This is a genomic window from Lysinibacillus sp. NPDC097162 (genome assembly GCF_044762185.1).
GTDB lineage: Bacteria > Bacillota > Bacilli > Bacillales_A > Planococcaceae > Lysinibacillus.
In genome coordinates this window covers 408,180-465,405 of the sequence record NZ_JBIWDT010000001.1, presented here as the reverse complement: position 1 = coordinate 465,405, position 57,226 = coordinate 408,180, and the positions used below count along the sequence as shown (strand labels likewise).

The window sequence follows — 57,226 nt, the reverse complement described above, 5'->3', positions numbered from 1 at the left end:
GCGGTGTAAGCTCATGCTGGATGCCTGCCTTTAATGCGTGCTCCTTCATTAATTTCCAACAACCTTGTCTAGTTAAACGTTTTCCACGTTGATTTATAAAAAATGCATCTGTTTTTGGATATTTCCCTTGTAATGTTCCTCTTGCGCCATCTAAATAAACACTCAAAGCAGAAAGGGCGCTTTTTCCTAGTGGAATGATGCGTTCTTTGCCGCCCTTTCCAAATACACGTACAAAGCCCATTGTCAGATGAATATCAGCTAAATCAAGTGCAATCAGCTCACTAATACGCATACCAGAGCCATATAGCAGCTCTAGCATCGCCACATCACGAATACCTTGCGGCTTACTGCGGTTCGGCGCTGTCAGTAAAGCTTCTATTTCTTCTATGGAAAGGATATTCGGAAGTTTTTGTTCAATCGTTGGCATTTCTAAATGGACTGTTGGATCTGATTCTGTTCGCTTTTCTCGAAGTAAAAATTGGTGGAAACTACGAATCGATGAAATATGGCGCGCAACAGTACGGCTTGTCTTCCCTTGCATACGCAGTTGTTCTAAATGACGTAATATAGTTGTCCGTTCAACATGCCGAAAATCAGTCATCCCTTCAGCTTCTTGCAAAAAATGTACATAGTTTTCTAAGTCTCGGCGATAGGATGCTAATGTATTAACGGATAATTGCCGCTCTACCTGGATAAAATGGATATAATCCTCTATTGCATATTGAAATTCATTCATCACAACGCCCCCTCACTGTCAATTATTCTCTATTTTAGCACGCCTATAAAAAAAGTGCGAAAGGGCTCACTTCAATCGAATTGACTAGTTTAATAGAAAGTCCAAGCATACAAGTGAAAAAACAAAAAACTGCCTAATGCAATCTATACGTAAGATTTCATCAGACAGTTTTTCGTTATTGTTCTTCATTCGTTTCGTCGGTTTTATCATGACAACGCCAGCAAATACCGTGGAAAGTTAGTCGGTGATCTTTTATAATAAAGTTCCAACGTTTCTCAACAACGGCTTCCACATCCTCAAGTAAATCTTCTTGAATTTCATCTACAGCACCGCACTCGATACAAACTAGATGATGGTGGAAATGTGCAGCTCCTTCTTGGCGCAAATCATAGCGTGATACGCCATCGCCAAAGTTGATTTTGTCGACGATTTTAAGCTCTGTTAGTAATTCTAATGTTCTATAAACAGTAGCCAGACCTATTTCAGGTGCCTTATCTTTTACTAAAAGATAGACATCCTCTGCACTTAAGTGGTCCTCTTCGTGCTCTAGCAAAACAGCAACTGTTGCTTCTCGCTGCGGCGTCAGCTTATAACTAGCACTATGCAACTGTTTTTTAATACGATCAATACGGCTTTCCATGTGACGCCCCCCTAAACTCATTTCATTATACCAAAGGAGTAAATCCTATTACAAGATAGTGAGTAGATTTCAAATGCATTTATGCTTTTAGCTGTTTCTTCACTTGAGTACATACGATATTACAATAAACTCAGCAACTATTATGATGAAAAAAGCGATAAAATTCAACAAAATTGTCCGTCCATTCATCTTTTTCCCGATTTTTCGCTTCGACCAGGCGGGTACAAGTAAATTACATAATACTAGCAACAATATACAATAGATAAGCTGAAATGGAAACCACCAAATCGTATATAGCCAAAACGCCTCAAGTTTTTGCAGTAAAAATACGGAGCTAAATCCAAAAAAAGTTGCGCGCATCGCGACTGTAACACGTACTAAAACTTTCAAGACACTATGTGTAGCAAGTAACAATACAATTCCGACTGAAGCGGCGACAGGTAGCACTAAACGAAAAATAGATTGCCTGTCCACATCTGCTAAACGAGGTTCTATAAATAAAATAAAAGGCTCTGCATTCGCCCCTCCAATAATATGAAAGCAGATGACGCCACAAACGAAGCTCACTGCAACAATTGATGCGTGATAAAATAGAGAAACCGTACGAGACATTAGCATGCTCCTTTTCTATCAAGGTTTGTACAGCTTATGCTCGTCCGCTTCTATTATGCTAAACTTTATTTATCTTGTTGCAATGCAAACCAAAGTACGGCAAACGCTGTCTTAGCGTCATATATACGCCCATCAGCGACCATCGCTTGTGCCTCTTCCAACGAAACTTCTAGTAATTCGACAAATTCATCTTCATCTAGTTCTGCGCTATTTTCAATCTGATATAAATCTGTTCCTACAAATAGATGAATCACTTCATCTGCAAAGCCTGGTGAAGTGGCAAACGCTTGTAAATACTCTAATTGATGTGCACCATAGCCTGTCTCTTCTTCTAGTTCTCGACGAGCAGTATAGATCGGTTCTTCACCTATTTCAAGTTTACCAGCAGGAATTTCTACAATAGAACGCTCAAGCGCTTTACGATATTGCTCAACCATAACGAGCTTGCCTTCGTTGGTAATGGCAATGATTGCTACCGCACCTGGATGCTTAATAATTTCACGCTTTGCCGACTTGCCATTTGGTAATGTGACATCATCGACCTGTAACTTAACGATTTTTCCATCATAAATTGATGTCGTTTGTGTCGTTTTTTCTTCAAACTTTTTCATTGCCCATAACCTCGCTTGTTCTTCAGATATGTTCATTGTACCATTACAAGTAGAGAAATCGAAGGAGGGCATTCGTATGAAAAAAAGACAGCTCGGCTCAAGTAATTTATTTATTTCAGAAATCAGCTTAGGAGGTATGTCTCTTTCGACAAACAAAAATAATGCAGCAGCCATTATCGATATGGCACTAGATGCTGGCATTAATTACATTGACACAGCAGATTTATATGATTTTGGTGCCAACGAACAAATTATTGGTACCGTTTTGGGCAAACGTCGACAAGATATGATCGTCGCAACTAAAGTAGGCAATCGTTGGTCACAAGGTGTGGACGGCTGGCATTGGGATGCCTCCCCTACATATATTAAAGAGGCCGTGCATCAAAGCCTGAAAAGACTAGGTACAGATTACATTGATGTCTATCAACTTCATGGTGGTACGATAGAGGACGATTGGGATGGCATTATTGATACATTTGAAAACTTGAAAAAAGACGGTGTAATTCGAGAATATGGCATTTCCTCGATTCGACCTAATGTACTAAAACGTTTTTTACCAGCTAGCTCTGCAAAAAGTGTCATGATGCAATATAGTGCGTTAGATCGTCGCCCCGAAGAATGGCTAGATTTTATTGCCAGTGAAGGTGCTTCGGTAGTAACACGCGGCACCGTTGCAAAGGGCTTATTAACAAATACTTGGAAAGAGCGCTTGCAACGTGTTAACGGTTATCAAACCTATACACTAGATGAATTAACCATGACATTAACAGACTTAGCAAAACACTATGAAGATTTACATGCATTAGGGCTTGCCTTTAATTTGAAGGAACCTATTATTGCTTCAACTGTGATTGGTGCTAGTTCACAGGAACAACTTGCCCAAACACTTACAGCCTACGAAAAAGTCAATTCCATTACTAACTTTGACGTAGCTAACACACTAACAAAAGCAGAACAATACGCAGACCACCGATGAAAAAATGGCTAATTTTACTGCTCCTTTTAGTTATTCTCGCCATTTCCTCTAGCATGAGCTACGAACAACAGTCTATTATTCCTGAGCTTGAGGAACTTTTGGTCAATAAACCTTTTGAAGCACAACTGTCAGTATTAAAAATTCCATATTGGGATACAGTCGTGTCTGTTGAGGAGCGGGGCTACTTTGAATTTGTAGAATTTCTAATTCGAAAGTTTACGCATTTTATAGGTTTTGGATGTATTGCACTCGGAGTCTACTTTGCATGGGGAAAACGGCGTTTTGGCGCGGGCGTCGCCATTGCCCTTACGGCAGTGATTGCGATGCTAGATGAATTCCGCCAAAGCTTTACACCTGGACGAACAATGAACGGGCAAGATGTTTTAGTAGATACAGCTGGTGCTATTGTTTTTATTAGCATCGCCTTAGCCGTGAAGAAAATACGGATGTTTAGAAAATAAATATTTATCGTATATAAGCAAGGGATTTCTATCGGCGATTCTCACGAGTCTACCGGCGATTCCAGGCACTCTATCGGCGATTAACAAAAAAAACAGTGAATCTCTCATACGAGATTCACTGTTTTTACTAATCTAAGACTAAAACTTAGAGCCTTTATCACCGTACTCGTTTAATAATTCTTCAAACGATTTGTTTTTCTCACGCTGCTTGCGCTCAAAGGCTAGCTGTGCTTGACGCTCTTCCTCTGCCGCCTGCTCTTTCGCTGATAAATCTTGTTTTGCAGCTTTTAACTTCGCTAACACATCGCCACCAAGCTGGTCGGCTAATGTCACAGCTTCTTGCTTTGGTAAACTAGCTGTGAAACTATCATCTACACGCTGCTGTTGTTGTTTTCGTTTTTTTCCCATTACTTTCACCTTCTTACTAACATTAAGGGCGTTGAACAACTGTTGCTACACCTTGTCCACCACCGATACATAATGTGGCAAGGCCCGTTTTTGCATCACGCTTCTCCATCTCATGTAGAAGTGTGACTAAAATTCGCGCCCCGCTTGCACCAATTGGGTGACCAAGAGCAATTGCTCCCCCGTTTACATTTAGTTTATCATGATTGAAGCTTAGTTCGCGATCTACAGCAATTGATTGTGCCGCAAACGCTTCATTCGCTTCAATTAAATCTACATCTACTAAAGATACATTCGCCTTTGCTAACGCTTTTTTCACCGCAGTTACTGGACCAGTCCCCATAATTGACGGATCTACGCCAGAGCTCGCATTTGCTGAAATTTGTGCCATTGGCTTAATCCCTAACTCTAACGCCTTCGCTTTTGACATCACGACAACTGCTGCTGCACCATCGTTAATACCAGAAGCGTTCGCTGCAGTTACTGAGCCGTCCTTTTTAAATGCAGGGCGCAGCTTTGATAAGGATTCCGCTGTAACACCTGCACGTGGAAACTCATCTTGATTAAAAATAATTGCATCGCCTTTTCGTTGAGGAATTTCCACAGCAACGATTTCATCATTAAATTTACCAGCAGCAATAGCCGCTTCTGCACGTTGTTGTGAACGTGCTGCGAAAGTATCTTGCTCCTCACGTGTAATTTCATACGCATCACATAAATTTTCTGCAGTAATGCCCATATGATAATCATTAAATGCACACCATAAACCATCATGAATCATCGTATCCACGACTTTTTGATCTCCCATGCGGAAGCCTTCACGTGCATTTTTTAATACATACGGTGCTTGGCTCATATTTTCAAAGCCACCAGCTACAATGATGTCAGCATCGCCTGCTACAATTGCCTGTGCTGCTAAATGCACTGCTTTTAAGCCTGAGCCACATACTTTATTAATTGTTAAAGCAGGCACTGTATTTGGTAATCCCGCTGCAATCGATGCTTGACGAGCCGGATTTTGTCCTAGTCCAGCCGATAAAACATTCCCCATGATGACTTCATCGACTTGCTCACCTGCTACGCCTGCGCGCGCTAATGCTTCTTTAATAACGATACTTCCAAGAGTTGTTGCCGGCACATCCTTTAATGTTCCTTGGAATGAACCGATTGCAGTACGCACGGCACTAACAATCACTACCTCGTTTGTCATAATCATTCTCCCCTTTTCCCCGTTCAAAAATCAACACTGCATGCATATGCTACTAGCAGATAACTATATTTTAACAAATATTTTGACGATTTTCGATAACGGAAATAATCGCAGTATTTCAAAGGTTGTTGTAAAATGTTGTCGTGTTTTAAACAAATATAGTTGGGAACATTACAATTAAGAAACATGCATTTACCTTATGATAACTTAGGGACGAATGCCTAGACATACAAAGAAACAAGTCGTGGAGGTATTGAAGATGAAAAAGAAAATGCTTTTATTTTCAGGTATTACAACGACGCTCGCCGCTGCTGCAACGGGGCTGTTCGGCTTTGCGCTTTCTAATAAATTAATGTACATTCAGCAAAAAGACCCCGATTTTATTCGTGAACGCGAAACAACTGCCAAACGTTTTGACGAAGCTTGGTACAATAAAAATTTTAAATGCGAATTAAATATTGACTCTCCTAATGGCTACTCCATTCGCGGCATTATGTTCCAACCACTACAAACAAATAATACGATGATTATTTGCCATGGGGTTACAGAAAATAAAATCAACTCGGTCAAATATGCACGTCTTTTCGAACGACTAGGGTACAATGCCGTTATTTTTGACCATCGAAGACATGGGGAGTCAGGCGGCAAAACAACAAGCTATGGCTATTATGAAAAAAATGACTTAGATGCTGTTGTAAAAACCGTGAAAGCGATGATTGGTGACAATGCCATCCTCGGTATTCATGGAGAATCAATGGGTGCAGCTACAATGCTGTTGTATGCGGGAACGGTTGAAGATGGTGCCGATTTTTATATTGCTGATTGTGCCTTTTCAGATTTTTCAATGCTGCTTAAACAAATTGCAAAGACTGAATTTAAATATGGTTCTATCATTCCAATCCGTTTCGCTGATTTCTTTATACGACTACGTGATGGTTATTCATTTAAAAGTGTAACGCCCTCTGAAGCTGTCACACACATTGAAAAGCCAGTTCTCTTTATCCATAGTATTCCCGATACATTTATTCCAGCTTCCATGTCACTCGATTTATATAATAAAAAGACTGGACCGAAAAAGTTAAAACTTTTTGATAAAGGTGCACACGCTCAGTCCTTTAATGAAAATATGGCTGAATATGAAGATCTGATACATGACTTTTTAGAAAGTTTTATTTATCAAAAAATAAATCACGATTCTTCCTCATCCAATGTCATTCCTTTTCATCGTTAAATGAAAAACCTTGCAAGCAAAATGTCCATCTGACTTAAAGGACATTTTACAATTGCAAGGTTTTTTATTATTCTGCAAAAACGATATGCCATTCATCACGTTTTGCTAAAAATTCTTTTGCAAGTGCCTGTGCACCTTCAAGACTATGACTTGCTGCCCAGCCACATTGCACTTCATTACAAGCTGGTACTGCTGTTGCATTCGTGACATCTGTAAATGTTTTTTCTAGTATCGTTAGCAATTCATCATAATCATTATGATTAATCAACGATACATAAAAGCCTGTTTGACAACCCATTGGACTGAAATCGACAATATGGTCGGAATAATTGCGAATAATATCAGCCGATAAATGCTCTAAAGAATGGAGTGCTGGCATTTCCATATGCTCCTTATTAGGCTGTTTTAAGCGAATATCGTATTTATAGACTTCATCGCCACTTTTTCCTACTTTTACACCTGCTAAACGAACATAAGGTGCTTTAACTTTCGTATGGTCTAAATCAAAACTTTCCACATTTGTTTTTTCACGTTCCATTGCTAACAGCTCCTTTTCTTACAATACTAACTATTATAACCGGTTTTCTATGAAATGTGTAAATTTTTAAAATAGAATGATAATTTAACTGTATCCTACACAAATTTTTAAAATAATAACAGTCTAAATCTTTCCCCTTTTGAAAAAATATTTTCGCACTTTTTATTCCTGTTATGCTGATACCCTAATTAATAAAGGTTTTATCAAGTAAAAAAATTTTTCTTCTCATTTGTCAAAAAAATTTTCTGTATTTACTAACTTTTCTTGAAATAGTAGTATCATAGCAGTTTCAACTTTCTAGATCGCTGAAACCAATGGATGCGGGGGAACCAAATTTTTTGGATGAACATTCAATCCAAGGGGTGAATCCTTGTTAAGGTAGGGCTACTCAAAGGCCCGAATCCGTCAGCTAACCTCGTAAGCGTTAAATGAGAAGGAAGATGGAGCTTGTACTATTTGAAAATGATGTATCTACAAGTCTTAGGGCTTTAAACATACTTATGATCAATACAACCTCCAAAACTCCCCATCATTACTTTTTATTGAATTAGAAAGCGTGATGAAACGATCGTGGGTAACACCATTTATTATGTTAGAGATATTTGAAAACGGATTCAACACCACTTATCTCCATCGTATTGCCCTGATTATTAAGTGAAAACGGAGGAAACCAATATGACTACTCAACAAGGAAAAAAAGGCATCTTTTATGGATGGTGGATTGTAGTGGCATGCGTCATGATTATGACATTTTTGTATGCACCAATTATTAATTTAGTGTCACTTTATACTGTCCCTGTAACAGAAGATTTGGGAATTGGAAGAACTGAATTTATGACGTATTATACGATTATGGCTTTAGTATCAATGATTTTCTGTCCAATTGCAGGAAAAGTGATGAGGAAAATGGACATTCGTCTTTACTTGACGATATTTACAACACTAGGCACCATTTCATATGTAGGATTTTCATTTGCAACGACTGCGATGCACTTTTATTTATTCGCAGTGCTAATGGGGGCTTCATTAGCAGGAGCTGCTCTTATTCCTGCACCAGTATTAATAACAAATTGGTTTAACGAAAAGCGTGGATTATGTTTAGGGATCGCACTAGCAGGTAGTGGTCTTGGCGGTGTCATCCTTAGCCCTGTCCTAAACTGGCTTATTACAGATTATGGTTGGAGAAGTGCTTACCTCATTACGGGCATTTCAATGTTTGTGTTAATCGTACCTATGGCATTATTTGTTATTCGACTTAAACCTGCAGATAAAGGTCTTGTTCCGCTAGGTGAAATAAAAAATATAACGACTTCTTCACAAACAGTAGAAGGGCTTTCACAAAGGGAGGCATTTAGATCCGTATCATTTTGGGCACTTTGTGCGGCAATTGTTGTCGGTGGTATTGTCGTGAATGGTATGATCATTAACCTAGCACCTTATTTAAAGGATATTGGTGGCACACCTCAACACGCTGCAATATTGCTTTCTTTAGGTTCAGCAATGGTCATCGTCGGAAAGTTATTAGTCGGTCGCTTATACGATAAATTAGGTACCATCACAACATTACTTATTATTTGTGGCTCTGGTTTAGTAAGCTTTTTATTTTTGATGAGAGGCGACCTATTAATACCTGGTATCCTGTATACGATATTTACTGGATTTGGTGCGACGGCCGTTACAGTTACACCTGCTTACTTAACTTCATCACTATTTGGGGAAAAAGAATATAGCGCAAAATTCGGGATTGTCTCATTATTTTCATCACTAGGCGCTGCACTAACACCAATTGTTTCTGGCGCAATTTATAATATAAATCATTCCTATGGATTACTGTTAAATGTCTTAATTGTACTTTCAATCGTGTTATTTGGATTGTTTGTCATTGCCATTAAAACAAAACCTAAATTTAATACAACTTCAGATATGGAATATTCATTAGACTAGAGAGGTGTATTCATATGACTAAACATGAAACATTAATATTGGCGGAAAATTTTCAAGAAGAATTCATTCATCATCGCAGACATTTACACCAACATCCTGAAATTGGATTTGAACTACCGAATACAGTCGCATACGTTGAAAAAACATTACTTTCCATGGGCCTAACACCTCAAAAAGTAGGACAAGCAGGGCTAGTTGTAACGATTGGTAATGGCAATGGGAAAACAATTTTACTAAGAGGCGATATGGACGCATTACCAATGGAAGAAAACACGGATTTACCGTTTAAATCAACAAATGGATTTGCACATACTTGCGGCCATGACATCCATACGACGTTCATGCTCGGCGCAGCAAAGCTTTTAAAAGAGAAAGAAAAAGATATTCATGGTACTGTCAAAATTATGTTCCAGCCCGCCGAGGAAATGGGTCTTGGCGCAAAGGATATGATAGAAAATGGCTTACTCGAAAATCCAAAAGTTGATGCTGCCCTTGCCCTCCATGTCACTCCAGATTTAGAAGTAGGGAAATTTGGTTACAAACCTGGCATCGCCGCTTCATCATTAGATGGCTTCTTCCTAAAAGTGCAAGGCAAAGGCGGGCACAGTTCTGAGTCTCAAAATGCCATTGATCCTTTAATGATTGTCAATGCGATATACAATCAAATGAATACATTAGTCAGCAAAGAAATTGATCCTAAAGAAAGAGCCGTTCTCGTTATTGGTAAAATGGGTGGCGGCACAGTAGCAAATATAATTCCAGATACAGCACATTTAGAGGCTACACTACGCTCTTTCAAACCAGAAGTTAGGGATCATCTATTTAATAGAGTTCAAGAAATTATAAATGCGACAGTGAAAATGATACGTGGAACATATGAATTAAAGACTATCTCTACCCCATCACTTTATAATAATGAAACACTGTGCAAACAAGTCGTACCTTTTGTGAAAGAAATTTTAGGGGAAGACAATTTACAAATTGACGCTGAACCATTAGCAGGCACCGAAGATTTCTCTTACATTAGCCAACAAGTGCCAACAATGTTTATGTGGGCTGGCTCCAACGGATTAGGTGACAACAACTACCCACTACACAACCCAAATATTATGTTAGACGAAGGTGTTATTCCATTAGGGGTAGCGGTCGTTGTGCATAGTGCTATTAGTTGGTTAAATCAGGCTTAGCCTTTCTAAAGTCCAGAAGGTAGAAGAACTCTAAAATTTGAGTTCTTCTACCTTCTTTTTTCTTGTTCCTATTAAAGCTTATATCATCTACTGACATTTAGCCTCTACAACAAATTTACCGGTATCAATATCCTCTTAGCAAAGCATGCGCTCTATTGTTTCATCTTTCATAATAACGAACGCTACCTTTTCTTCAGCTCTATACAGGAATTTTCCAATCTCGGTTCACAGAAGTTCCTAAATATTCATCTGAGTAATTTGAAACTACTTCTTTTTGCGGGAATTTATTCAAATACCATCGTTTCATTAGTATATAGTAAATGAAAACAGATATAGGGAAACCTACGAAATACATGTAATCTATGAACACTATAGCAAGTACACTACTAATGAGCCACGCTAGCATACCTGCCAAGTTTACCCCACGATTGTATGTAAATTGCCCCTCCTGCCTATATAAATCTGTCACATGTAAACGACGCTTACGAATTATGTAGTAATCACAAATGATTACACCCGCTAATGCTGACATTGTTGCACCATAATATCCTAAGAAAACAAATAATTTATCTAAAACTAACCATGGTTGAAAAACTGTACCAATAATTCCTGCCAAAATAATGCCCCATGCATAAGATAAATTAAATTTAGCTCCTGCATTTACAAATGTTAAAGATGCGGGTATTAGATTTGCGGCAGAATTGGTTGACCATTGTGCTAAGACAACTAGTAATAAAATGATTACCATAATCCAACCAGTTGCAAGCTGTTGCACTACTTCAATAGGATTCCAGTTGCCAGTAGCTAAAAAACTTACTGCTCCAATTATACCGATAAATGTTTGGACGGTTGGCAAGGCTAACAAATGAGGGATGTAACTATTTGTATTTCTCCGGAACCAATTGCGCTCATTTCTTGGTGCTTTCACATAACGCGTTAGATTTGGTATATCCACTGCAAGTAAAGACCAGAAGCCCATATTAGCAGCCATAATAAGCAACCATGTTGTTTCAGCTGAACTGCCCTCATACGTAAAAATATTTATCCCTTCTACTGTAGCTATACTTGAAATCTTCACAAAAATCCAAATTGAAATCAAAATAATGGAAGGTGCTGCAATAACGGCAAATCGATCGATTGCCTTAATACCAAAGGCGGTATTTGCTATTTGAACACCCGCAAACACAACATACCATACAAACCAAAAATCAAATCCCGTTAAATTTGCCACAATATAGTTAATGGCCGTTGCGCCAAGATATGTTTGAATACCGAACCAAATACAAGCGACTATACCTCTTATTAACGATGGAATATGCACACCTACAGTGCCAAAAGGTGCTCTTAAATAAGCTGCAAACGATAAACCATGCTCAATACCAATATCTCCGGTTAAACTCGCGACAATCGCTATTAGTACATTGGCAACAAAAATTGCGCCCGCTAATTGCCAAAGCGTCATCGACTCAATACCATTTGCTCCAATTTGGAATGTTGCAATAATGACCGCCATTCCGACCCAAATATTAAAAAAACCTAGACCTGTAATAATGCGATGCCTTCTTAAAGTGGGCACGATATCCTTGGTAATTAATGTGTTGCGTTTCATAATTCTCCCCCCTGATTAAAACTTTATTCGCTTGGATGAAAAACGGCTTTATTTAAATCTCTTAAATAAGGTACTTCTCTTCGTTGTTGAATGACTCGTTGTAAATTGATTGTTGCTACAATGCATTCATCCTCCTGTACAGCTTCGGCTAGGACATTGCCTTGTGGATCAATAATTCTACTTTTCCCACCAAAATGTGTCGACTGTTTTTCACTTCCTGAACGATTGGCCGCAATAACAAAACAACCATTTTCGATAGCCCTTGCTCTACTCGCTATGTCCCACACGTAGTAACGCTTTTCGCCAAATGCTGAAGGGTATACGAGAATATTAGCTCCTTGTAATGTTAAAATTCTGGCTCCCTCTGGAAATCCAATTTCATAGCAAATTTGTAAACCTATTTTCAAATCATCTTTATGGATAACTGACAGTGCATCTCCTCTATTAAATCTAATATTTTCTTGATCCCAAAGATGTGTTTTTCGATATTTGCCCAATATGCCATTTTTCGCTATGACGAAAGCGGTATCAAAAATTGTACCTTCGATTTCCCCTCGTTCTAAAATACAGCCGATCATTGTAACATCGTGTTGAGTCGCAATACGCTGTAAATAGTCGGTCGTTTCCCCTGGAATCGTCTCAGCATATTGCCAATCTTGTTCTTCAACCCGATAACCCGTATTAAATAATTCAGGTAATACAATGAGTGTTGCCTGTTGTTCAAGCGCTTGTTCAATTAACATTTGCGCCTTTTGTAAATTGCCAGCTTTATTGCATAATTCACAATTCATTTGTACAGCTGCTACTACATGTTTCAAAGTCATCACTCCCCATGCTTTAGTAAATTAATGACTGCCTATATCCACTACATACAATAGTCCTCCTTTCCTTTACAATTTTTCTTAGCAAAAATCGTGCCAACTTTTCAAGGTTTAAAATATTGTTAGAAACCCACTTATATTGCCAATTTTTTAAAGGGAAAAATGAAAACTTTGTAGCAAAGTTATGCGTTTCGGCATAGTAGCAATGCAATTTAGTGTTTATACTAGTAGAATTTCTTGAATCGCCGGTATAACTCGTGTTATCGCCGATAAAATCATATAAATAGCTGGTAAAACTCGTGTTATCGCCGATAGAATAACGTGTATCCTGCACTGTGCGGAAAGTGACTGACATAAGAGAGACCATCAGAACAACAAAAAAGTGTTAGATTGGTTGCAGTCAATCTAACACTTTTCCCCTAACTATAAAATTCATTCTATAAATTTCAAAAATCTATTACTCCATATATTTTCATAAAAATCAATTGTCTCTTGCGCTGACATAAATGGGTTATGGATGGTAGAAGTCGCTTTACGTACCATAAAGTTTTCATATCCCAAGCCATGGGCGAATTTAATCGTTGCATCCATACAGTATTCTGTTTGAGCGCCGCAAAATTCAATTCGCTGCACAGCTAATTCGTCTAAAATTGTTTTTAAGCTTGTTTCGTAAAAAGAATTTGCATGTTCTTTTCTAACCAAGTAATCTTGCTTTTGCACATCTAGATCGACATGAATCGCCCAAAGCTCCTCTTCTGGTACGAGTTCTTCATCACAATGTTGAACAAAAATAATTGGTTTTTGGTGTTCTCGATATAAAGCGATTCGATTATTTACTTTTGTGAGTAAATTTTGTAGATCAAATAAATGTTCGTTACTGAAACACACGCCATTTTGTAAATCGATAACGATTAAAACATCTGCACTAGTCTTCATTATCTTGCCTCCTCTATTTATACAAAAATTCTATCATTTGAAAACGGTATAAAGATATAGCATGACATTCAATTAGTTATGCTACATTATAATATACATCAGTTAATTTTAATCAGAGGAGGTATTTACTTGAAATTCATTAAAATTAGCCTTACATGTCTTATCGTTTTCATATTTGTGTATAGCCTCATTAAAAATGATTTTTTATATAGTCCAATATCCTCGCTATTACTCGGCTGCTTATTAGCAATTGTAGGATTAGAACAATTTAAAAAAAGACGCAATTGGGGTTATTTATTTTCAGCAGTATCTTTGCTAGTAATCGTAGTAAGTATTTACTCATTTTAACCCCAAATACTAGTCATTTATTATTTCATAAAAAAAGAGAAAATACCTTGCTCGACGTAACGCAAGAGGTATTTTCTCTATATTTTTTACTCGAAGCTTTGTATCTGCATATTAGGACAGCGTTTTCTTAATTCTGCAATGAACTCCGTTTTATTGTCTGGTGAAATCTTTATACTACTAAAGCTTGTAGATTCCACACATAATTCGAGTCCTTGATCTGTTGGTGAAATTTTATATCCAGTGAATTCATCTGTTGTCGGAGAAACCTTTGTTATATTTTGATAAGGGATTCGACGTTTGAATGGTCCACCTTTAATACATAAATACTCTTTATAGAAAACATATTGTATCGAAGTGCCATACCACCAAACAAAACCTCCAGCAACAAGAAAGAGAACAGCAATCAGCAGTAAAATTGCAAACGGTAATTGTTTATACAAAGGAAGCAATGGGATTGAACCCATAATGACAACGACTAAAAATATACCGGTTAACAAAAACATGTTTACCTTCGTGCGAAAAACCATTCGTCCATCACCCTTTCTTATATACTTACATTATAAGCAACAATCCATAAAATTGTAATTATTTTCAAAGATGCACTTTGTAATCGAGTTTGAATTACGCTTTTTTATCGAATATTATATTTAGCAATTTTTCTACTAATTGTTGATTGATTCACTTCTAATAATTTTGCCATTTCCACAGTTGTTTTACATGTTTCAAATGCCATCTGCAATAATTCTTTTTCTGCAAATTCTACACACTCTTTTAAGGGCATAATTTCTTTTACGAGTACAGACTTGCTCTTCTTAGTTTCATTCAGTGCAATTGCGAGTGTTTCGCTTGTCAAATCATCTGAGTCGCTCATAACATAACTTCGTTCAACTACATTTTGTAATTCTCTAATATTACCAGGCCACTCATACTCGGTTAACTTTTCGGTAAAGGTTGAATTGAATGTTTTGGATGTATGGTATTTGTTATTTAATGTAGTTAAAAAATGCGTCGCTAAAGAAAGTATATCTTCCTTGCGTTCACGTAACGGGGGTAAATGAATTGGAATAACATTTAAACGGTAATATAAATCTTGTCTAAACTTTCCTATATCAACCGCTTCAGCAAGATCTCGATGTGTCGCTGCTATAAACCGCACATTGATATGGATTGCTTTAGTACTACCAATACGTTGTAGCGTTCTTTCTTGTATTACTCTAAGTAATTTTATTTGAAGTGAAAGAGGCATATCCCCAATTTCATCTAATAACAAAGTGCCGTGATTAGCAAGCTCTAGTAACCCTTTTTTCCCCTCTCTATTTGCTCCAGTAAATGCACCTTTTTCATAGCCAAATAACTCAGATTCTAATAAGTTTTCGGGTATAGCACTACAATTGATTTTAATAAAAGGCTTATTTTTCCGATAGCTCATTTCATGAATAAAATTGGCAAAAACCTCTTTGCCAACACCGGTTTCTCCTAAAATTAAGACGGTCGAATCTACTGCTGCTACACGTTTTGCAAGTTTAACTGCTGCCTCTAGTTTTTTACTTTTATAAACGAGCGAACTCGAAGGTGCCTTCCTATCGTTTTGTAATTTTGACAATTCACGTTGATATTCATTTATTAAACATTTCAACTGTTGTATTTCTTGTTGTAGGTTACTAATATCTGTAATATCCCTCGAAGCATTTACAACCCTTATTATTTCTCCCTGCTTATTTTTTATAGGGGTCCCTACTACTAATAACCTTTTGTTGTTTTTAGTTGATTGGACCGTTGATATTTTCTTTTTATTTTCTAAAACTAGTCTTGTTATTGAAGGTTGGTATACCCCTTCCTTTTCCAAATCTAAAACATTTTTCCCAACAAGCTGTTCTTCACTTACACCCCATATATGCTTGCATGCTGCACTAACTCTTAATGTATTTCCTTTGTGATCGGATACATACAGAACGTCATAAGAAGATTCAAATATCGCTTTTAAATCTTCACTTTCTTCCTTATACCGTTCATAATCTTGTTGCAATGGCCATGACGAATTAATAGAAACTAATATGTAGTTTTTGTCTTTCTCACTTATTCTAGAGAAGAAAAATTGATATGCTTTGTCACCGCAACAAAAACTTTTCATTAATGGAATGTCAGTGGCAAAAGCTTTTTTCAATAGCGGTGCTAATTTTCGATGATTAATAATTTCACGGTTAAGTTGAATGGCTTTTTGTGCTTTGGTATTTAGCATTTTAATAGAAAAATTTTCATCGTAAATAATTGATGCTAATGGTAGCTTTTCGATTGTTTCAGAAGAAATTTTAGTATTTCCAAGCATAGTACCTCTCCATTCTTTAATTTTTTCAGCATTATAACATAAGCTTTATGCAATTGTGCATATTTTCTAAATTATTTAAAAAATTTATTACAAGAATCGTTTTTTTCGCTAGACTAATGATAAAAAATCATTAAAGGGATGGATGATAGATGCAACGAGAGATTTTAGTAGCATATGGTATTGACGTTGATGCAGTAGCAGGTTGGCTTGGGTCTTACGGAGGCGAAGATTCACCTGATGATATTTCACGTGGTTTATTTGCAGGTGAAGTTGGAACTCCTAGACTTTTAGATTTATTCGACAAACATAATATTAAAACAACTTGGTTTATTCCTGGTCATTCGATTGAAACGTTCCCAATTGAAATGAAAGATGTTTTTAAACGAGGTCATGAAATTGGCGCACACGGATATTCTCATGAAAATCCTATTGCGATGACACCGAAACAAGAAGAACAGGTTTTGCTCAAATCGATTCAATTGATTGAAGATTTAACGGGCAAAAAACCGACTGGCTATGTTGCACCTTGGTGGGAGTTTTCCAATGTAACGAATGAATTATTAATTAAACATGGTATTAAATACGATCACAGTTTAATGCATAATGATTTTACACCTTACTATGTACGTGTCGGGGATAAATGGACAAAAATTGATTATAGCAAGCAAGCTGAAGAATGGATGAAGCCTTTAGAAAGGGGCGAAGAAACCGATTTAATTGAAATTCCAGCAAACTGGTATTTAGATGATTTACCTCCAATGATGTTTATTAAAAAATCTCCAAATAGTCATGGTTTTGTTAATCCTCGCGATATCGAACAAATGTGGAAAGATCAATTCGATTGGGTTTACGAAAATATGGATTATGCTGTATTTACGATGACAATCCATCCAGATGTCAGTGGTCGTCCTCAAGTATTACAAATGCATCATCGCCTTATAAAGTATATTAACTCCCATGAACATATTCGGTGGGTAACATTTAATGAAATTGCCAACGATTTCGCAAAACGTTATCCACGCACATAAGGGGGCATCCTATGTGTATTTTTTGTGGTGATTTCATTGCGAACGTACATTGGACAGAGTTTAAAGAAGATGCTACATCTGAAATTATTGTTGGTGACTTACAACGTTCTAGACAGCAATCGAGAATTGAGCGCGTTCAATTCATCAACAAAATTTTAGTTTTATATCAATTAAAACTTACTGAATGGAATGGCAGTAAATTTATTCTTAGCGATTTAAAAGGGAATACATCAATCATCCATGATTTAGGGACTTTATGGGCTGAAGTAGAAAAGCTTAACGGCTACGCTATTGATCCACTGAGCGCGGACGTAATGGAAAAAATAACGATAGCGAATTGAGTGAAAAAGTATATGCCATCTAGAAAAAAAGCGATTACGATTTTAACTGGTAGCTTAGGTAGCGGTAAAACAACACTGCTTCAAAGCTTATTAACGCATCATCAACTAACTGAAAACATTGCGATTATAGTCAATGAGTTTGGCAAAATCGGCTTAGATCATCATTTACTAAGACAAGCAGAAGAAAAAACGACCTTACTACAAGGCGGTTGTATTTGTTGCCATGCGCGTGAAGATTTAGAGGAAGAACTAAAAAACTTGTTATTTAGTTCTGAACAGGGTGAAATTGATTTTGATCGTATTATTATCGAAACAACTGGCTTAGCTGACCCCGCTCCGATTTTATTTACCATCATGACAAATCCCCTTTTACAACATCGTTTTGTTGTTGATGGGATAATAACAACCGTCGATGCTAAAAATGGCGCTATGCAAATAAAAAATCATGAAGAAACAGTCAAGCAAATCTCGGCAGCTGATATCGTTGCGCTAACGAAAGTAGATATAGTAACGACAGAAGAACTTGATTTGATTTGTGCAGAAATAATACGAATTAACCCAACATGTAAAATTTTTCATGTTGAAAATGGCAATGTGGACCCATCTATTTTAAATGTTGAAAGGAAACTTTATAACAATCGTCTACCTAGCAACTATCAGCTACCTCCTCACAACAATACATCGCATATTCATTCAATTTCTTTTGCATTTTTGCAACCGTTAAATTGGAATAGTTTCGGTGTATGGCTTAGCTTATTACTATATGCAAAAGGAGAAAACATACTGCGCGTCAAAGGAATGCTCGATGTCGGTGAAGCAGGGCCGATCATCTTAAATGGTGTACAGCATATTATTCACCCTCCTATCCATTTAAGTGAATGGCCAGAAAATACAAAGGTTTCACATATTGTCTTTATTATGAAAGATATCCCACCTACGTTATTACACCAATCATTATTCTCCTTTCAAACATTTCTTGGTACGGAAATCAATTTACTGCATGTTCATTGCATTTAGGAAACATTGTCGAAAGCTTAATATGAATACGTGCTTAGATGAATCCATTCTTTCCTCGCATCTAAGCACGTTTTTTTATGCATTACTTTAAAAGACCTTCCCTCTATATTCAATTGTTTCATCCATAAACTATCATTTAACATCCATATTTGCCCTCTATTTCCTATCTCTAATTTCTTCTAAAATTTCGATTACTCGATTGTTTTGTTTTTCAATATTTATCAAACTTCGGTAAACCGCTACTGCTTATGAATGCACATGTGCAGAGTAATTTTAACAACGAAAAAAGCAACCGGTTTACAAAACCAGCTGCTCCTTAAAAACTCCAATTATTTCTGGAATTTATTCATTTGAGTCATCATTTGGCGTACTTGCTTTTCAGACGGCGTACGACCCATTTGTGCCATCATCATTCGAATCATTTGTTCGTTAATTGGTGGGTTTTCTTTTAAATATTTCATCATAGCTTGACGTGCAAAATAGAAACCAAGTGCTGCGCCAGCTGCTAATGCGATAATTACAATAATAATCCAGCCCCATGTAGGCATACAACCAACCTCCTCCACTACAATATACCGAGAAAAAAACTCTCCACGCTCCATTATACACCAAATACTAGCGTGTTACTATATATTATAGTGAAAATTCCTAGTGCATTGTATACTTCATCGGCTTTAACCAACCACACTCATTATCTTGTTTATTAAAGGCAATAAAACGCTCACTCATTTTTGCTAGCATTTGAAATAAATCCAAATCAAGCATTCGCGATCCTTCACAATAGACACAGATTTTACGATCTACTAAATAAATCGCCATCTTTCCTTTTATCGGATGTTCTAAAAATAAAGCATTCCGCGCTCTTTCTAAATGAGCATATTTGGAATCTAGCTGTGCTTCTAGCATTGCAGCAATTTCATCGAAGCGGACAGTTTCACATATATACGCGAGTTCTTTTAAGGATTTCTCATTGGCATCTTCACAGCCCTGCATCATTTCTAATAACTTACGCTCTCTACCGAAAATAAACGTTAAATGCTCTTCTTTTATTTTATATATGGAATAGGTTCTCACCAGAAATCCCCCTTCGCTCAGTTTCTTTAACGTAAGTATAGCTGATTGGAACATGTTAATTTGTCAAACGAAGGAGGGAACCATCTTCTATTTTTGTCGAAAAGCTTCTAGTTTCAGCTTATAAAATAATGCTCAGCCTCAAGACCTAGATGAAAATCCATTTCCAGTCCGTTTTAGATGATCTTTCAAACAGGTAACATAAAGGTACAAACGAAAGGAGCTAAAACAAATGAAAAAATTTCTTTTATTAACTGGAGGTATTATTGCAGCATGTGTCGCACTTGCATTAATTGGCCCAATTACAGGTTTATTATTTTCAGGTGTACTCGTTGCACTAGGCATGCACTTCTACATTGGCAGTAAATCGACATTTGCAAAAATCATTTGGTTTACAGTTGGTCTAATTGGTGTGCTTTCAGCTGTTTCTAATATTCCAGCAATGATTGGTCTTGCAGCAATCGCCATTATTTATGTTATCTACAAAAAATGGAATGGCATAGACGTTAAAATCCCAACAGTGGAAGCGAAAGAAGAAGATCCATTTACAAACTTTGAAAAAGAATGGTCAAATTTAACAAAATAAAAGGAGCGAATTAAAAATGAACTTATTCCAACGTTTTAGATACACAATTGAGGCTGATTTACATCAAGTATTTGATAAAAAGGAACAAAAAAATCCTATCGCCATGTTAAATCAATATATTCGTGAAGCAGAGAAGCAAACAGAACAAACAGGCAAATTATTAGAACGTCAAGGCAAGCTAAAAGAAAAAATGGAACTTGAGCTAAAACAAAATGCCGAATTACTAGCTAAACGTGAAGCGCAACTTCAATTAGCATTAGGTAGTGGCGAACAAGACTTAATCGATTTCGCTTCTGACGAAGTAGCAGCTTATACAACTCGCAATCATACGTTGCAATCAAGTATTGAAGCGAGCACGCAAGAATACTTTGAGCTAGAGCGTAAATTTGAAACAATGAAGCACAAAATTAAAGATATGAAAGTTCGTCAATTACAGTTAATGGGGAAAGAAAATGTCACACGTGCACACCATCAAATGGACGGCATGCTTGCCAACAACAACAAGGCGAATTTCGAGGATTTAGAATCTTATATCGATAAGCTTGCTTACCGTATCGACAAAGATCACGAAGTAACAACTTTTGAGGCACGCCTTGCAGCGCTTGAAAAAAATACAGCCGAAGCTACTTCACCTCTACTCATTGAAAAGAAATAACATGTTATAATGGAAAGAAATAAGGGATGCCTCAATTATTGAAGCATCCCATTTCTTTGAGTATAGGGGGAATAAAAAGAGATAAAGGATAATGATCAATGAAAAATAATAAAAGAAGGAAACGGTTTAATCTATTGATTACTATATGTATTTTTGCTTTTCTTATACTTATGTTTCTAACAATCCTATTATTTAGTTATCGTTTTATCGCACAACAACACATTCAACAAAAAAGTAGTGATCTAATCGCCAATGGTGGCATTAGTGAGCTTAAAGAATTAAATGTAAATGGAGACAAACAGTTTCTATTAATAGAAGGTAAAGATAAGAACAAACCATTTTGTTTATTTTTACATGGTGGACCAGGCTCGCCGTTCCCATATGGCGTAAGCGCTCGAACATTGTTTCCGGAAATAACCGATCATTGTGTTGCTGTGTATTATGATCAAAGGGGTTCAGGTAAAAGTTATACTAAAGATTTATCTATTTCTACAATGAACCTTAGTCAATTCACAGATGATGCGAATGTTATCGTTGATTATATTAGAGAAACTTATCATCAAGAAAAAATATTTGTCATTGGTCAATCTTTTGGTACAGTGATTGGAACTCAATTAGTAGCCAACTATCCAGAGAAAATTCATGCCTATATGGGCATAGCTCAATTAACGAGTAGTAGTAAAGGGCAAGAACTTGGTTATAATTGGTTAAAGGGTGAAGCTATTGCTAATGATGATAAGAAGACACTCCAAGTATTAGAGACTTTAGGAGAAGGACCGTATTTTGCAGAAGATGAAGATCGATTTAGCGATCTTATCAATCAATATAAAGGCATGAATTATTATGATAATACAATAAAAAAAGTGAATGTCGTTGATTTAATAAAAGGGGCGATTACTTCCCCTGATTACTCACTACAGGATTTATATAAATCATTTATTTCAGGTCCACAATTTAGCCTTATCAAAAGCACCGAACTAAAAAAAGAAATCATTAAGACAGATTTTTTTGAGTCTGTAAAGCGTATCGATGTCCCTGTATATTTTATTCAAGGTAAATACGATAAACAGACTAATTATGAATTAGCACAACAATACTATGAATTTATAGATGCACCAAACGGTAAACAATTTATCACATTAGAGCACTCTGCCCATTATCCGAATGCACTTGATGCTGCTATAATACCAAACGCCATCAAAACGATGGTAGAAGCTCATTACTAGGAATCTGACATTCCTCAGAAATAAATTTAGTAGAAAGAAGGGTGACCCTCTTGCAAAACTTTACAACAAATAAACTTACATTTTGGGTACTATGCTTCTTTTTACTCGTTTTTGTAGAGCTCACAATTTTCAATAATGGTGGCGCTTTTTGTTTAATAATTGGAGCTGTAATACTCTATTTAAGCTTTTCGAAAAACATACGATTTTTAAAATGGACTGGAATTTTCTTTATCGCCATCTCCCTCTTTACAATGTGGAGTTTGCGCCTATTTATCGTTATTTTGCTCTTATACATGCTCTATCAATACTTACAACGAGAAAATGAACCGAAAATCGTTACATTAGAATTCGAAAAGCTTCCAGCAAATAAAAATGAACTATTTGGGACAATACCTGCACCTGTAGATGCCTATAAATGGCAAGATGTACAAATCCAACGTCTTGCTGGTGACATTACGATCGATACAACCCAAACGATTTTACCTGCTGGCCCAAGTCTAGTTACAATACGACAAGGAATTGGCAAAGTGCAAATATATGTTCCTTATGAAATTCCATTTCGATTACACTACACGACGTTATTTGGTGAATTCACATGTCTACAAGGCGGTCCACAGCGGCTCCTGAATGAAAGTATTGTGTTCTCAGATGGTAACCATGAAGATGCAAAGCGTACCCTCGTTATACACGTTGCTACATGGCTAGGAGATTTGGAGGTGCTACGTAAATGATTGCATTTCTTTCAAGAGTATTTACTTTATTTTTCATATTAATTGGTGCAGCATTCGGCCTTCTCTTTGCTGTCTGGGGCGAACCAAATGAAAAAGTTTGGCAACCTTTATGGCAACAAAATTATGATAATATGCCGCTAGGTGGCGTAATTTTAATAAGTCTGTTTGCTCTTAGTTTCATCATTTCATGCTGGATTAGTATGACAGCTCGAGCGCGAGAGGCACAAGCTACTCGCTTTGTGAAGGAATTAATCGAGCCAGATTTCGTTCTTCCAAAAAAACAGGCATTACCGAAACCGTTGAAAAAAGCACTTGTTCAAACGAGCGAGCTAATCGATACACAGCGAAAAAGTTTACAGCGACTTTCCAATGAACGCGCGGAAGCGAATGATAAAGTCATTCAAGAGCGCATTATTGCTGAACGTCAACGTCTTGCACGTGAACTGCATGACTCCGTTTCACAGCAATTATTTGCCGCTTCCATGTTACTTTCTGCTCTAACAGAAAGCGATGAAAATGCTAAAAGCTTAAAGCAAGTAGAAAAAATTGTACAGCAGGCACAGCTTGAAATGCGGGCATTATTATTACATTTACGTCCTGTTGCTCTGCACAATAAAACACTCGCCCAAGGCTTAGAGGAATTAATTATCGAGCTTCAACAAAAAGTATATTTTCATATTGAATATGAGCTAGAGGAAATGTCTTTATCGAAGGCAGAGGAAGATCATTTGTTCCGCATTGCGCAAGAAGCTTTATCAAATACGTTGCGTCATTCTAAAGCAACTGAGGTTGAACTACTTCTTGTTGCTCGAGATGGTTTAGCGATATTACGTATTCAGGATAATGGCCTCGGCTTTGATGTGGAAGCTGATAAATCAACTTCCTATGGACTACAAAATATAGCCGAGCGAGCGGTTGAAATTGGCTGTACGTATAAAATTGTTTCTGTTCCTGGAGAAGGTACGATTGTAGAGGTCAAAGTTCCCCTACAGAAGGAGGTTGTTGAAGTTGATACAAGTATTAATAGTGGATGACCACGAGATGGTCAGAATTGGCGTATCTGCCTACTTGTCAGCACAGCCTGATATTACCGTTGTTGGTGAAGCGGAAAATGGTGCAGAGGCTGTAGAACGTGCCCTCGCCCTTCGCCCCCATATTATTTTAATGGACAATGTCATGCCTGTAATGACAGGAGCGGAAGCGACTGCCAAAATATTAGAAGCCTGGCCAGAAGCGAAAATCATGATGGTCACAAGCTTTTTAGATGATGACAAAGTATATCCGGCTTTGGAGGCTGGCGCGGTCAGCTATATTTTAAAAACATCCAACGCTAAGCAAATTGCTGACGCCATCCGTAAAACAATCGGTGGGGAAACCGTTTTGGAGCCAGAAGTCACAACTAAAATGATGCACCGTATGCGCTACGGTTCGAACACACCACTGTATGAACAATTAACTGACCGTGAAATGGAAGTTCTTCTACTAATGGCAAAGGGCAAGGCTAACCAAGAAATTGCTGATGACTTATACATCGCATTAAAAACCGTGAAAACCCATGTCAGCAATATTTTAGCCAAATTAGATGTTCAAGATCGTACACAAGCCGTCGTCTACGCCTTCCAAAATGGTTTGGCCAAGTAATATTATGAGTGTCACGAGATTACCGGCGATTTGTGCTGTTTTAGTGGCGATTCTCTAATTTTTATCGGCGATTCGCCATGTTTTATCGGCGATTCGCCATGTTTTATCGGCGATTCGCCACGTTCTATCGGCGATTTCCCTCGTGCTATCGGCGATTCATGCACTTATATCGGCGATTCCTCATAAATTACTCAAAAAAATACCGCAGCGCTCAATTAGAGCGTTGCGGTATTTTGTATTATAGCCAAATTTTATAGCGCTTTTACTTTCGCTACAACATTTTCTACTGTGAAACCGTATTTTTCCATTACTAATTCACCTGGTGCAGAAGCGCCGAACTTGTCGATAGCAAGAACGTCTCCTTCAAAGCCAGTGTATTTATGCCAACCGAATGATGCACCCATTTCGATTGCAAGACGTTTAGTCACAGCTTTTGGAAGAACTGATTCTTTATATGCTGCATCTTGTTTTTCGAAGCGATCCATTGACGGCATTGACACAACTGCTACATCCATACCATCAGCTTTTAATGCTTTTTGTGCTTCGATAGCAAGTGAAACTTCAGAACCTGTTGCAATTATAATTGCATCTGCTACTTCTTTAGAAGCAGGTGATACAGTGTAAGCACCTTTTGTAACACCTTCGCGAACTGTTTCAATTGACGCGTCAAGCACTGGTAAGTTTTGACGAGATAATACTAATACAGTTGGTGTGTTTTCAGAAGATACAGCAAGCTCCCAAGCAACTGCAGATTCATTTGCATCTGCTGGACGTACAACAGAAAGATTTGGCATTGCACGTAATGAAGCTAAATGTTCGATAGGTTCATGTGTTGGGCCATCTTCCCCTACAGCGATTGAGTCATGTGTGAATACATATGTTACAGGAAGACCCATTAATGCAGAAAGACGAACAGCTGGACGTACGTAATCTGAGAATACGAAGAATGTACCACCAAAGACGTTTAGACCACCGTGAAGAGCCATACCGTTCATTGCTGCGCCCATTGCAAATTCACGCACACCGAACCAAATATTGCGACCAGCATAATCGTCTGCTGAGAAATCGCCTGCGCCTTTCATCGTCGTTTTGTTCGAGCCTGCAAGGTCAGCTGAACCACCAAAGAATGATGGAGTTTTCTTCGCAATCGCATTAATAGCATCACCTGAAGAAGAACGTGTTGCTACAGATTTACCTGCTTCATATACTGGCAATTCTGCTGCAAAATCTTCTGGTAACTTACCATTCATAGCATTTTCGAATTGAGTTGCTAATTCAGGGAACTCAGCTTTGTATGCTTCAAATTTCGTATTCCAAGCCGCTTCTGATTGTGCACCTTGCACTTCAGCAGCTGCATTGAACGTATCATATACTTCAGCAGGAATTTGGAATGGTTCATGCGCCCATTCGTATGCTGCTTTTGTTAATACAACTTCATCAGTACCTAGTGGAGCACCGTGAGAATCAGATTTACCTGACTTGTTTGGAGAACCGAAACCAATTACTGTTTTCACTTCAATAAGTGTTGGCTTGCCAGTAGATTTTTTCGCTTCCTCGATTGCTTTGTTAACAGCTTCTACTTCTGTGCCATCAGCAACTTTTAAATAGTTCCAGCCATATGACTCAAAGCGTTTTTGTACGTTTTCAGAGAATGATTTTTCTAAATCACCATCTAATGAAATATCGTTTGAATCGTATAATACGATTAATTTTTCAAGTTTTAAGTGACCAGCTAATGAAATCGCTTCAGCTGCAACACCTTCCATTAAATCGCCATCGCCGCAAAGTGCAAATGTATAGTGATCGACAATATCATGTCCTGGTTTATTATAAGTAGCAGCTAAATGACTCTCTGCCATTGCCATACCAACTGACATGGCAATACCTTGTCCAAGAGGACCTGTAGTTGCCTCTACTCCAACAGTATGACCGTATTCTGGATGTCCTGGAGTTAATGAATCCCATTGACGGAAGTTTTGAATTTCTTCCATTGGAAGGCCGTAACCTCCAAGGTGAAGTAGGCTATATAAAAGCATAGAGCCGTGACCTGCTGAAAGTACGAAACGATCGCGGTTATACCACTTTGGATTAGCCGGATTGTGGCGAAGTTGTTTTGTCCAAAGCGTATAAGCCATTGGCGCTGCCCCCATCGGTAAGCCTGGGTGACCTGAATTTGCTTTTTCAATTGCATCAATTGACAATGTTCGGATAGCATTAATCGCTAGTTGATCCGCATGTTGAGTCATTATGTTGTGACATCCTTTCTCGTCCTATATATTGTTCTACTACAGTTTAGTCAACATTGTCCTAGAAAACAATGCTTTTGTTATACTATTTGAGATTTATGTCATACTTTATCATCATTTTGTAACTTGCCATTTAAAATGTAAGAATTGAATGATGAATATTATCCAGATATAACAATAGAATATCCAAATGTTCTAGTACTGGATTAAATGTGACATATTAATTTAAAAATTTATTTTTTTTCGCTTGTTTTACCTTCTCAGGTGTAACGTCATTACCTTCTTCATCGACAACTTTAACATTTTCAATCGTATCGCGCATTGACGCTCTAAATGTATCTAAATATTCTTTGCGAAGAGAAGTACGCTCTTTCGCTTCTTCCTCTGTTAAGTTGCCCGCTTTTGCTTTTGCTGCTAATTCATTAATTCGATTAATTTTTTCTTTTGATAACATTGTTACACACCTTTCAATACCTTTATCACTTCAGTATGCAAAGTATAGCATGGTTTCCCTTAAAATGCAGTTATACCAACCCTTAAAAACACTTCTTAGCCATAATTTACATGACTTCCAGATGTTAGTCGTGTATAACTAATTATACAAGGAAAAAATTTATACTTTATTGGAGGAAATAAGGTGAACATCACAACACAACGATTACATATCCGAAAATTTGAAGAACAAGATTTGCAAGCTGTTTATAGTTATATGTCTGATAAATCGGTGATGCACTATATGCCAGAAGGTGTTTTAACTGTAGAACAGGTACAAAAATTTATAACAGATAATAGCGGTGAGCAAGCACAACATTTTGCTATTGTTTTACATGATCAGCAACAAGTCATTGGTCATCTAGTTTTCCATCCCTACTTTGGCGAACATACATATGAAATTGGATGGGTGTTGAATCCTGCATATTATCGTCAAGGTTATGCTTCAGAAGCAGCGCACGCCCTATTGGATTACGGGTTTACGAAAATGAAGCTTCATAGAATTATCGCTACATGCCAGCCTGAAAATATTGCCTCCTACCGAGTGATGGAAAAAATCGGTATGCAACGTGAAGGATTTTTTAAAAAATGCATACCATATGGTGACGGTTGGTGGGATGAATACTATTACGCTATTTTGCAAGAGGAATGGGTAGCTTTAACATGAAATTAATCTTGCCCTCCTACCTAGTTGGACAGTTTACATCAGGAGTGTTTTTAAACATGAAAAAAGATTAGCAGGGCAAATTAATTGCCCGCTAACCTTTCTTGATGTTCTTGATAACGCCTATGTACGGTTGCCTTACTTACATCGAAGCCAAGACCTCTTAGTGTCGTAGCAATTTCCTCATAGGTAAAGCCCCGATTTCGTAGCTTCACAATTTCTTCTATAGGCACTTCCTTACGCTCCTGACCATTTGGATTGCCACGATTGGAAAGGTTATGTTCAGGACGATAGCCATTTTCTACTGCACGGCGCATACCACGACGAATTTTCGCATTATGGATTTTACGTTGATATTCCTCAACAATAGCTAAAATTTCGAGCAACATCGTATCCATCTCATTCAATTGTACAGGCCCTGCATCACGCATAGAAAAAACATCTGTTTCCGTTTTTTGCAATAAATGAAGTACAGCCATTCGTGCATTACCACGCCCTAAACGCGTTTCATCTTGCACAAATAATGCGTGTATCTCTTTTTCTTTAATATAATCGAGCATTTCAAGTAATCCTTCGCGTTCAACATCATACCCACTATGCTTATCCAAAAAAACATTTTTCACATCGTAGTTTTGTTCCTTAGCATAACGAAGTAATTCTTCTTGTTGACGCTCCAATGAAGAACTTTGTGTCTCTTTTTCGGTGCTCACACGGCAGTAAATTACAGCCGTTCTTTGTTTATTCATCATCTTTCACTTCTCGCAATTTCAATTGAATTGGTGGGTGTCTGATTGTCACCCACTACTGGTATAACGAGTGATTTTCCAGCAACTATTTTTACGCTATGTAATTCGTTCTCGGCTTTCACAAGTTTTATCCAGTCGTCCATACCCATTTTACCACGGTATTGCTCAGCTAACGACCATAAGCTATCGCCATGTTCGATATAAATTTCAGTGTAAGTAATGTCTCCAGGATCAGTTATAACAAGATAACCTGCAAATAGTAAAAATGCGCCTAATAAAATTGAAATATGTGTATTTTTTTTAAACCAATTCATTCATCATATCCCCTTTTAAGAATGTTTGTTCGGAATGTATGTTCTTATGATAAAGCGAACAGACGTTTTTGTCAAACACTTTTTCGAACCTATGTTTGCATAAGTGTTCGCATTCTGCTATACTATCTAGTAAGAAGATAGTAAGAAGAATGATATAAAAAAAGAGGTGAGCAATCATGAAAAAAGTTTCGAAAAGACAAGAGGATATACTAGCGTTTATCAAAGAAGAAGTACGTGCAAAAGGGTATCCGCCATCTGTACGTGAGATTGGGGAAGCAGTTGGACTTGCTTCAAGCTCAACGGTTCATGGACATTTAGCTCGTTTAGAGCAAAAAGGCTTTATTCGACGAGACCCTACTAAGCCACGTGCCATTGAAATTTTAGAGCCAGAAGATTCAATTCAAAAGCAAAGCGTCATCCATGTACCGCTTGTTGGTAAGGTAACAGCTGGATCACCGATTACTGCCATCGAAAATATCGACGAATATTTCCCATTACCTGATATTTACGGTACAAGTGAAGATCAACTATTTATGTTAGAAATCATGGGTGAATCGATGATCGAGGCGGGTATTTTTGATGGCGATTTAGTCATCGTGAAGCAAAAAGCAACAGCAGATAACGGTGATATTGTCGTTGCAATGACAGAAGAAGATGAAGCAACAGTTAAACGCTTCTTCAAAGAAAAAAATCATTTCCGCTTACAGCCAGAAAACGCTACAATGGAACCGATTATTGTAGACCAAGTTTCAATTTTAGGACAAGTAGTCGGCTTATATCGCCGTGTACACTAATGCATTCTCATACTTAGCAAACAAAAAAGAGAAGCACTCATGCTTCTCTTTTATATTTTAAGCTCTCCTCAGTAAAGGCTGTAAAAAGCTTCTGTGCAGCTAAATCCCCTACAACTGCTTGTTCTTCTGGGTGCCACTGCACTGCTAAACAAAACGGATAGTCTTCGTGCACGAACGCTTCAACTAGACCATCACTCGATTTCGCTGCAACGATTAGCTTCTCTGCTAATACATTTACAGCTTGATGGTGAAATGAATTCACAGCAATTTTTTCTTCCTCGATAATTGATTTTAACAACGTATCTGGCGTAATTTGTACATAATGTGTAGCAACACCCCGAGCCGCTTGTTGTGTATGCTTTAACAGCTTACTACTATGATATTCGCTATCAATATCTTGGTATAAAGTTCCACCTAACGCAACATTAAGTATTTGCATGCCACGGCAAATCCCCAAAATTGGCATTTTTCTTGTAAAAGCCGCATGAATTAAGGCAAGTTCCACCTTATCTCGTTCTGGATGTATTTGTCCTAGCTTCGGTAGAGGCTCCGCTCCAAATTCAAATGGATGCACATCATGACCACCAGATAATAATAAACCGTCCGTCAACGATAAAATTTGTGCTACATCTTCCTCTACCCCTAGTGGAATAATAAGTGGAATGCCACCAGCCTCAATGACACTTTTACTATAGGCTACATTCAATCTTGACGATAAATCGTCCTCTGCAAATGCTGTAATACCAATAATCGGTTTCATCCATATACCCCCTTACCATAATCCTACATACCAATCAATTATGACATCCCCATAGAAATACACGATAATTGCAGCTAAAGCAATGGAAGGTCCAAAAGGAATCGGCGTTTTTCGACCTTGTTGCCGTACTTTGAGCACGATTATCCCGACAATCATACCAATTACCGCCGCTACAAATAATGTCAATAATGTATTTATTGTACCAAGTACAAGTCCAAGTAAAAAGAATAATTTAATATCGCCACCGCCCATACCGCCACGTGATACAACAGCAATACCATATAATATGCCAAAGCCAACGACGGCACCTACGATACTATCCCACCAAGGCGTTAATGGCGAAAACACTCGCCCAATTGCTAATAAAGGTAAAAAAAACAAAAGCACTTTATCAGGAATAAGCATATACGCAAAATCCGATACGACAAGGATTACTAATAATGAAATCAATAGTATCGCTACGATAAACTCTTCACTAAAGCCCAATTGCCAATATGAAAAGGCGAATAATACGCCTGTTAACAACTCCATTAGTGGATAAATCCACGAAATTTTTTGTCCACAGCTACGACATTTACCTGCTAAAAAAACATAGGACAAAACGGGCACTAAATCAATTGCCGTTAATTGTCTTTGACAGCTCGTACAGTGAGAGGGTGGCTTAACAATCGACTCCTTTAACGGCACACGTAAGCCTACAACATTAAAAAACGATCCAAAAACTAGCCCAAATACAAATACTAGTATTGTATAAGCCATTTCCATTTTTATTGCCTCCTAAACTAACATAGCGCCCATACTTTGGAGTATGCGCGCCTTTACATCATTGTTCTCCCTCATAATAGAAGGTTGTTACCTGAACAGTAGCTTTAATGGATGAATCTGCATCCTCCTCGAATACGGCCTCTTCCCCAGTTAATGTAATATCTAATGTGTCGATTTTCATCACACGTTCAATTTTTTCAATTTCCTTTAAAAATTCAAGCATTGCCTTCGTATCTATAGCAACAACATCAATACTAAACGTCACTAATTTCAATTCTGCTGGTAATGATTCTTTAGCAATAGTAGACGTTGGTAATGCATTATCCCCTTCTTCACTATCTGCTTGCTCGCTATTTTCAGTAGGTTGTTGTGCTGTGACCGCTTGCTCCTCATTTGCTGGTGAGTTTGGGTCAATAATCGAAGAGTCCATCACGAGTGAATCATAATTATTAAATTCTACAGCTTCAACCCGAGTTCCTGTGACTGCTTCTATTTCTTCGATATTTCGAATAACACCTTCAATGGCACGTGTTTGAGGCACTTTTTTTCGCAAAGAAAGCACACTTACACCATGTGATTGCTGTATCGTATCTAATGCAGCAATTTGCTCCTGTATTGTTGCAATTTCTTGTTGAAGTGCACTAACGTCTCGTTCCTTCGCTTCTACCTCTTCCAATTTAGGGGTTAATAAGTAGTAATAGAGTGCAAATAACAGTGCTGCGACTAATGCGGTAAGCAGAAGAATCGCTGAGTTTTTGCTGCTTGTCATGATTCTCTACCTCCAGCCAAATAAATAAAATCAATTGCCAACGTAATGGTTACCGAATAACGTGGTAATTCTTGATATTTATCCTTCAAATTTACTTCGCTCTGCTCCCCAATCGATAACTCAAAATTTTCAATTGTTCCAACTTGAATATCAGTGAAATAAGGGCTTACGTTTAATTGATCAAGATAGTTTGAAATAGCTGACATCGTTTCAAAATCAGCGGTAATTTCTATAGTTGTTTCACCAAATTTATAATTCCGTAAATACGTCTGCTCTGGCAATAATGCTTGCGTCTCATCTATTAATGGTGTCACAGGGTAAGCTACATGATTGACAAATTGAACCGATTGCTCAAGTGACCCTGCATTCATATTTCGTATACCATCTAATTCTATTTGTAGCTGATCTTGCTGGGACGTCAACTCTATTTCCTGTGCATTTAATTTCGTAATCTCGCCTCTCGCCTGGAAGTATTGAATTATCATGAATGCTAAAACGATACCAACGAGTACAATAATTAATATATATAAGAGTATTGGTGCTGATTTCTGTTTTTCTAAATTAGGTAAGAGGTTAATTTCAGGTACCATCAGTGTACCTCCTTCAAAGCCAGCCCTATTAGACTCGCAAACTTCTCAGAAAGTTGAGGAAATGATTTTTGTACCATGGCATCATTTAACACCGTAATGGGCGTCGTGAAATTATTACTTAGAAACTCTGTAATCGTTGGCAATAAAGGATTATCACCAAGAAGGAAAATATCATCTACACTTTTCTCACCTTTATGTAACGAGAATTTAAAAAAGTTCATAATACGATCAATTTCAAGAATTTGATCCGTTAGTATCAATTGATAATTATCTTGATCATCTATTAAATGGAATGAGTAATTAAACTCTTCCTGCTCTTTTGGTTGCCATTTTGCTAAGTTTGTTTCAAACGATTGATAGCGTAAAAACTCTAGTTGACCGTACGAATAAATACTAATCGACAATTCGTTTATAGACCAATCTGCTATTAAATATGTTCTGTCTATTTCTAGTAATTGCATATGCTCTAATAGACGAATATTACATAACGCTCGAATATCGGCAGCTTGCGGTTCTAGCGAAGCATCGAGCAACATCCCGATTGTTTTATTTACTTCTTCTGATGGAGCCGCAAATAACATCGCTTGTCCATCATTCGGTGTTGGATCATAAACATCTATAAGTGGCTCGTGAAATGGTAAATGAATCGTTTGCCCAAGCTCCATTTCAGCGTAGCTTTTTAACTCTTTTGACTCCACATCATGCGGATGCTCAAAACTCTTTAGCAACACGGAAGTATCCGGTACAAAAATACGTGCATTTTGCTTCTTGCCAGCCCATTTGGCAACATGATTTTTCATCATATCAAACAATACGATTTCATCATTGATTATTGAACCTTCGACTATTCCTTGCGCCAATGGCAACTCATAGCCCTTCCACTGCGATGGATCAGCACCTTTTGCCACAAGCGCACGCAAAACATAATCCTTTATTTCAATCGACACATGCGAATTCTTTTTCTTTTTAAACATGCGAAAAGATGCCTCCTTTTAACTGAATGAAGTGTCTAAACATTAACCATCCATTTCCCAACCAGAAGCGTAGTATTGGCTACGCTTCTGAGTGAGTTGGGAGGGTTAATTCTATTTATCTAAACTATTTTTTAATGCTGTTTCTGTAAATGTACCTGTTTTGTTAAAAGGATATTTTGTAGTATCTTTAATCTCTAATTCACTCCAAGTTATTTCCCAATCATTACCATTTAATTGAATTGTAAATGTACCTTCTATTCCCTCTATATACTTATTAATATCTGTTGTCTTGTCTGTACATGCTTTATCTGATTCTCCACAAACATCATCTATTTTCGCTAATTTAGCACCAGAAATATAATTTAATGCTTCAGACACTGTCGCTTTATCACGTGAATTGTTAATAATATTCCCTATAGCAGGAATCGCAATGGCTGCTACGATCGCTAAAATCACGATTACAGCTAGTAACTCAATAAGTGTTAAACCTTTTTGGTTTTTTAATAGTTTTTTGTTCAGTAATTTTTTGAACATGGTGTGTTCCTCCTTTAATAATGTTTTTATAATTAGTGCGAAAACACGTACACCCGTAACGACGCTAGTTATTTTCTACATCACCTCCTTTAAATCATCAATTGTTTACATACTTTCATAGAGTGCGAACATCGGTAGGAAGATTGCTGCTACGATTACACCAACTACTCCTGCTAAAACGAGTATCATTAATGGTTCGATTAACGATTTTAATGTATCGACCGAGCGATCGACTTCATCCTCATAGAAATCGGCTATCTTTTCTAACATATAATCGAGCGAACCTGTTGTTTCGCCGATCGATGTCATTTGCGTTACTAAAGGTGGAAATAGCCAGCTTTTTTCTAATGGCTCTGATAATGTGCCACCCTTTTCAAGATTTTCGCGTGCCTCTAAAACAACCTTTCCTACAACTGGATTGCCTACAACTTTTTCAACAATTGTTAATGCATGTAATATCGGCACTGCACTACTAAACAAGGAGGATAATGTTCTCGTCATCCGAGCAATGACATTTTTTTGCATTAAAACGCCAAATACAGGGATTCGTAATAACACATAATTTACATTGTAATGAAAGAGCTTATTATGGTTATAAAAATACCTAAACAGGATGACCGCTAACAAGAACATGCCAATCACTATATACCAAAATTTAACTAACCAATCTGACACGCTGACAACAATAACCGTTAGTAGTGGCATTTCTAAATCCATGTCCTCAAAAGTTGCCATAAATGTGGGGACGATAAAAATCATTAAAAACATCCCTACCGCTATTGTCAGCACCGATAAAATAGCTGGATAGGTTAATGCTGATTGCACTTTTTTCTTTATTTTAAATTGCTTTTCTAACGTACCTGCTAGTCGCTCTAAAGTGTCATCCACATTACCTGTCGCCTCTCCAGAACGCATCATATTAACGAACATCACTGGAAAAACTTTTGGATGCTTTGCCGCAGCATCTGAAAATGAAGTACCGCTACGGATGTCCTCTTCTACTTGCTCCAAAGCCTTTTTTAGTGGCTTACTTTTCGTTTGCACACCTAAAATATGTGTTGCTTCAACGATTGACACCCCAGCGCGAATGAGTGTTGCATATTGACGGCAGTAAATAACGAAATCTTGATGCTTCACTTTACCGCCGAGATTTAATTCTTTATGCAAAAGACTTTTCGACTCTTCCAGTTCTCGCGCATTAATGCCTTGCGTGCGTAATTTTTCGAGTGCTGCCTTTTTATTGACTGCATCAATAATTCCTTTTTTGTGTGTACCAGTTTTAGTACGTCCGCTGTAGCGAAAAACGGTCACTGATACTCACCCGCATTCATATATGGTCTTGCATCCTCCAACGAAATTTTCCCCATTGCAATTAGCTGCTGCATGGATGACTCCAATGTGTGCATACCAAGCGCACGGCTTGTCTGCATTACACTTGGGATTTGGTGTACCTTTTCATTGCGGATTAAGTTAGCAATAGACGGTGCCTGTACTAATATTTCCGTTGCTGCAATTCGCCCCTTTGCATCTTTTCGAATAAATAAACGCTGTGAAATAATCCCTACTAATACATTCGCTAACTGCACACGAATTTGACCTTGCTGATGTGGTGGAAAGACATCAATAATACGATCAATCGTCGTTGGTGCACTACTTGTATGCAATGTCGCCATCACTAAGTGACCTGTTTCAGCGGCTGTAATAGCTGTTGAAATCGTTTCATAGTCACGCATCTCACCGACTAATATCATGTCAGGGTCCTGACGTAGCGCAGCACGTAAACCATTGGCAAAGCTTTGTGTATCCACACCTACTTCTCGTTGATTGATGACCGACTTTTTATGTGTATGTAAATACTCAATTGGGTCTTCAAGTGTAATAATATGCTTTGCTTTCGTTTCATTAATATAGTCAATCATCGCAGCTAGTGTCGTCGATTTCCCAGAACCTGTTGGACCTGTTACTAAAATAAGTCCTTGTGGTTTTTCAGCTAGCTGATACAACACCTGAGGCATATTTAACGATTCAATGGACGGAATTTTTGCTTCAATTAAACGTGCCGCAATTGTCATTTCATTTCGCTGATGATAGGCGTTTACACGAAAGCGACATTTCCCGGGCAATGAATAGTTAAAATCCGTTTCACCTTTATCATGAAATTCTTGGAGTTTATGGTCAGGTAAAATAGCTTTCACCATCGTTTGTAATTCTTCTGAAATAAGCGGTTCAGTCCCGTAATGCTCCAACTGACCATGGATGCGATATACAGGTGGAATCCCCTTTGTTAAATGTAAGTCTGACGCCTTTTCCTCAAATGAACGTGTTAAAAGCTCTTCTATATTTCTCGATGTTGTCATCATACGGTTCACATCCTAGTCTACATTTGCTACACGTAATACTTCTGAAGTAGTCGTTTGTCCTTCAACAACTTTTAACAATCCATCTACTAGTAACGTGTAATAGCCTTCTTGTTTCATATAGTCGCGAATAGCACTATCTCCACTACGATTTAAAATCAAATCTTTAATCGTCCGATCGATTGGTAAAATTTCATGGATGGCCATACGCCCACGATACCCCGTTTGATTGCATGAAGGACAGCCCCTTCCACGTCTGCCATGTGTTACCCCTTCAATGCCGTTTTTCTGCATGATTTCTAGTTCGTGATTCGTAAAAGCATAGGTTTCTCCACAATCTCGACATACTTTACGCACTAAGCGTTGTGCCATAATACCTACTAATGAAGAAGATAGTAAAAACGGCTCTACCCCCATGTCCTGCAAACGAGAAATAGATTCCACCGCACTATTTGTATGCAATGTACTTAACACTAGATGCCCTGTTAAGGAGGCACGCACAGCAATTTGCGCAGTTTCCAAATCTCTTATTTCCCCAATCATTACTATATCTGGGTCTTGTCGCAAAATAGAACGTAATCCAGTTGCAAATGTTAACCCAACTTCTTCTTTCACTTGAATTTGGTTAATGCCATCGAGCTGATATTCCACAGGATCTTCTACTGTAATAATATTGACGCCCTCTTCGTTCAAGTTACTTAAAGCCGCGTACAATGTAGAGGACTTACCTGAACCAGTAGGGCCAGTAATGAGCATAATGCCATTCGGGTGCGCAATCATTTTACGGAAAAATGCTTCATTGCGCTCTGTAAAGCCAAGCTGATCTATCGCATTCGCTACATTGCTTAAATCCAAAATACGCATGACAACTTTTTCTCCATAAACAGTTGGTAGCGTAGAAAGTCGAATATCCACTGGCTTGAAATTGACATTTGTTTTAATACGCCCATCTTGTGGAATACGATTTTCTGTAATATTTAAGTTGCCCATAATTTTAATACGAGCGAGTACAATACTTTGCATGTGCTTAGGCAAAGACCGTTCAGTTTTCAGCACACCGTCTACACGATATCGAACCCGTAAATCCGTTTCTTGTGGGTCAAAGTGAATATCACTCGCACGTTGCGCAACACCGTTCGCAATAATTTGATTGACGAGTCGCACAATCGGTGAATCTTCACGTTCGATTTCTACTTGTGTTTCTCCAGCAGTTGCCCCAATATCTTGCAATGCCGCTTCCATTGATTCCTGTAAATCATAATATTTCGTAAGTGTTCGATATAAATCATCTTTTGCGGCTATACTCGTTTCGATTTGACAGCCTGTCGCCATGCGGACTTCTTCGATTGCGAAATAATCCATCGGGTCTGCCATCGCGATAAATAGCTTGTTTTTCTCACGTCGAATCGGAATAATATTTGCACGTTTTGCTAGCTCCGCAGGAACGAGTTGAAGTAAATCCGGGCTTATTGAGTATTGATTTAAATGAATATGTGGGATGCCTAATTGAAACTCCAGCACCTCAATTAATTGTTGCTCTGTTAAGATATTTTCTTTAATTAGAAAATCGCCTAACTTTTCTTCTTTTGTTTTAGTCGTAAGAGCATACTCTAGCTGCTCATTCGTAATAACTCCCGATTCAACAAGTAAATCCCCTAAACGCTTACGCCCAGTTCTTACAGCCATTTGCATATGCTCCTCTCATTACGGACTTGTTTGTACAAAATTACCGCCTTTATCGTAGTAACCATAAACAATTTCCGGATCATTCGACGATGTTGTATTTGAAGATCCACTTGTATTCGAAGTGTTATTATTGGTAGATGGATTTTTAGAAGGTTGTTCTGGCGAATCCGCTAATCCGTCCCCATCTAAATCAAGCTGTAAATCTGCATCATTTGAAGTATTTCCTGTACCATCACTTACTGCAGGCTGTCTTGAAGATTGAACGACAATTCTATTGATTGGTGCGTAGTAATCACGGCTCACCAATTCTTCTCTAGAACTACCGTTTTCCATTATCGATCGATACACTTCTACTCGCACACCTTCTTGTCCATTTTGTATAATCTCTTCTTGTCCAATGGCTAAATCTTTTGAATAGCGAGTAATGATTCGCGGCTGTACGATTTTATCTTTACTTACACGAACGGTAATTTCTTTTTCTTTGTTTTGAGCTAATAATTCTACTTTTAATGAGTCGTTTTCAATCATTAGTTTTAACTTACTCGGTTGATTGGCATCATTGATAAATTGCAAATCTTTATTTAATGCACGATTGACTGCTGCATCCAAACCTTGTTGTAAATACTCAATCTTTTTGTCTTGTGCATGTCGCTCTAAAATCTCAAATTCTGTTTGCAGTACCGTATGATAAATTAAAGAAGCTACAAAATTTAACCCTTCACTATTGGCTTCCTCTGCCTTTTCTCCTATAACGCTTATCAAGGAGAACGGCTCATTCGGAGCGATAATGTAGTCATTTAACGTATTTACTAGTGCTAAAACACCTTTTGCATTTGTCGGTATTTGCTCGATTGATAATGCTAATCGCTCTGCTTCCATAGAAGTCGTATCTGCAACGGTTGCTTCAATGCTATGTTTATTTAAATAAGATGCTTGCGCTATAACTTCATTTAAAGTTGTTTCTGCCTCCCATACCCCCATAGATTCAAGCTGTTTTGTCAGCTGCTCGTCCCCTATGACTTGTAAAGGAATATGAACTGTTCGTTTTCCCTCCCAAAAGGCAAACCAAGGCTTATCCGTTAAATTGCGATATTCAGCCACCGAACTTGCGACGTCAAATACTAACAATTTTGGATCGAGTGATGTTGTTACACCTGCACCTTCAACAGTAATTGGCGTATCTTGCCAAACACGAATAGCTTCTTGCAAAGCTACCTCTATTGCATCCTCTTCTAAATTTTTTACTAAAACGCCTCCAATTGTGGAGCCATCACCTTTTGCTAGCGCACGATCTATGATTAGATTCGGAAGCCATAAAGCTAACAGCACAACTAAACCTACTATAATCGCACCCAACTTCAAATATAATTTCATAGCCTCACAACCTTTACTAATTTATTGAAAAAATGAATGTCTATTATATTATTTAAAATCATTACTATATATCTATATTTTTATAATACTACAAAGGTATCTCGTTTGAATATACCTTTTTACCCAAACTTTGGCATGTTTCAGAATTCCGACATCATTTTTTATGCTATATTATTCAATTAATTAATAATTAATAGGAGAATAATAGGTTAGCCAAAACGAAAAAAAGGCCAAAACCCGTATAATCTCGAGTTCAGACCTTAATTGTTTAATGAAATTAATAACAGAGTACCTCACTTTTAGCAATTATTTTCACCTATTACTCTACTTCAAGCATACTATTAGAAATGGTTAAATTATCATTTTCTTCATACTTTATCTCTTCTCCAGAAGTGATGTCAGAACTTGAATTCTTTTGATAAGTAACAGTAGGATTACCACTACTTTTCACATTATAGGCCATTATCCCCCCAATCACTGTACCTGACCCACTTAATTTCACTTCAGCATTCGGTGCATAAATATACGTATTATGATTAAAGGATCCCCCACCTATAGAAATACTTGGCCCACCTGAATAAATACTTCCTTGTATGCTACCTGAACCATCAATCTTAATTGATGCAGTTTTAACGTAAATAGACGCCTTCGTTCTAGAATCACCAGCAAACTCCATATTGGATGACCCGTTATAATATAAATTTAAATTTTCAAAACTCCCACTGTTATTCATAGTTGAACTACCCATAAATTTAAAACTATCTTTTATATAAATGTTCAGTTTGCCTGAACCTATTATGTTAAAATTCCCCTGTTCATTAAATGCAAAATTATCGATGTATAAATTCTTATCTGAATCCCCTACATCTATGGTCAATACTCTATTAGATGCAACTGTGAAATTTTTCAAATACATATCTTGAGTAAGAGGAAGAACTCCACTGAATTTTGCAACTCCGTTTATATTTCCATTACCACCACCATCAATTTTAATTGAATTATTATCTAAATTTAGTTGCGTTTTTTTCCCATCAATCGTTACTTGTATGGACTTAGTATGCGGTTTTGAACTTAAATTAGAAAACAGACTTTCCGGAAAAGACGGTAATATGTTTTCAGGAAATGCAATATTCCCAATAAACTCATTTGAAATATTCATCCAACTTGGCTTTGAAAAATTTTCTGGTGTCACTCCAATTTTGCCTTTAATATTTGTTCCACCTTGGGTAATACTGATTTTTCCGCTATCGGAGACTACATCCCCATTAAATGTACCCCCACCAAGTTCTATATTTTTTATAGCATGGATTGCAGAGGTATTGGTAAACGTCGATCCAGTCGAAGTTCCATTGCCCAAATCAATTGTTATCGTTTGTGCAACAATTCTATTTTTGTTTCCTAATGTCCCTACGGAATTTATCTTATATTGCAATGGCTCCAAATTCACTTGGTCGACTGTAATCTCAGCAATAGGATTTTGTTTAAATTGTTCCTCATAAGTTACTGAACTAGGGAGCGTATTTAAACTACTATCAAATGCATTAACAAAATGCGCTTTGAATTTTTCAGGTGTTCTCTCTTTAGCTGGTAATTTGTTGAATATTAAACGAGTTTCATCATATGTAGTTAATACAAGTTGCTCAAAATTCTTTTTCGTTTTGTTTAAGCCACCCTCTGCAATATAAAACACCGATTGATCGTCGCGTTCACTGGTAGAAATTTTTAACGAATTCGATGTTAATGTCAAAAGGGAGATACCAAGAATGGATATTAAAGCAACTAATAAAACGACTAAAATTAGAGAATAGCCCTTTTCTTGTTTAATATATTTAAGCATTAAATCCCTCCTCTAAAATAAATAGTTGATAAAAAGGGTTTATTACCTGGTTGCGTAATTTCAATCGTAATATAGTTCCCCATGTTATCAATCTTAAAATTTAAAACATTCGAAGCTATAACTTCCGTATTTCTTGTTAGTATTTGATCCTCACGATTAAATTTATAAATATATTCTTCCGAGTTTTGATTGTTTTTTAATGTATATTCATCACCACTGGATTTTAATTGTGTAGATTTACGTGCATCTTTAGTAATGACTTTTAAAGCATAGCTTGCATCAGTTAATTGCATGCTCGATTTCATTTGTTTATTACTAGTATTATTACTATTTATTAAAATGCTTAGTAGAAATACCGAAATGATTGTTACTATTATGGTCGCAGCTAGCACTTCTAGTAGGGTCATACCTTTTTCATTTTGAAGTTTCGACATAAGATTCTACCTCTTTTCCACAAAACTAAAAATGTTCTCTACTTTAGCCTTTAAGACCTTACCACTAGAATCATACACCTCAATAATAATTCTCACTGTATTATCTGGTGATAAGTCTTTTGCTTTCACTATTATTTGTTCTTTGTTTTTAGCATACGAGGGTATCGTTGGATTGTATAAAGTAAGATTGTTTGTTGAATTTGCTTCATCCTTTGTGTAAGGAAATGCTGTTTCCCATGTATCTTTAGTAGCATATTTGAAATAGCTATACATTTTCTCCATTTCTTGCTGCGCTAAATAAGTTGCGTCTATAATTTGTTCAGAGCTTTTTCCCGTTTTATTTGATTGAATAAGCAGACCGAAAAATGATAATAAAATTAAAGTTATGATGACGATTGAAGCAACGACTTCAACTAATGAAAAACCCAGGTTATTATTGTATAATCCCCTTTTTTTAAGCTGCATTTTCCTCTCTCCCTATTTTTCAAATTAATTATGTAAACCACAAAAATTAATGGCATTTATTAGTATGAAACATCCTGATAGCATTCAATAAATTTCCTTTACAGTATGCTATTTATACTATTTCATATATACTCAATAATTACAATACTCCTTATCAATATGATATTTTATTTATTTAATTTATTCTTCAATTTTAAAATGAATACAAAGAACCAAATCCAAATATTTTCCTATAACGTAAAAGACCGTTTACTAGTAAAAATTAGTAAACGGTCTTTATAAAAAATATAGATTTTCACATAACATTTTATTTCCTCAACAACCGCCCCGACAGCAGCATGCCAATTCCACCAATTGCAATGAAAAGTACTGCTCTTATTAATAAATCGAGTGCCGATAAATCGAAGAATATAAGCTTTACAAATGCGATGGCTAGTATGGCAAAGCCAGAAAGCCGAAGTATTCGTAAATGTCGTACTGAGCCGAGCCATAGTGATAAACTTGCCGACAAGAATAGTGTTATTGTCGTGAATGCAATACTGAGTTTCCAATCCAGTAGATTATTGTAAGCTAGCTGTGACACGAGACCGCATAGTGCAATCATCGTGAATACTACGCTTGCGCTGACAATTGGATCTAAAAATTTCGTCATATGTTGTTGATAAATTTGATAAATACGCCCCTTCATCAGTAAATCGAAGATGATAGCTACAAATACTGCAATATAAACTAATCTAGTACCAATATTCAACCATACAATTCCTTGTACATTATATGGAATCACACTGAGCATGAGCGTAACAAGAAGGAAAAACAGACCGACAACTGGCGTTAATGCACGGCCTTTATATTTTTCAGGTAGCAACAGCGAGCCCACAAACAGTATCACTATACCGATACTCATCAAATGCGGGAAATTGCTAGCACTTGTAACATAAACACTATCAAGCTTAGCAATATAAGCAAGGAAGTATCCAGCTGTAATAACAGCTAAAATATCTGTCACATATAAATCCTTCATTATTTTCTCAAAAGCATTCAATGTTTCCTTCTGACGTATTGTATACATATAAATAATTAACAAGTATACGCCAGGCAGTATTAAGCTAATATGTCCTATGCTAAAAAATGGGGTCGGCTCATGTACGATATAGCTTAAAATAAGTGCAATTGAAAACCCGAATGAACTAACAACCTTCATTAAACTTGCTCGTAGTCGTAAGCTCATCATAACACCTGCAAATGTCATGAATGGTAAAAGTAAATCATCAACCTTTTCTGGTATATTCATAATCAATACTGTATTACAAAGTGTAATAAATGCGAGTGTTACAGCACTATCAAATGCCTCCTGCCATTTTTGCTTATAGCTATAACCCGCTACAGTTACAAACAAAATACATAGTCCAAGCAATAGTACCTCATTATATTCAAGCCGACTACTTACGAGGTTCATAAGGAGTAAACTAAAGATCCCTAAACTAAATTGTAGTCCAGCATGAATATGCTTCGATTTAGATTCAGCATTATATAAGCGACACCAACTTGTGTAAAAGATTGCAAGTGTAATGAGCAATCCTATTGCAAAAACAACTCGATTGTCACTATTCATAAACGCTACAATACTTACTGCCATAATAGAGAAAAAGGTTGTGACATAGAGCGCAATTTTTTGTTTATGTTGAAGTATAACGAATTGCAGCATTGTAAACAGGACGATCACAAAAATTAATATAATGAACGCGCTAAAATCCATATACTCTAGTAAATAAGGTAGTAGCAACGAGGTAAAAGCAACAAATAAAGTAAGCACTTCGTTTTTCTTTAAATAGCTAATGGCTATACCATAGACAATAAACCCAAAGGCAATGAACAATGCTAAAGTTAAGCCTAATACCTCGTATAAAATAGCACCAGCCGCAGTTGTTAAAATTCCTACGATAAATGCCCCACCGTATAAGGAAATGGTTACAGCTGGAGATGCCATCTTTTTCTGCTCTAAAACATAAGCTATAGCCCCTAATGCGATTGATAATAAATAAGCGAGGATGATTTTCACCTCGTTCGATAAGTAGCCATAATCACTAACTAGCTTTAGCCCCCATAACACTCCCAGCACTAAAATAACCATAAAGACTTTCGGGAGCGCCCACATAATTTGCTCCTCAAATGAACGCTGTGGCTGAGCATTAGTTTTCGGTGTTGATTTTTGTATTGGTGTTGGTGTTGGCTTTGGTAATGCAGGTTGTACAGTAATGGATCGGTTAACATTTTTTACAGTTGTCTTTTGTTGTGACTGTTGTTGCTTTAACACATCCATTTCCTGCCGTAACTCTTCCATCTCCTTTTCAAGCTTAGCGATTCGCTGCTCCATTTCAAGCGACAATCAATCATCCCCCTAGCTATTAGAATTTTCTTACATTATATCATATTCATTCTATTGTAAAATTACACTTTTTTAAATGTAATGAAATGTTTATCTTGGTCTGCGATACATTAAAGCACGTTCACTATCACTGGTGCCACTTGTAGTCGGATCAACAACAACCCCCATTAATACAAGAATCGATAACACTGTATTCAAAATGGACGTTAGTTGCTCACTCATTCCGCTTGTTAAATCAAAGCCAAACAAAGCTCCCACTTGCTGAGCGAGTAGTAGCAGCATGGAAAACAACGCTAATACAAACGGCTTATGCATGAATCGAACTTTCCAGTTAATTCTCATATTTGCTCACCTCCCCCCTTCCTCACTACAGTATATGCGCCTTACAACTTGGCACATATGCAAAAATATAGCTTTACAAAGAGGAATTTATAATTTCTTCCCAATAAAATTGTCGTTTCAATTTCTATTAACGATAGTTACAGTTTTATCGGCGATTTGCCCTAGCTTATCGGCGATTCACATTGTTTTATCGGCGATTGGAACTAGTTAATCGGCGATTCACACCGACTTACCGGCGATGACAACCTTTTCTATGAACTAAAATTTACAACATTACATAATATAGAAATGAACTAATGAATAAAGGATGATGTAGAAAATGTCTTACAGAGAAAGACCCGATGTGTGGGACGAAGATGGAAGGGATATTGATCGTTGGGAAAATGACGGTGGTAGAAGTCATTTAATAAGACAGGGAATTTCCGCTTAGCCACTTGTCTGCTTTGCAGAAGTACTGTAAATACAAATGGGCTGTCTATTACTTAAGATAGCTTATTTGTATTTGTCTTGAATAAGTCCGCTATGTAATAAAAAAAGGAGATGAACTATTGATACATAGCTTCATCCCCTCTAATTCTAAGCTTATCATTTACGTCAATAATTTGTAAAATCCTCCCTATTTGTGCTTAAACAAGTACTCCTAATGACAGGACTATTAACCACAATGGAAAGTCTACAAATGACCTTAGTGGTAATAATTACGCGCGCCAGTAAGCAGAAAGATTATTTTTTAATACTTTCTTTTCGCCTTGTTCAAAAGACTCTAAAATTAAATTTTTTTCAAATTCATTGATATTTAAAAGCGATACTTTATTCTCTTTTAAAAGGTCTAAAATGTTTTTGTTTTTTTGAAGATATTGAGTAATTTCTAACATGTCCTTCACCTCATCTAAATATATTGTTTGAATATTTCAACATTTTGTGTTGGATATACTTCTTTTAATAAGTCTAGTGCAAGATTAAGATATTTAGATTGTATTAGATGCACGTAAACGTGTAATCCAGAATCTACAATCTGCTGTTTAGTAATACAAATCTTCGTAGTTGCATTCCCTTGCTGTCTATAATACAATCGCAATTCGTCAAATGCCGAATCCTCGAATTGTAATAAATATAGTAAAGGCAAGGTTCTTTTTTTAACTTGTAAATCTCTTTGTAAATTTAATAAGTCGTTATAATCATTTTTAAGTTGAGCGACAATTGCGATATAGTGCGCACTCATTTCAAGCTTTGTTGTATACTTTCCAGTCGCTAACACTGCGCCAAGCGTGGATGAAAGTGCTATTAATGAACCTGATTTCTTTTTAACAACATCTATATACATTTCTTCAGATGTAATCTTGTTCATTAAGTCATGATGCTGTCCGTCAACCGCTTGTAGTAAGTAATGGCAAAATAAACGGGTAACCTCACTTTTATAAGGTATCTCTAGCTTTTCTAGCTCCAACAATACGATACTAACTAAAGCTGTAGAAGCATTCAACAATATGTTCCCATCTATTCCCCACTTTGATTCATCACCGTCTTCAATATCATCAACGATATCCGTAAAAAGAATCCATAATTCTAGAAGATTAAAAACTTCTTCTATAGATTTCGTTAATGTGCCACCATTCATTTGAAAATGCAATTTACTTAAACCACTAAAATCACCACCTTCATGTTGATCTAATAAGTCGTTTAAACAGCGATTAAACTCATCTGATAGTTGATAATTACCTGCAATTATCTTTAATGATTGCTTAATTCCCTCCATCATTCACCCTACCAATTATTTATTTTATTGAGATTTCACCTTACAGCTTTCTAACGATTAAAATGGACTGTTAACAATGCGCAATATTTTGGATGTTCGACTCTGGTATATCAAATACAATTTAACCTCACATCAATGAAAGCGCTTACTGAAATGACTTAAAAAGTTCTAACCATTTATTACATTGGACTTACATATGTATCATACTCTCTAAACAAACTAGAGGTAAAAAAATAAAAATGTCTGCTGGTTCTACAACTATTTTTCCTATTACTTACTAGTATATCATCTATCCTTAAAATGTAAATATATACATATTTTAAACTATTAACACTTTTAAACCAATTAATAATAAAAATTATGTATTATTATTACAATTATCTTTCTAAAATCTATATTAGTGATATTAAATTTTTTAGAGCCGTAGAATATGAGTAAAAAGTCATTAATAAAGCGTTTCAACAAAATTGTTGAAACGCTTTATATTTGTACTTCGTCGTAAATTAGTAAGCTCGTGCAAACCAAACTGTATGTTTTGCTTCATGCCCACAATGAATGCAAGTATCCTTTGTAACTGGTGGGTTAAATGGAATGTTACGTGTTGTGAATTTTGTCTCTTCTTTTACCTTTTCTTCACATGCATCGTCTCCACACCAACCTGCTAAAATCCAACCTGGTATTGTTTCATTCTGTTCAGCTTGAGTTAAATGTTGTTGTAACTGCTCCATTGAATCAATATGTGTATGCGAGTTATTCGCACGGAAAGCTTTTGCTTTTTCGAAAAGACGTGTTTGCATTGTTTCAAGTTCTGTTTCAATGCTTTCAACAATTGTTTCTAAAGATACAGAAACTTTTTCTTCTTCATCACGGGCTTTCATTAAACCTTGTTGATTCTCTAAATCACGTGGTCCCAACTCAATACGTACCGGTACACCTTTTAACTCCCACTCATTAAATTTATAGCCTGGCGATTGATCCGAGTCATCAAGGCGAACACGAATTCCTTTTGCTTTTAACGCTGCAAAAATTTCATCTAATTTCTCGATAATAGCAGGGTTCTTTTTCCATGGTCCAACAGGGATTAACACAACTTGAGTCGGTGCAATCTTTGGTGGTAAAACAAGACCTTGCTCATCGCCATGCACCATGATGACAGACCCGATTAATCGTGTCGATGTACCCCAAGAAGTTGTATGCACATAAACATGTTTATTTTCTTTATTTAAATATTTTATATCAAATGCTTCAGCAAATTTTGTACCTAAGTAATGGGATGTACCCGCTTGCACAGCTTTTCCATCCTTCATCATCGCTTCAATAGAGAATGTATCAACCGCTCCAGCAAAACGTTCAGATGGTGTCTTTTGTCCATCATATACTGGAATCGCTAGCAAACCTTCTACTACTTCTTTGTAAATTGCTAACATTTGCATTGTCTCTTTACGTGCATCTTCTTCATCGACATGGGCAGTATGACCTTCTTGCCATAAAAATTCAGAAGTACGGATAAACGGTAGCGTTTTCTTCTCCCAACGGAATACATTTGCCCATTGATTAATTAAAACTGGAAGATCACGATAACTTTTAATCCAATTTGAATATAAATGTCCAATCATTGTTTCAGAAGTTGGACGTAATGCTAAGCGCTCCTCTAACTTCTCACCCGCCGCTTCTGTAACCCATGGAAGCTCTGGTGAAAATCCTTCAATATGATCTTTTTCCTTTTGAAAAAATGATTCTGGTATTAACATCGGGAAGTAAGCATTGCGGTGACCTGTTTCCTTAAACCGCTTATCCATCTCTGCTTGAATGTGCTCCCATAATTCATAGCCGTCTGGTTTAAAAGCAATACAGCCACGAACTGGCGTATAATCCATTAAATCCGCTTTTTGAATCGTATCCACATACCATTTTGAAAAATCGTTTATTTTTTGAGCCATCTTCTTTTCCTCCTATGTTTTAAATAATAAAAAAAGCATAAAGCATCCTAATAAAGGACGTCTTTACGCTAATTGACGTGGTACCACCTTAGTTCGACTTAATAACTATATTAAGTCCTCTAAACGTTTGTAACGAAACGACTCGGTTAGTTGTTAACTGACATCTCCGTGGTAGGGTTCAATAAGAAGAGGTGATATAGCTTTCAGCCTAGGCTATACTTTCTGTTTCACAATACTTATTTACTTGATCACATCATCGATTTATTATTTATACATTAATATACCAATTTGCTAAATGTAATTCAATCATTACTGTCATACATCCCCACATATTACCCTACCCAACGGAGGAAATCCCGCTCGGCGTTTTAAAAATAGGGCAAGACCTTCTCATCTCTCCCAACTTACAGTGTTTTATTTGTTTGTTTAGCTAAAATATCATAGAAATGTCGTTAATCAACATGTATGATGTTTATACTGTAATAAATTTAAACAATTGTTATGAGAAGGTGATTGTATGAAACGTCAACGAACTGAAAAATTATGGCGAGAAGAAAAGTATCGTGTCATGTTTCATAGCCAAAAGCATTACAATCAGCTTCGGCTGGCAATGCGCGATATACTGCCCCATGAACAAATTGAACAATTGATCGAAGATGCATTACAACAAATACCTACTGACGGCAGCATGCGCAATGCGTGCCAGCATATGTGGGGGTATTTCCGTAAAGTTGCTACATCCGAGGAAAAGCAAAAATATGAGAAATTGCTCATCACTGGTCAAATACCGGCGCTTCTTTGCTTTTTACAGCAATTATCCATACAATATAACATTACATATTTACGACAAAGTACTATTTTAAAAATACCGGAAGAGTAAGTCTAATTTTAAAGCAAGATATTACACTCCTTTAAAATCAACCTCTTAGGAGACCAACATGAACAAAAATCAGGACAATACAGAAGTTATCTACCTATCCAATCCATCCGAACGTTTCATGCATCCATTTTATAATAAACAAATCGTCTTTACAGGAGCCCTCTCCACAATGACACGCTCTGAAGCTGCAAAAAAGGCCCGAGCTTGTGGAGCTTTCATGCAAGGGGCTGTGACAAAAGAGACAGATTTCCTTATTCTTGGCAAAAACCGACGAGAAAAAAGCACAAAACATTTAAAGGCTGAGCAGTTAATTCAACTCGGTCACGACATTCAAATTATAGCTGAAGATGATTTTATTTGGCTTATTTCAATGCAAAAAGAGTATGTACCATCGTCTTTATAATCACGATTCCTGCAAAACATCATTTTCTGATTCCTTTTAATGAAAATGTTTTAGAATTACTGAAATAAAAAAATGAGGAGCAAAATGATCTTTGTTTCTCCAAAGAAAAGCACGTTGACCAGCCGCAACACTGCGGTCAATCAACGTGCTTTTAAATTTTAGTAGTATGTCTAATGCTATTTTTGCACTACTGGTGCAGGATAGTCAAAGCCCTTTGTATCCACTTCGACTTTTTTCATGATTTGATCTTCTAACGGCTTATCTGTAGCGTCTCGATCAACTGCAACAATCTCATCTACCGTTTCCATACCTTCGATGACTTTTCCAAATGCAGCATAATCACCATCAAGATGGGACGCTTCTTCAGTCATAATAAAAAATTGTGAGCCCGCAGAATTTGGATTGTCATTCGTCCGTGCCATTGAAATAACACCGCGCTCATGTTTTAAATTATTTTCAAAGCCATTATTCGTAAACTCACCGTTAATCGAATACTCTGGTCCACCAGATCCATTTCCAGCAGGATCTCCACCTTGAACCATAAAGCCAGGAATTACACGATGAAAAATAAGCCCATCATAAAAACCATCTTTTACTAAAGATATAAAATTAGCAACTGTATTCGGTGCTACTTTAGGCTCTAGTTCAATAACAATTTTTTTATCGTCATTCATCGTAATTGTCACAATTGGATTTTCTTTCACTGCAGATGCATAATCTACTTTTTCTTCCACTGTCTTATCCTCTTTTGATGTTCCACAACCTGTCAGAACAAAAGCTAGTGCCATCAGACTAAAGACAAAATACAATACTTTAGATCGTGCCAACATTCTTTCAACTCCCTATATAATCAGTTTATTAAAGTATATAACTATAAGATTATTTAAGACAACTTATATATAATCTTACAAATGAATATTAAAAACGGAGATTTCAGGTGGGACCATAAAACGAGCTGGAATTCTAGATGTCCCTATTCCGGTATTTACATAAAGTTGCATCCCATTGCTTTTATTAATAGTATAAAATCCATCACTATATTTTTCAGCTAAGGAAGTAGTCATTGTTTTCATAAATGGGATTTTTATTTGTCCTCCATGACTATGCCCAGCTAACATCAAATTAATAGAAGAATCTTTTAATAAGTCTGCCATATCTGGTTCATGCATAAGTACAATTTTATAATCAAAACTATCATCCAATTGCGATAACAATTGGTCTATATCTGGATTTCCAAGCAAACCATCATCCAATCCTCCGATAAATAGCTTCTTATCATTTAATACAGTAACATTTACTCCACTATTTTTTAATAAAGTAAAACCTGAATTCGTTAATAAATCTTCATATATTTTAAAAGCACCACCACCGTAATCGCGGTTTCCCCAAACTGCATATTTCCCCATGGTAGCTTTAAGCTTTGATAAATTTTCAGTTACTTGTTGTTTCTGTTGAAATGTAGAAAAATTTTCGAATAAATCCCCTGTAAAAACAATAATATCAGGTGATAATTGATTAATCTTTTCTACTAAACGGTTTAATTGTTTTATTGTGTAAGTTTCACTAACTTGAATATCAGATATTTGAACTACTTTGACTGATTCACCTTTGTCTTCATTTAAATCATACGAATGAATGACAAGCCTCGTTGGTTCAACTTTAAAAGCGTATCCTACAAATAAACCTATTAATACCATCAGTAATAAAACTATTTTTACAATCCTTTTAAAACTCTTCATTCCAATATAAATGCCCCTTTCAAATCTATAACCATTATTATAAAGGTGCTATGTTACAGTAATATGTACTTTTTATGATTGTTAGAAAAAGGCACTCAATAAATGAAAAAAACGTGCACCAAATAGATGCCCGTTCTTTGTTTTATTTTGATTCAACTAAATCAAACCATATCGTAAAACGAATATACGAGTCTACTAACACCACTTCATACTGTAAATCATTTTTAGCTAAGATGCTAGCAACAATCGACAATCCTAAGCCTGTCCCGCTAATTTCTTTGTTCCTCGATTCTTCTGCTACATAAAATGCATCCCAAATAAAAGGAAGATGCTCTTGTTGCAAACTTGTCGTTTTATTTCGTATTGAGAACTTTATTTTGTTTTTATCTTCATTTGTTAAGTTGATTTCGAAATACTGCTCTTCACCATATTTAATGGCGTTGCTTATTAAATTATTCATTACAATCTCTATTTGATTACTATCTTCATAAATAAAGGAATGTTGTATTGAATCTAAATTTTGCACTACATGCACATTGTTATTTCTTAATGAAATATTATATTGTGTAATAATTTTTTGAATAAGATGCTTTAATTCGAATGGCTCTTTTTTCACTTCTAATTCGTGGATTTTAGATAATTTGATTAAATAATCCACCATTTCTGAAGTGTAATTTACTTGTTCTAAAATAATATCCGTATAGGAGCCATCATCAAAACCATCTTTAATACCAATTGTATATGCTTGTATTAATGACAAGGGTGTTTTTACTTCATGAGAGATACTTGAAATTAACGTATTTAAACTTTGATTTTTCTTTTCTAATTGTGAATGAACATTTTTCAAAGAATTACTCATTTCATTAATACTGTGTGACAACTCCTCAATTTCATCGCCTGAGGTTATCTCCACTTGTTTAAAGTTTAAATTTGTAATATCTTTTGCTATGTTTTTTAATTTCTCTAAAGGAGTAATAATTTTCTTAGAGAATAGTGCTACCAATAATATACTAATTATAATTCCTAGCAATAAGGAATATAAATATAATTGGTTTACTATTTTTAAAGCATCTGTATTATGAGCAACTACTGTTCCTACTAACACTAAATGTTGATCTTTCTCATACAGCACAGTTAGAAGGCTCGACTTTAGTTTTCCTTGATTAAATAGTAGTCTTACTGTTTTTCCTTCCTTTATTTTTTCTAGAGAATTCTCCGTAATCCAAAATTTATTTAAAACAATTTTATCTTTAAACAATGCAAATTCGATATTTTCATTAATTTCATCGGTACTACCGCTATTTTGAATAATAACAATTGTAACGTTATTATCATTTTCAATTTTTTCTTGTGTTTCTATTAGTTGTGGAATTGTTAAATCCTTTAGCTCTTCATATACGGCGTTAACATTATTTTTCATTTTAAATAAATAATAATTAGCGGAAAAATAATTGTTTAACAAAAAGGAAACACCGAAAACGATGAGCATAATTACACTCACCATCAATAACAATTTCTTTCCAATTTTATTCAACTTTATCATTAAAGCTATACCCCATTCCTCTATGGGTTAAAATATGGTCATCTCCAATCTTGTCACGCAGCCTATTAATGTGCGTATCGACTGTACGTTCCTCACCAAGATAGTCCAAGCCCCAAACCATTGATAACAAAGAATTTCTAGATAATACTTGCCCTTTATTTTCATATAAAATCTTCAATAAGTCATATTCTTTTTTAGAGAGTACTATGTCTTCTTCGTCCTTAAATACTTTCTTACTTTGTAAATTGATTTTCAAATTCCTTATTTCAGCCAACTTTTCTGTTCCAAGCATTTTTTTCACTCTTAAAATTAATATTCGCGGATCAAATGGCTTACGAATATATTCATCTGCCCCAATATCTAATGCCATAAATTCATCATCATTGGACGACTTTGCTGTTAACATGACCACTTTCGTTAAGCTTACTTTCTTTATTTCTCTGCATACTTCAATGCCACTTAACTTAGGCATCATCCAATCCAAAACTGCAAGATCGATTTTTTTTGAATAAAAAATTTCAAGTGCTTCTTCTCCTTCAAAAGCAATACTGACATTAAAACCTTCCTTTTCAAAATAGGTTTTCAAGATAGCAGTCATGTGTTTCTCATCATCAGCTATTAGTATGTTCACTTTGTATAAACTCCTTATCTGTCTTACCAGTAACTCTTCTCATAATAAAAGGCAAAAGGTGAAAACCTTAAAAGAAGACTTCACCTTTTTTCTAACATTTATACGATAGCGTAGCATACGTATTTTTACTTTTCTAATCCATTTTTCAGGGCACCCCATAATGGATTACTTACTTCTACTTGTTCTCGATTTGATAGCTCTCCTTTTTCAAATGCCTCCCAATATTTCCAATTTGGCGGTTGCTCTCCTAATTGATAATCCATGCCTTCCCATGTGTCTTCACGGAATGCATAGAAAGCCCAATGCCAGCCATATTCATCAAAAATTGAAATAAGATCTGATAAATATTGATCAGCACCTTTGACCATTCGGTTAATGCCGAATTCTTCCGCAATGATTCGATTAGCAGGCATATTATTATCTTTTGCCCACTTATCTACAGGTTGTAAAAAGTCTTGTAAAGTATCTTTATTAAACATTTTTTCCGTTTTCCGCTCTCCTACTTTCACCTTGCCAGGATAAGCATACTCGAATCCTCGTTTACGATTTTGACTTGTCATTTCATATGGCTCATACATATGAAATGCGTACAGTACATTATCATCTTGGATTGGTTTCAGATACTCAAATGCCCAAGGAGTTGCATATAATCCAGAATTAAGAATAATCGGTGTATCTTTATCCACCAAGCGAATCGCTTCTACAATCGTTTCATACAATTTATTTAAATCGGCAGCTGTATTTTCCACTTGACTATACCAGTCACTATAATCCTGCGTCCAAAAATCATTAAATCCTGTAGCTGTTTCAGGGTGTGGCTCATTCACTAAATTATATCCAACAACAGCGGGATGACCCTTCAATCTAGTAGCAAGATCTTGCCAAAACTGCGCTGATTGTTGATGATAACTTAAATCCTGCCATAATCGATCATCGTTTTGACGATTATTAAATTGTCTCCAACGATTTCCTGGCAAACTTAAAACTGTTAACACTACTTTTGAACCTCGTTCATAAGCTGCATCCAAGTCTGCTTTTAATGCTTCAAAATCTTCTTCTACAATACCTTCATAATGATCTACATTACCAATTAAAAAATCTTTTTTGGGATTTGAATCTGGCTGATCATTAAATAAAAAATCTCTGTCCTTTGACCATTTATCTGGAGCTAAGCGTATAAATTCGATGTTTTCTTTATTAGCTTCTGTATAGTTTTCTGGTATGGATTTTGAATTCATGAAATTGGTACCTTTTTTCTGTTCATCCCAAAATGATAACTTGCTTGCTAGTGTACCTGCCTCTATATTTATTTGTTTTTCTTCTTCCTGTTTACTTGCACATCCTCCTACGAGTAATAGGACAAAAACTATAATTAACGAAAGAATACTCCTTTTCGAACGATTTTGATTGACTCTCATCTCTTCACCTCACAAGCATTGTAAAATACTAATGTCACAAGCATGTCACATAAAAAATTCATTAATTACTACGTTATCTCTTATGTATTTAAAATAGTCATATTAAACACTTGGTACAATGCTTTTTGAACGAGGCAATATTCTAGATACAAGGTGATAGAATTCTACAAAAAATTTAGCAATGATAGCCTAAAAAGCCAATTTCCCAGCATTTTAGGAAATCGGCTATCAGCTTTTTTAATATGAAAATAATCCACATTATTCTTTGCATACCTTACTGTTGTTAACTCAAAAATAATTAAGAAAGTTCATATCGAGGTGTAATACAGAATTCGCCAGCAGCTGGTAGTGCTACTGTTGCACCCGTTGCAAATACACGAATCGTATCGAATCGTGAAATTGTAAAAGTAAAGGCTCCTCCAATTGGCACTACAGTTTGTCTAACGACAGTACCACCCGTTCCTGCAACAGGGTCAGCTCCCTTTACAAATTGAACAGTAAGAGGGAAGTTACCAGTATTTTTTATAAATCCGGACGCAAAAATAACCTCGTTTGCATTTGTAGCGTAAATGATTTCAGCACCAACTACATCGTCACCTGCAACTGTGAAACTATTACATACTTTATCTTGTACATATTTTTTAGGCTCGCAACAACTAAAGTTACCGACAATATTTCCAGAACTTTGACACATAAATTATATTCAACTCCTTCTAAAGTAATTTAATCGTTCTATATAGTAAATGCTTTGTGTCAAAAAGAATTTAGACTACTGTAACGCTATATTTAAAAGCCCATAATATTTTTAGTTGCCTATCCTTTCCATAAAAATTTAAATGTTTGAAGTTTCTTTTCAAATTAATAACCAAATTCTACTTAATGCTTTATAATCCTTATTAAAGCTAGGAATTTAGCTGATTAATGCTCAAACATCGCCGTGACCACATTAATTTTAAGAACATAGTCTAGATAAAACTATTACTTTGAAGGGAGGAACAAGGAGAATCATGAAAAATGAGAAACCATCCGTTCATTGTGTAAAAGTATCTAAACTATATGATTGGGTTAATAAATCAACGGTTATAAAGTTAAAAGAAATTATTCAGCTAGATCAAAAAAAGTTTGATGATGTGATTTGTTGTAATTTTTCGGTTCCAAGTGGCGAATTGGAACGCACCATTTTATGGACAACGTACGGCATTAACCAAATTGGTGGCTCAATTTGCATTAATTTTAAAAGTGGCCATGGTAATATTTTATCTGTATTTGTTAATGGTGAAAAACAAGCAGAAATTAACGAAGGTAGTTCATTTTCAGCAACCTTTACACATCTCGAATCTATTGAAGTCCAATGTAATGGCGAAAATACGCCAAGCTGCCACGGGGAATTTAAAATAATGTTTCATTATCACCCAAGCGATGATTACAAAATAAATTCAACGAGAGATATTAAGAAAACAATTTGTTATGTATGTGATTGTCATGGGAATCCTATTTCTT

62 protein-coding genes, 1 riboswitch and 1 other annotated feature (2 of these 64 only partly in view) are annotated in these 57,226 nt (G+C 36.4%); of the genes, 20 read left to right on the top strand and 42 right to left on the bottom strand.

Features of this window, described 5'->3' with window-relative positions:
- From xerD to ACIQXW_RS02180, 4 genes are all read right to left on the bottom strand, one after another.
- On the bottom strand, window positions 1-736 hold the 5' portion of the coding sequence (gene xerD, locus ACIQXW_RS02195) for a site-specific tyrosine recombinase XerD (RefSeq protein WP_340825542.1). Its footprint begins 167 nt before the window's first position; the window shows 736 of its 903 coding nt (coding positions 1-736); the start codon lies at window positions 734-736; its stop codon lies beyond the left edge, outside the window.
- Window positions 737-911: 175 nt separating this feature from the next.
- A complete protein-coding gene (gene fur / locus ACIQXW_RS02190) occupies window positions 912-1,376 on the bottom strand; it encodes a ferric iron uptake transcriptional regulator (RefSeq protein WP_340825543.1) in 465 nt (154 codons plus the stop codon).
- Window positions 1,377-1,475: 99 nt separating this feature from the next.
- Entirely contained in the window at window positions 1,476-1,988 is a 513-nt protein-coding gene (locus ACIQXW_RS02185) for a hypothetical protein (protein ID WP_340825544.1), read from the bottom strand.
- A gap of 65 nt (window positions 1,989-2,053) precedes the next feature.
- The gene (locus ACIQXW_RS02180; protein ID WP_402759629.1) at window positions 2,054-2,599 is read right to left on the bottom strand and encodes an NUDIX domain-containing protein; all 546 of its coding nucleotides are present in this window, start codon (window positions 2,597-2,599) and stop codon (window positions 2,054-2,056) included.
- A 76-nt stretch (window positions 2,600-2,675) separates the two neighbouring features.
- On the opposite strand from ACIQXW_RS02180, the gene ACIQXW_RS02175 reads away from it, so the two are divergent.
- Both ACIQXW_RS02175 and ACIQXW_RS02170 read left to right on the top strand, forming a co-directional pair.
- Window positions 2,676-3,575, top strand: coding sequence for an aldo/keto reductase (locus ACIQXW_RS02175; RefSeq protein WP_402759627.1), 900 nt, complete (start codon window positions 2,676-2,678; stop codon window positions 3,573-3,575).
- Window positions 3,572-4,036: a VanZ family protein gene (locus ACIQXW_RS02170; RefSeq protein WP_402759626.1), complete on the top strand. Its 465-nt coding sequence runs from the start codon at window positions 3,572-3,574 to the stop codon at window positions 4,034-4,036. The genes ACIQXW_RS02175 and ACIQXW_RS02170 overlap by 4 nt, the downstream gene beginning before the upstream one ends.
- A 138-nt stretch (window positions 4,037-4,174) precedes the next feature.
- Here ACIQXW_RS02170 and ACIQXW_RS02165 read toward each other — a convergent pair whose 3' ends face one another.
- Both ACIQXW_RS02165 and ACIQXW_RS02160 read right to left on the bottom strand, forming a co-directional pair.
- The gene (locus ACIQXW_RS02165; RefSeq protein WP_340825550.1) at window positions 4,175-4,444 is read right to left on the bottom strand and encodes a YqkE family protein; all 270 of its coding nucleotides are present in this window, start codon (window positions 4,442-4,444) and stop codon (window positions 4,175-4,177) included.
- Between the two features lie 22 nt (window positions 4,445-4,466).
- Window positions 4,467-5,651 carry an acetyl-CoA C-acetyltransferase gene (locus ACIQXW_RS02160; RefSeq protein ID WP_402759624.1) on the bottom strand — a complete coding sequence of 395 codons (1,185 nt, stop codon included), beginning with the start codon at window positions 5,649-5,651 and terminating at the stop codon, window positions 4,467-4,469.
- Between the two features lie 259 nt (window positions 5,652-5,910).
- Between ACIQXW_RS02160 and ACIQXW_RS02155 the strand changes: the two genes are divergently transcribed.
- Window positions 5,911-6,882 carry an alpha/beta hydrolase gene (locus ACIQXW_RS02155; protein ID WP_401018981.1) on the top strand — a complete coding sequence of 324 codons (972 nt, stop codon included), beginning with the start codon at window positions 5,911-5,913 and terminating at the stop codon, window positions 6,880-6,882.
- 67 nt (window positions 6,883-6,949) lie between these two features.
- Here ACIQXW_RS02155 and ACIQXW_RS02150 read toward each other — a convergent pair whose 3' ends face one another.
- Window positions 6,950-7,420 carry an S-ribosylhomocysteine lyase gene (locus ACIQXW_RS02150; RefSeq protein WP_340825553.1) on the bottom strand — a complete coding sequence of 157 codons (471 nt, stop codon included), beginning with the start codon at window positions 7,418-7,420 and terminating at the stop codon, window positions 6,950-6,952.
- A 293-nt stretch (window positions 7,421-7,713) separates the two neighbouring features.
- Window positions 7,714-7,860, top strand: a riboswitch (cyclic di-AMP (ydaO/yuaA leader).
- Window positions 7,861-8,095: 235 nt separating this feature from the next.
- Between ACIQXW_RS02150 and ACIQXW_RS02145 the strand changes: the two genes are divergently transcribed.
- Together ACIQXW_RS02145 and ACIQXW_RS02140 are read left to right on the top strand one after the other, a co-directional pair.
- Window positions 8,096-9,364: an MFS transporter gene (locus tag ACIQXW_RS02145; RefSeq protein WP_401018982.1), complete on the top strand. Its 1,269-nt coding sequence runs from the start codon at window positions 8,096-8,098 to the stop codon at window positions 9,362-9,364.
- A gap of 14 nt (window positions 9,365-9,378) precedes the next feature.
- The gene (locus ACIQXW_RS02140) at window positions 9,379-10,551 is read left to right on the top strand and encodes a M20 metallopeptidase family protein (RefSeq protein WP_402759622.1); all 1,173 of its coding nucleotides are present in this window, start codon (window positions 9,379-9,381) and stop codon (window positions 10,549-10,551) included.
- Window positions 10,552-10,750: 199 nt separating this feature from the next.
- Here ACIQXW_RS02140 and ACIQXW_RS02135 read toward each other — a convergent pair whose 3' ends face one another.
- From ACIQXW_RS02135 to ACIQXW_RS02125, 3 genes are all read right to left on the bottom strand, one after another.
- The gene (locus tag ACIQXW_RS02135; RefSeq protein ID WP_340825557.1) at window positions 10,751-12,160 is read right to left on the bottom strand and encodes an NCS1 family transporter; all 1,410 of its coding nucleotides are present in this window, start codon (window positions 12,158-12,160) and stop codon (window positions 10,751-10,753) included.
- A gap of 23 nt (window positions 12,161-12,183) precedes the next feature.
- Complete coding sequence (locus ACIQXW_RS02130) at window positions 12,184-12,984, bottom strand: carbon-nitrogen hydrolase family protein (protein ID WP_402759620.1); 801 nt, start codon at window positions 12,982-12,984, stop codon at window positions 12,184-12,186.
- A 429-nt stretch (window positions 12,985-13,413) separates the two neighbouring features.
- Entirely contained in the window at window positions 13,414-13,917 is a 504-nt protein-coding gene (locus ACIQXW_RS02125) for a cysteine hydrolase family protein (RefSeq protein WP_340825561.1), read from the bottom strand.
- 129 nt (window positions 13,918-14,046) lie between these two features.
- Between ACIQXW_RS02125 and ACIQXW_RS02120 the strand changes: the two genes are divergently transcribed.
- Window positions 14,047-14,265, top strand: coding sequence for a DUF3953 domain-containing protein (locus tag ACIQXW_RS02120; RefSeq protein WP_401018987.1), 219 nt, complete (start codon window positions 14,047-14,049; stop codon window positions 14,263-14,265).
- 86 nt (window positions 14,266-14,351) lie between these two features.
- Here ACIQXW_RS02120 and ACIQXW_RS02115 read toward each other — a convergent pair whose 3' ends face one another.
- Both ACIQXW_RS02115 and ACIQXW_RS02110 read right to left on the bottom strand, forming a co-directional pair.
- Window positions 14,352-14,792: a PH domain-containing protein gene (locus ACIQXW_RS02115; RefSeq protein ID WP_402759618.1), complete on the bottom strand. Its 441-nt coding sequence runs from the start codon at window positions 14,790-14,792 to the stop codon at window positions 14,352-14,354.
- Between the two features lie 104 nt (window positions 14,793-14,896).
- Window positions 14,897-16,591, bottom strand: coding sequence for a sigma-54 interaction domain-containing protein (locus ACIQXW_RS02110; protein ID WP_402759617.1), 1,695 nt, complete (start codon window positions 16,589-16,591; stop codon window positions 14,897-14,899).
- A gap of 149 nt (window positions 16,592-16,740) precedes the next feature.
- Here ACIQXW_RS02110 and ACIQXW_RS02105 point away from each other — a divergent pair, with 149 nt between their 5' ends.
- The 3 genes from ACIQXW_RS02105 to ACIQXW_RS02095 are packed head-to-tail and all read left to right on the top strand — an operon-like array spanning window position 16,741 to window position 18,977.
- Window positions 16,741-17,619 (top strand): polysaccharide deacetylase family protein, encoded by an 879-nt coding sequence (locus tag ACIQXW_RS02105; RefSeq protein WP_340825566.1) that lies wholly within the window; start codon window positions 16,741-16,743, stop codon window positions 17,617-17,619.
- 11 nt (window positions 17,620-17,630) lie between these two features.
- Window positions 17,631-17,960, top strand: coding sequence for a hypothetical protein (locus ACIQXW_RS02100; RefSeq protein ID WP_340825567.1), 330 nt, complete (start codon window positions 17,631-17,633; stop codon window positions 17,958-17,960).
- A 12-nt stretch (window positions 17,961-17,972) separates the two neighbouring features.
- Entirely contained in the window at window positions 17,973-18,977 is a 1,005-nt protein-coding gene (locus ACIQXW_RS02095) for a CobW family GTP-binding protein (RefSeq protein WP_402759614.1), read from the top strand.
- A 329-nt stretch (window positions 18,978-19,306) separates the two neighbouring features.
- Here ACIQXW_RS02095 and ACIQXW_RS02090 read toward each other — a convergent pair whose 3' ends face one another.
- Window positions 19,307-19,525, bottom strand: coding sequence for a YneF family protein (locus tag ACIQXW_RS02090; RefSeq protein ID WP_024361518.1), 219 nt, complete (start codon window positions 19,523-19,525; stop codon window positions 19,307-19,309).
- Window positions 19,526-19,625: 100 nt separating this feature from the next.
- Entirely contained in the window at window positions 19,626-20,051 is a 426-nt protein-coding gene (gene sirA, locus ACIQXW_RS02085; protein ID WP_173478238.1) for a sporulation inhibitor of replication protein SirA, read from the bottom strand.
- A gap of 229 nt (window positions 20,052-20,280) precedes the next feature.
- Here sirA and ACIQXW_RS02080 point away from each other — a divergent pair, with 229 nt between their 5' ends.
- From ACIQXW_RS02080 to ACIQXW_RS02055, 6 genes are all read left to right on the top strand, one after another.
- Window positions 20,281-20,634: a lmo0954 family membrane protein gene (locus ACIQXW_RS02080; RefSeq protein ID WP_402759612.1), complete on the top strand. Its 354-nt coding sequence runs from the start codon at window positions 20,281-20,283 to the stop codon at window positions 20,632-20,634.
- A 16-nt stretch (window positions 20,635-20,650) separates the two neighbouring features.
- Window positions 20,651-21,289: a PspA/IM30 family protein gene (locus ACIQXW_RS02075; RefSeq protein ID WP_340825572.1), complete on the top strand. Its 639-nt coding sequence runs from the start codon at window positions 20,651-20,653 to the stop codon at window positions 21,287-21,289.
- Window positions 21,290-21,387: 98 nt separating this feature from the next.
- The gene (locus tag ACIQXW_RS02070) at window positions 21,388-22,515 is read left to right on the top strand and encodes an alpha/beta fold hydrolase (protein ID WP_402759610.1); all 1,128 of its coding nucleotides are present in this window, start codon (window positions 21,388-21,390) and stop codon (window positions 22,513-22,515) included.
- Between the two features lie 50 nt (window positions 22,516-22,565).
- Window positions 22,566-23,246 (top strand): cell wall-active antibiotics response protein LiaF, encoded by a 681-nt coding sequence (gene liaF / locus ACIQXW_RS02065; RefSeq protein WP_402759608.1) that lies wholly within the window; start codon window positions 22,566-22,568, stop codon window positions 23,244-23,246.
- Window positions 23,243-24,280, top strand: coding sequence for a sensor histidine kinase (locus tag ACIQXW_RS02060; protein ID WP_340825575.1), 1,038 nt, complete (start codon window positions 23,243-23,245; stop codon window positions 24,278-24,280). The genes liaF and ACIQXW_RS02060 overlap by 4 nt, the downstream gene beginning before the upstream one ends.
- The gene (locus ACIQXW_RS02055) at window positions 24,255-24,887 is read left to right on the top strand and encodes a response regulator transcription factor (RefSeq protein WP_340825576.1); all 633 of its coding nucleotides are present in this window, start codon (window positions 24,255-24,257) and stop codon (window positions 24,885-24,887) included. The genes ACIQXW_RS02060 and ACIQXW_RS02055 overlap by 26 nt, the downstream gene beginning before the upstream one ends.
- Window positions 24,888-25,138: 251 nt before the next feature.
- Here ACIQXW_RS02055 and tkt read toward each other — a convergent pair whose 3' ends face one another.
- Window positions 25,139-27,133 (bottom strand): transketolase, encoded by a 1,995-nt coding sequence (gene tkt / locus ACIQXW_RS02050; protein ID WP_340825577.1) that lies wholly within the window; start codon window positions 27,131-27,133, stop codon window positions 25,139-25,141.
- A gap of 220 nt (window positions 27,134-27,353) precedes the next feature.
- A complete protein-coding gene (locus ACIQXW_RS02045; protein WP_340825578.1) occupies window positions 27,354-27,587 on the bottom strand; it encodes a DUF896 domain-containing protein in 234 nt (77 codons plus the stop codon).
- Window positions 27,588-27,770: 183 nt separating this feature from the next.
- Between ACIQXW_RS02045 and ACIQXW_RS02040 the strand changes: the two genes are divergently transcribed.
- Window positions 27,771-28,292 (top strand): GNAT family N-acetyltransferase, encoded by a 522-nt coding sequence (locus ACIQXW_RS02040; protein ID WP_401018997.1) that lies wholly within the window; start codon window positions 27,771-27,773, stop codon window positions 28,290-28,292.
- 80 nt (window positions 28,293-28,372) lie between these two features.
- Here the strand turns inward: ACIQXW_RS02040 and ACIQXW_RS02035 are convergent, their stop codons facing one another.
- Together ACIQXW_RS02035 and yneA are read right to left on the bottom strand one after the other, a co-directional pair.
- Window positions 28,373-29,038 (bottom strand): YneB family resolvase-like protein, encoded by a 666-nt coding sequence (locus tag ACIQXW_RS02035; protein ID WP_340825580.1) that lies wholly within the window; start codon window positions 29,036-29,038, stop codon window positions 28,373-28,375.
- Window positions 29,035-29,349: a cell division suppressor protein YneA gene (gene yneA / locus ACIQXW_RS02030; protein ID WP_340825581.1), complete on the bottom strand. Its 315-nt coding sequence runs from the start codon at window positions 29,347-29,349 to the stop codon at window positions 29,035-29,037. Before yneA ends, ACIQXW_RS02035 begins: the two co-directional genes overlap by 4 nt.
- Before the next feature lie 176 nt (window positions 29,350-29,525).
- Between yneA and lexA the strand changes: the two genes are divergently transcribed.
- Window positions 29,526-30,143 (top strand): transcriptional repressor LexA, encoded by a 618-nt coding sequence (gene lexA / locus ACIQXW_RS02025; RefSeq protein ID WP_024361531.1) that lies wholly within the window; start codon window positions 29,526-29,528, stop codon window positions 30,141-30,143.
- A gap of 37 nt (window positions 30,144-30,180) precedes the next feature.
- Here lexA and ACIQXW_RS02020 read toward each other — a convergent pair whose 3' ends face one another.
- The 18 genes from ACIQXW_RS02020 to proS all read right to left on the bottom strand — a co-directional run bounded on the left by ACIQXW_RS02020 (window position 30,181) and on the right by proS (window position 49,112).
- A complete protein-coding gene (locus ACIQXW_RS02020; protein WP_340825583.1) occupies window positions 30,181-30,903 on the bottom strand; it encodes a gamma-glutamyl-gamma-aminobutyrate hydrolase family protein in 723 nt (240 codons plus the stop codon).
- Between the two features lie 12 nt (window positions 30,904-30,915).
- Window positions 30,916-31,668 (bottom strand): prepilin peptidase, encoded by a 753-nt coding sequence (locus ACIQXW_RS02015; protein ID WP_402759604.1) that lies wholly within the window; start codon window positions 31,666-31,668, stop codon window positions 30,916-30,918.
- Between the two features lie 58 nt (window positions 31,669-31,726).
- On the bottom strand, window positions 31,727-32,437 hold the full coding sequence (locus tag ACIQXW_RS02010) for a potassium transporter (protein ID WP_402759602.1): 711 nt from the start codon (window positions 32,435-32,437) through the stop codon (window positions 31,727-31,729).
- Window positions 32,434-33,027 carry a PilN domain-containing protein gene (locus ACIQXW_RS02005; RefSeq protein ID WP_402759600.1) on the bottom strand — a complete coding sequence of 198 codons (594 nt, stop codon included), beginning with the start codon at window positions 33,025-33,027 and terminating at the stop codon, window positions 32,434-32,436. Before ACIQXW_RS02005 ends, ACIQXW_RS02010 begins: the two co-directional genes overlap by 4 nt.
- Window positions 33,027-34,001 (bottom strand): type IV pilus biogenesis protein PilM, encoded by a 975-nt coding sequence (pilM, locus tag ACIQXW_RS02000; protein WP_402759598.1) that lies wholly within the window; start codon window positions 33,999-34,001, stop codon window positions 33,027-33,029. Before pilM ends, ACIQXW_RS02005 begins: the two co-directional genes overlap by 1 nt.
- A 111-nt stretch (window positions 34,002-34,112) precedes the next feature.
- The gene (locus tag ACIQXW_RS01995) at window positions 34,113-34,535 is read right to left on the bottom strand and encodes a prepilin-type N-terminal cleavage/methylation domain-containing protein (RefSeq protein ID WP_402759597.1); all 423 of its coding nucleotides are present in this window, start codon (window positions 34,533-34,535) and stop codon (window positions 34,113-34,115) included.
- Between the two features lie 105 nt (window positions 34,536-34,640).
- Window positions 34,641-35,846, bottom strand: a complete 1,206-nt coding sequence (locus ACIQXW_RS01990; RefSeq protein ID WP_401019005.1) for a type II secretion system F family protein — start codon at window positions 35,844-35,846, stop codon at window positions 34,641-34,643.
- On the bottom strand, window positions 35,843-36,895 hold the full coding sequence (locus tag ACIQXW_RS01985) for a type IV pilus twitching motility protein PilT (protein WP_402759596.1): 1,053 nt from the start codon (window positions 36,893-36,895) through the stop codon (window positions 35,843-35,845). Before ACIQXW_RS01985 ends, ACIQXW_RS01990 begins: the two co-directional genes overlap by 4 nt.
- 12 nt (window positions 36,896-36,907) lie before the next feature.
- On the bottom strand, window positions 36,908-38,578 hold the full coding sequence (locus tag ACIQXW_RS01980) for a GspE/PulE family protein (protein WP_340825591.1): 1,671 nt from the start codon (window positions 38,576-38,578) through the stop codon (window positions 36,908-36,910).
- Between the two features lie 18 nt (window positions 38,579-38,596).
- A complete protein-coding gene (locus tag ACIQXW_RS01975; RefSeq protein WP_402759594.1) occupies window positions 38,597-39,952 on the bottom strand; it encodes a VanW family protein in 1,356 nt (451 codons plus the stop codon).
- A gap of 319 nt (window positions 39,953-40,271) precedes the next feature.
- Window positions 40,272-41,789: a DUF7305 domain-containing protein gene (locus ACIQXW_RS01970; RefSeq protein ID WP_402759593.1), complete on the bottom strand. Its 1,518-nt coding sequence runs from the start codon at window positions 41,787-41,789 to the stop codon at window positions 40,272-40,274.
- Window positions 41,789-42,223: a PulJ/GspJ family protein gene (locus ACIQXW_RS01965; protein WP_401019009.1), complete on the bottom strand. Its 435-nt coding sequence runs from the start codon at window positions 42,221-42,223 to the stop codon at window positions 41,789-41,791. The genes ACIQXW_RS01970 and ACIQXW_RS01965 overlap by 1 nt, the downstream gene beginning before the upstream one ends.
- Before the next feature lie 6 nt (window positions 42,224-42,229).
- The gene (locus ACIQXW_RS01960; protein WP_401019010.1) at window positions 42,230-42,688 is read right to left on the bottom strand and encodes a prepilin-type N-terminal cleavage/methylation domain-containing protein; all 459 of its coding nucleotides are present in this window, start codon (window positions 42,686-42,688) and stop codon (window positions 42,230-42,232) included.
- A 307-nt stretch (window positions 42,689-42,995) separates the two neighbouring features.
- Entirely contained in the window at window positions 42,996-45,074 is a 2,079-nt protein-coding gene (locus tag ACIQXW_RS01955; RefSeq protein WP_402759591.1) for a DUF2339 domain-containing protein, read from the bottom strand.
- Between the two features lie 90 nt (window positions 45,075-45,164).
- Complete coding sequence (locus ACIQXW_RS01950; protein ID WP_173478208.1) at window positions 45,165-45,416, bottom strand: phage holin; 252 nt, start codon at window positions 45,414-45,416, stop codon at window positions 45,165-45,167.
- Window positions 45,417-46,114: 698 nt separating this feature from the next.
- The gene (locus tag ACIQXW_RS01945; protein WP_340825597.1) at window positions 46,115-46,291 is read right to left on the bottom strand and encodes a competence pheromone ComX; all 177 of its coding nucleotides are present in this window, start codon (window positions 46,289-46,291) and stop codon (window positions 46,115-46,117) included.
- Between the two features lie 14 nt (window positions 46,292-46,305).
- Window positions 46,306-47,175, bottom strand: a complete 870-nt coding sequence (locus ACIQXW_RS01940; protein WP_340825598.1) for a polyprenyl synthetase family protein — start codon at window positions 47,173-47,175, stop codon at window positions 46,306-46,308.
- Window positions 47,176-47,675: 500 nt separating this feature from the next.
- Entirely contained in the window at window positions 47,676-49,112 is a 1,437-nt protein-coding gene (proS, locus tag ACIQXW_RS01935) for a proline--tRNA ligase (protein WP_401019015.1), read from the bottom strand.
- A 50-nt stretch (window positions 49,113-49,162) separates the two neighbouring features.
- Window positions 49,163-49,378 (bottom strand) — a binding site (T-box leader).
- 251 nt (window positions 49,379-49,629) lie between these two features.
- Here proS and ACIQXW_RS01930 point away from each other — a divergent pair.
- Both ACIQXW_RS01930 and ACIQXW_RS01925 read left to right on the top strand, forming a co-directional pair.
- Window positions 49,630-49,992, top strand: coding sequence for a YbgA family protein (locus tag ACIQXW_RS01930; protein WP_402759588.1), 363 nt, complete (start codon window positions 49,630-49,632; stop codon window positions 49,990-49,992).
- Between the two features lie 58 nt (window positions 49,993-50,050).
- Entirely contained in the window at window positions 50,051-50,395 is a 345-nt protein-coding gene (locus tag ACIQXW_RS01925; protein ID WP_402759586.1) for a BRCT domain-containing protein, read from the top strand.
- Window positions 50,396-50,571: 176 nt separating this feature from the next.
- Here the strand turns inward: ACIQXW_RS01925 and ACIQXW_RS01920 are convergent, their stop codons facing one another.
- The 6 genes from ACIQXW_RS01920 to ACIQXW_RS01895 all read right to left on the bottom strand — a co-directional run bounded on the left by ACIQXW_RS01920 (window position 50,572) and on the right by ACIQXW_RS01895 (window position 56,420).
- Entirely contained in the window at window positions 50,572-51,225 is a 654-nt protein-coding gene (locus ACIQXW_RS01920; RefSeq protein WP_402759584.1) for a peptidylprolyl isomerase, read from the bottom strand.
- Between the two features lie 75 nt (window positions 51,226-51,300).
- The gene (locus ACIQXW_RS01915; protein ID WP_402759583.1) at window positions 51,301-52,134 is read right to left on the bottom strand and encodes a metallophosphoesterase; all 834 of its coding nucleotides are present in this window, start codon (window positions 52,132-52,134) and stop codon (window positions 51,301-51,303) included.
- 142 nt (window positions 52,135-52,276) lie between these two features.
- On the bottom strand, window positions 52,277-53,677 hold the full coding sequence (locus ACIQXW_RS01910) for a HAMP domain-containing sensor histidine kinase (RefSeq protein ID WP_402759582.1): 1,401 nt from the start codon (window positions 53,675-53,677) through the stop codon (window positions 52,277-52,279).
- On the bottom strand, window positions 53,661-54,308 hold the full coding sequence (locus ACIQXW_RS01905; protein WP_402759580.1) for a response regulator transcription factor: 648 nt from the start codon (window positions 54,306-54,308) through the stop codon (window positions 53,661-53,663). Before ACIQXW_RS01905 ends, ACIQXW_RS01910 begins: the two co-directional genes overlap by 17 nt.
- A 125-nt stretch (window positions 54,309-54,433) precedes the next feature.
- Window positions 54,434-55,726 (bottom strand): glycoside hydrolase family 5 protein, encoded by a 1,293-nt coding sequence (locus ACIQXW_RS01900; protein WP_402759578.1) that lies wholly within the window; start codon window positions 55,724-55,726, stop codon window positions 54,434-54,436.
- Between the two features lie 298 nt (window positions 55,727-56,024).
- The gene (locus ACIQXW_RS01895) at window positions 56,025-56,420 is read right to left on the bottom strand and encodes a DUF3992 domain-containing protein (protein WP_401019026.1); all 396 of its coding nucleotides are present in this window, start codon (window positions 56,418-56,420) and stop codon (window positions 56,025-56,027) included.
- A 313-nt stretch (window positions 56,421-56,733) separates the two neighbouring features.
- On the opposite strand from ACIQXW_RS01895, the gene ACIQXW_RS01890 reads away from it, so the two are divergent.
- Window positions 56,734-57,226, top strand: partial view of a BMQ_0737 family morphogenetic spore coat protein gene (locus ACIQXW_RS01890; protein WP_402759576.1) — the 5' portion only. Its footprint extends 479 nt past the window's final position; 493 of the gene's 972 nt are visible here — the first part of the coding sequence; the start codon lies at window positions 56,734-56,736; its stop codon lies beyond the right edge, outside the window.

Excerpts from the sequence above, each read along its gene's own strand:
- fur (WP_340825543.1), bottom strand. The coding sequence starts at position 1,376 with ATGGAAAGCCGTATTGATCGTATTAAAAAACAGTTGCATAGTGCTAGT.
- ACIQXW_RS02185 (WP_340825544.1), bottom strand. The coding sequence starts at position 1,988 with ATGTCTCGTACGGTTTCTCTATTTTATCACGCATCAATTGTTGCAGTG.
- ACIQXW_RS02180 (WP_402759629.1), bottom strand. The coding sequence starts at position 2,599 with ATGAAAAAGTTTGAAGAAAAAACGACACAAACGACATCAATTTATGAT.
- ACIQXW_RS02175 (WP_402759627.1), top strand. The coding sequence starts at position 2,676 with ATGAAAAAAAGACAGCTCGGCTCAAGTAATTTATTTATTTCAGAAATC.
- ACIQXW_RS02170 (WP_402759626.1), top strand. The coding sequence starts at position 3,572 with ATGAAAAAATGGCTAATTTTACTGCTCCTTTTAGTTATTCTCGCCATT.
- ACIQXW_RS02165 (WP_340825550.1), bottom strand. The coding sequence starts at position 4,444 with ATGGGAAAAAAACGAAAACAACAACAGCAGCGTGTAGATGATAGTTTC.
- ACIQXW_RS02160 (WP_402759624.1), bottom strand. The coding sequence starts at position 5,651 with ATGACAAACGAGGTAGTGATTGTTAGTGCCGTGCGTACTGCAATCGGT.
- ACIQXW_RS02155 (WP_401018981.1), top strand. The coding sequence starts at position 5,911 with ATGAAAAAGAAAATGCTTTTATTTTCAGGTATTACAACGACGCTCGCC.
- ACIQXW_RS02150 (WP_340825553.1), bottom strand. The coding sequence starts at position 7,420 with ATGGAACGTGAAAAAACAAATGTGGAAAGTTTTGATTTAGACCATACG.
- ACIQXW_RS02145 (WP_401018982.1), top strand. The coding sequence starts at position 8,096 with ATGACTACTCAACAAGGAAAAAAAGGCATCTTTTATGGATGGTGGATT.
- ACIQXW_RS02140 (WP_402759622.1), top strand. The coding sequence starts at position 9,379 with ATGACTAAACATGAAACATTAATATTGGCGGAAAATTTTCAAGAAGAA.
- ACIQXW_RS02135 (WP_340825557.1), bottom strand. The coding sequence starts at position 12,160 with ATGAAACGCAACACATTAATTACCAAGGATATCGTGCCCACTTTAAGA.
- ACIQXW_RS02130 (WP_402759620.1), bottom strand. The coding sequence starts at position 12,984 with ATGACTTTGAAACATGTAGTAGCAGCTGTACAAATGAATTGTGAATTA.
- ACIQXW_RS02125 (WP_340825561.1), bottom strand. The coding sequence starts at position 13,917 with ATGAAGACTAGTGCAGATGTTTTAATCGTTATCGATTTACAAAATGGC.
- ACIQXW_RS02115 (WP_402759618.1), bottom strand. The coding sequence starts at position 14,792 with ATGGTTTTTCGCACGAAGGTAAACATGTTTTTGTTAACCGGTATATTT.
- ACIQXW_RS02110 (WP_402759617.1), bottom strand. The coding sequence starts at position 16,591 with ATGCTTGGAAATACTAAAATTTCTTCTGAAACAATCGAAAAGCTACCA.
- ACIQXW_RS02105 (WP_340825566.1), top strand. The coding sequence starts at position 16,741 with ATGCAACGAGAGATTTTAGTAGCATATGGTATTGACGTTGATGCAGTA.
- ACIQXW_RS02100 (WP_340825567.1), top strand. The coding sequence starts at position 17,631 with ATGTGTATTTTTTGTGGTGATTTCATTGCGAACGTACATTGGACAGAG.
- ACIQXW_RS02095 (WP_402759614.1), top strand. The coding sequence starts at position 17,973 with ATGCCATCTAGAAAAAAAGCGATTACGATTTTAACTGGTAGCTTAGGT.
- ACIQXW_RS02090 (WP_024361518.1), bottom strand. The coding sequence starts at position 19,525 with ATGCCTACATGGGGCTGGATTATTATTGTAATTATCGCATTAGCAGCT.
- ACIQXW_RS02080 (WP_402759612.1), top strand. The coding sequence starts at position 20,281 with ATGAAAAAATTTCTTTTATTAACTGGAGGTATTATTGCAGCATGTGTC.
- ACIQXW_RS02075 (WP_340825572.1), top strand. The coding sequence starts at position 20,651 with ATGAACTTATTCCAACGTTTTAGATACACAATTGAGGCTGATTTACAT.
- ACIQXW_RS02070 (WP_402759610.1), top strand. The coding sequence starts at position 21,388 with ATGAAAAATAATAAAAGAAGGAAACGGTTTAATCTATTGATTACTATA.
- ACIQXW_RS02060 (WP_340825575.1), top strand. The coding sequence starts at position 23,243 with ATGATTGCATTTCTTTCAAGAGTATTTACTTTATTTTTCATATTAATT.
- tkt (WP_340825577.1), bottom strand. The coding sequence starts at position 27,133 with ATGACTCAACATGCGGATCAACTAGCGATTAATGCTATCCGAACATTG.
- ACIQXW_RS02045 (WP_340825578.1), bottom strand. The coding sequence starts at position 27,587 with ATGTTATCAAAAGAAAAAATTAATCGAATTAATGAATTAGCAGCAAAA.
- ACIQXW_RS02035 (WP_340825580.1), bottom strand. The coding sequence starts at position 29,038 with ATGATGAATAAACAAAGAACGGCTGTAATTTACTGCCGTGTGAGCACC.
- yneA (WP_340825581.1), bottom strand. The coding sequence starts at position 29,349 with ATGAATTGGTTTAAAAAAAATACACATATTTCAATTTTATTAGGCGCA.
- lexA (WP_024361531.1), top strand. The coding sequence starts at position 29,526 with ATGAAAAAAGTTTCGAAAAGACAAGAGGATATACTAGCGTTTATCAAA.
- ACIQXW_RS02020 (WP_340825583.1), bottom strand. The coding sequence starts at position 30,903 with ATGAAACCGATTATTGGTATTACAGCATTTGCAGAGGACGATTTATCG.
- ACIQXW_RS02015 (WP_402759604.1), bottom strand. The coding sequence starts at position 31,668 with ATGGAAATGGCTTATACAATACTAGTATTTGTATTTGGGCTAGTTTTT.
- ACIQXW_RS02010 (WP_402759602.1), bottom strand. The coding sequence starts at position 32,437 with ATGACAAGCAGCAAAAACTCAGCGATTCTTCTGCTTACCGCATTAGTC.
- ACIQXW_RS02005 (WP_402759600.1), bottom strand. The coding sequence starts at position 33,027 with ATGGTACCTGAAATTAACCTCTTACCTAATTTAGAAAAACAGAAATCA.
- pilM (WP_402759598.1), bottom strand. The coding sequence starts at position 34,001 with ATGTTTAAAAAGAAAAAGAATTCGCATGTGTCGATTGAAATAAAGGAT.
- ACIQXW_RS01995 (WP_402759597.1), bottom strand. The coding sequence starts at position 34,535 with ATGTTCAAAAAATTACTGAACAAAAAACTATTAAAAAACCAAAAAGGT.
- ACIQXW_RS01985 (WP_402759596.1), bottom strand. The coding sequence starts at position 36,895 with ATGATGACAACATCGAGAAATATAGAAGAGCTTTTAACACGTTCATTT.
- ACIQXW_RS01980 (WP_340825591.1), bottom strand. The coding sequence starts at position 38,578 with ATGGCTGTAAGAACTGGGCGTAAGCGTTTAGGGGATTTACTTGTTGAA.
- ACIQXW_RS01975 (WP_402759594.1), bottom strand. The coding sequence starts at position 39,952 with ATGAAATTATATTTGAAGTTGGGTGCGATTATAGTAGGTTTAGTTGTG.
- ACIQXW_RS01970 (WP_402759593.1), bottom strand. The coding sequence starts at position 41,789 with ATGCTTAAATATATTAAACAAGAAAAGGGCTATTCTCTAATTTTAGTC.
- ACIQXW_RS01965 (WP_401019009.1), bottom strand. The coding sequence starts at position 42,223 with ATGTCGAAACTTCAAAATGAAAAAGGTATGACCCTACTAGAAGTGCTA.
- ACIQXW_RS01960 (WP_401019010.1), bottom strand. The coding sequence starts at position 42,688 with ATGCAGCTTAAAAAAAGGGGATTATACAATAATAACCTGGGTTTTTCA.
- ACIQXW_RS01950 (WP_173478208.1), bottom strand. The coding sequence starts at position 45,416 with ATGAGAATTAACTGGAAAGTTCGATTCATGCATAAGCCGTTTGTATTA.
- ACIQXW_RS01945 (WP_340825597.1), bottom strand. The coding sequence starts at position 46,291 with ATGTTAGAAATTACTCAATATCTTCAAAAAAACAAAAACATTTTAGAC.
- ACIQXW_RS01940 (WP_340825598.1), bottom strand. The coding sequence starts at position 47,175 with ATGATGGAGGGAATTAAGCAATCATTAAAGATAATTGCAGGTAATTAT.
- proS (WP_401019015.1), bottom strand. The coding sequence starts at position 49,112 with ATGGCTCAAAAAATAAACGATTTTTCAAAATGGTATGTGGATACGATT.
- ACIQXW_RS01930 (WP_402759588.1), top strand. The coding sequence starts at position 49,630 with ATGAAACGTCAACGAACTGAAAAATTATGGCGAGAAGAAAAGTATCGT.
- ACIQXW_RS01925 (WP_402759586.1), top strand. The coding sequence starts at position 50,051 with ATGAACAAAAATCAGGACAATACAGAAGTTATCTACCTATCCAATCCA.
- ACIQXW_RS01920 (WP_402759584.1), bottom strand. The coding sequence starts at position 51,225 with ATGTTGGCACGATCTAAAGTATTGTATTTTGTCTTTAGTCTGATGGCA.
- ACIQXW_RS01915 (WP_402759583.1), bottom strand. The coding sequence starts at position 52,134 with ATGAAGAGTTTTAAAAGGATTGTAAAAATAGTTTTATTACTGATGGTA.
- ACIQXW_RS01910 (WP_402759582.1), bottom strand. The coding sequence starts at position 53,677 with ATGATAAAGTTGAATAAAATTGGAAAGAAATTGTTATTGATGGTGAGT.
- ACIQXW_RS01900 (WP_402759578.1), bottom strand. The coding sequence starts at position 55,726 with ATGAGAGTCAATCAAAATCGTTCGAAAAGGAGTATTCTTTCGTTAATT.
- ACIQXW_RS01895 (WP_401019026.1), bottom strand. The coding sequence starts at position 56,420 with ATGTGTCAAAGTTCTGGAAATATTGTCGGTAACTTTAGTTGTTGCGAG.